54 protein-coding genes (2 of these 54 cut by a window edge) are annotated in these 56,093 nt (G+C 65.6%); 37 read left to right on the forward strand and 17 right to left on the reverse strand.

Going from position 1 to position 56,093, the window contains the following annotated elements; all coding sequences use genetic code 11:
- Positions 1-618, forward strand: partial view of a LysE family translocator gene (locus tag LGM42_RS12885; RefSeq protein WP_059579804.1) — the 3' portion only. The gene continues 15 nt to the left of window position 1, outside the view; only the last 618 of its 633 coding nucleotides appear in the window; its start codon lies beyond the left edge, outside the window; it ends in the stop codon at positions 616-618.
- A 71-nt stretch (positions 619-689) separates the two neighbouring features.
- On the opposite strand, the gene LGM42_RS12890 is transcribed toward LGM42_RS12885, so the two are convergent.
- Positions 690-2,318 (reverse strand): NADP-dependent glyceraldehyde-3-phosphate dehydrogenase, encoded by a 1,629-nt coding sequence (locus tag LGM42_RS12890; protein ID WP_226232365.1) that lies wholly within the window; start codon positions 2,316-2,318, stop codon positions 690-692.
- An 805-nt stretch (positions 2,319-3,123) separates the two neighbouring features.
- Here LGM42_RS12890 and LGM42_RS12895 point away from each other — a divergent pair.
- Positions 3,124-5,253, forward strand: coding sequence for a TonB-dependent receptor (locus tag LGM42_RS12895; protein ID WP_226232366.1), 2,130 nt, complete (start codon positions 3,124-3,126; stop codon positions 5,251-5,253).
- Positions 5,254-5,312: 59 nt separating this feature from the next.
- Positions 5,313-5,804 carry a hypothetical protein gene (locus LGM42_RS12900; protein ID WP_226221647.1) on the forward strand — a complete coding sequence of 164 codons (492 nt, stop codon included), beginning with the start codon at positions 5,313-5,315 and terminating at the stop codon, positions 5,802-5,804.
- A gap of 19 nt (positions 5,805-5,823) precedes the next feature.
- Here the strand turns inward: LGM42_RS12900 and LGM42_RS12905 are convergent, their stop codons facing one another.
- The gene (locus LGM42_RS12905; RefSeq protein ID WP_060315994.1) at positions 5,824-6,771 is read right to left on the reverse strand and encodes a LysR family transcriptional regulator; all 948 of its coding nucleotides are present in this window, start codon (positions 6,769-6,771) and stop codon (positions 5,824-5,826) included.
- A 225-nt stretch (positions 6,772-6,996) separates the two neighbouring features.
- Here LGM42_RS12905 and LGM42_RS12910 point away from each other — a divergent pair, with 225 nt between their 5' ends.
- Positions 6,997-8,025, forward strand: a complete 1,029-nt coding sequence (locus tag LGM42_RS12910; RefSeq protein ID WP_060315991.1) for a DUF1338 domain-containing protein — start codon at positions 6,997-6,999, stop codon at positions 8,023-8,025.
- Between the two features lie 239 nt (positions 8,026-8,264).
- Here the strand turns inward: LGM42_RS12910 and LGM42_RS12915 are convergent, their stop codons facing one another.
- The 3 genes from LGM42_RS12915 to LGM42_RS12925 all read right to left on the reverse strand — a co-directional run bounded on the left by LGM42_RS12915 (position 8,265) and on the right by LGM42_RS12925 (position 9,114).
- Positions 8,265-8,462 (reverse strand): CsbD family protein, encoded by a 198-nt coding sequence (locus LGM42_RS12915; protein ID WP_059579817.1) that lies wholly within the window; start codon positions 8,460-8,462, stop codon positions 8,265-8,267.
- A gap of 53 nt (positions 8,463-8,515) precedes the next feature.
- Positions 8,516-8,866 (reverse strand): BON domain-containing protein, encoded by a 351-nt coding sequence (locus LGM42_RS12920; RefSeq protein WP_059579819.1) that lies wholly within the window; start codon positions 8,864-8,866, stop codon positions 8,516-8,518.
- Between the two features lie 83 nt (positions 8,867-8,949).
- Entirely contained in the window at positions 8,950-9,114 is a 165-nt protein-coding gene (locus LGM42_RS12925) for a hypothetical protein (RefSeq protein WP_180278224.1), read from the reverse strand.
- Between the two features lie 398 nt (positions 9,115-9,512).
- Here LGM42_RS12925 and LGM42_RS12930 point away from each other — a divergent pair, with 398 nt between their 5' ends.
- From LGM42_RS12930 to LGM42_RS12945, 4 genes are all read left to right on the forward strand, one after another.
- A complete protein-coding gene (locus tag LGM42_RS12930; RefSeq protein WP_059579822.1) occupies positions 9,513-11,045 on the forward strand; it encodes a helix-turn-helix transcriptional regulator in 1,533 nt (510 codons plus the stop codon).
- A gap of 140 nt (positions 11,046-11,185) precedes the next feature.
- The gene (locus LGM42_RS12935; protein ID WP_059579825.1) at positions 11,186-11,377 is read left to right on the forward strand and encodes a CsbD family protein; all 192 of its coding nucleotides are present in this window, start codon (positions 11,186-11,188) and stop codon (positions 11,375-11,377) included.
- Between the two features lie 421 nt (positions 11,378-11,798).
- On the forward strand, positions 11,799-12,950 hold the full coding sequence (locus LGM42_RS12940; protein ID WP_226232367.1) for a branched-chain amino acid ABC transporter substrate-binding protein: 1,152 nt from the start codon (positions 11,799-11,801) through the stop codon (positions 12,948-12,950).
- 150 nt (positions 12,951-13,100) lie between these two features.
- Positions 13,101-14,273 carry an NAD(P)/FAD-dependent oxidoreductase gene (locus LGM42_RS12945; protein ID WP_059579830.1) on the forward strand — a complete coding sequence of 391 codons (1,173 nt, stop codon included), beginning with the start codon at positions 13,101-13,103 and terminating at the stop codon, positions 14,271-14,273.
- A 94-nt stretch (positions 14,274-14,367) separates the two neighbouring features.
- Here the strand turns inward: LGM42_RS12945 and LGM42_RS12950 are convergent, their stop codons facing one another.
- Positions 14,368-15,549, reverse strand: coding sequence for a serine hydrolase domain-containing protein (locus tag LGM42_RS12950; protein WP_226232368.1), 1,182 nt, complete (start codon positions 15,547-15,549; stop codon positions 14,368-14,370).
- A 276-nt stretch (positions 15,550-15,825) separates the two neighbouring features.
- On the opposite strand from LGM42_RS12950, the gene LGM42_RS12955 reads away from it, so the two are divergent.
- The 3 genes from LGM42_RS12955 to LGM42_RS12965 all read left to right on the forward strand — a co-directional run bounded on the left by LGM42_RS12955 (position 15,826) and on the right by LGM42_RS12965 (position 18,147).
- Positions 15,826-16,953 carry an aminotransferase class V-fold PLP-dependent enzyme gene (locus tag LGM42_RS12955; protein ID WP_226232369.1) on the forward strand — a complete coding sequence of 376 codons (1,128 nt, stop codon included), beginning with the start codon at positions 15,826-15,828 and terminating at the stop codon, positions 16,951-16,953.
- Positions 16,954-17,048: 95 nt separating this feature from the next.
- Positions 17,049-17,618, forward strand: a complete 570-nt coding sequence (locus LGM42_RS12960) for a YdeI/OmpD-associated family protein (protein ID WP_226232370.1) — start codon at positions 17,049-17,051, stop codon at positions 17,616-17,618.
- A gap of 64 nt (positions 17,619-17,682) precedes the next feature.
- Positions 17,683-18,147, forward strand: coding sequence for a lysozyme inhibitor LprI family protein (locus LGM42_RS12965; RefSeq protein WP_226232371.1), 465 nt, complete (start codon positions 17,683-17,685; stop codon positions 18,145-18,147).
- A gap of 724 nt (positions 18,148-18,871) precedes the next feature.
- On the opposite strand, the gene LGM42_RS12970 is transcribed toward LGM42_RS12965, so the two are convergent.
- On the reverse strand, positions 18,872-19,447 hold the full coding sequence (locus LGM42_RS12970) for a TetR/AcrR family transcriptional regulator (RefSeq protein WP_226232372.1): 576 nt from the start codon (positions 19,445-19,447) through the stop codon (positions 18,872-18,874).
- Between the two features lie 147 nt (positions 19,448-19,594).
- Between LGM42_RS12970 and LGM42_RS12975 the strand changes: the two genes are divergently transcribed.
- Positions 19,595-20,287: a glutathione S-transferase gene (locus LGM42_RS12975; protein WP_226232373.1), complete on the forward strand. Its 693-nt coding sequence runs from the start codon at positions 19,595-19,597 to the stop codon at positions 20,285-20,287.
- 209 nt (positions 20,288-20,496) lie between these two features.
- Here LGM42_RS12975 and LGM42_RS12980 read toward each other — a convergent pair whose 3' ends face one another.
- Entirely contained in the window at positions 20,497-20,778 is a 282-nt protein-coding gene (locus LGM42_RS12980) for a GNAT family N-acetyltransferase (RefSeq protein WP_226232374.1), read from the reverse strand.
- 395 nt (positions 20,779-21,173) lie between these two features.
- Between LGM42_RS12980 and LGM42_RS12985 the strand changes: the two genes are divergently transcribed.
- From LGM42_RS12985 to LGM42_RS12995, 3 genes are all read left to right on the forward strand, one after another.
- Positions 21,174-21,704 carry a hypothetical protein gene (locus tag LGM42_RS12985; RefSeq protein ID WP_124862890.1) on the forward strand — a complete coding sequence of 177 codons (531 nt, stop codon included), beginning with the start codon at positions 21,174-21,176 and terminating at the stop codon, positions 21,702-21,704.
- 350 nt (positions 21,705-22,054) lie between these two features.
- Complete coding sequence (locus LGM42_RS12990) at positions 22,055-22,429, forward strand: VOC family protein (protein ID WP_060315966.1); 375 nt, start codon at positions 22,055-22,057, stop codon at positions 22,427-22,429.
- Positions 22,429-23,106 (forward strand): hypothetical protein, encoded by a 678-nt coding sequence (locus LGM42_RS12995; protein WP_226232375.1) that lies wholly within the window; start codon positions 22,429-22,431, stop codon positions 23,104-23,106. The genes LGM42_RS12990 and LGM42_RS12995 overlap by 1 nt, the downstream gene beginning before the upstream one ends.
- A 5-nt stretch (positions 23,107-23,111) precedes the next feature.
- On the opposite strand, the gene LGM42_RS13000 is transcribed toward LGM42_RS12995, so the two are convergent.
- A complete protein-coding gene (locus tag LGM42_RS13000) occupies positions 23,112-24,083 on the reverse strand; it encodes a LysR substrate-binding domain-containing protein (protein WP_226232376.1) in 972 nt (323 codons plus the stop codon).
- A gap of 134 nt (positions 24,084-24,217) precedes the next feature.
- On the opposite strand from LGM42_RS13000, the gene LGM42_RS13005 reads away from it, so the two are divergent.
- A complete protein-coding gene (locus LGM42_RS13005) occupies positions 24,218-26,518 on the forward strand; it encodes an NADP-dependent malic enzyme (protein ID WP_060315955.1) in 2,301 nt (766 codons plus the stop codon).
- Between the two features lie 328 nt (positions 26,519-26,846).
- Here the strand turns inward: LGM42_RS13005 and LGM42_RS13010 are convergent, their stop codons facing one another.
- Together LGM42_RS13010 and LGM42_RS13015 are read right to left on the reverse strand one after the other, a co-directional pair.
- The gene (locus LGM42_RS13010) at positions 26,847-27,461 is read right to left on the reverse strand and encodes a hypothetical protein (RefSeq protein WP_226232377.1); all 615 of its coding nucleotides are present in this window, start codon (positions 27,459-27,461) and stop codon (positions 26,847-26,849) included.
- Positions 27,458-28,615: an AAA family ATPase gene (locus LGM42_RS13015; protein ID WP_226232378.1), complete on the reverse strand. Its 1,158-nt coding sequence runs from the start codon at positions 28,613-28,615 to the stop codon at positions 27,458-27,460. The genes LGM42_RS13010 and LGM42_RS13015 overlap by 4 nt, the downstream gene beginning before the upstream one ends.
- Before the next feature lie 466 nt (positions 28,616-29,081).
- Between LGM42_RS13015 and LGM42_RS13020 the strand changes: the two genes are divergently transcribed.
- The 3 genes from LGM42_RS13020 (at position 29,082) to LGM42_RS13030 (ending at position 31,167) form a co-directional block, all read left to right on the forward strand.
- Positions 29,082-30,281, forward strand: coding sequence for a PLP-dependent aminotransferase family protein (locus LGM42_RS13020; RefSeq protein ID WP_226232379.1), 1,200 nt, complete (start codon positions 29,082-29,084; stop codon positions 30,279-30,281).
- A 12-nt stretch (positions 30,282-30,293) separates the two neighbouring features.
- Positions 30,294-30,485, forward strand: coding sequence for a hypothetical protein (locus LGM42_RS13025; protein ID WP_226232380.1), 192 nt, complete (start codon positions 30,294-30,296; stop codon positions 30,483-30,485).
- A 94-nt stretch (positions 30,486-30,579) separates the two neighbouring features.
- The gene (locus LGM42_RS13030; RefSeq protein WP_124862899.1) at positions 30,580-31,167 is read left to right on the forward strand and encodes a pyridoxamine 5'-phosphate oxidase family protein; all 588 of its coding nucleotides are present in this window, start codon (positions 30,580-30,582) and stop codon (positions 31,165-31,167) included.
- Between the two features lie 25 nt (positions 31,168-31,192).
- Here the strand turns inward: LGM42_RS13030 and gcvA are convergent, their stop codons facing one another.
- The gene (gene gcvA, locus LGM42_RS13035) at positions 31,193-32,083 is read right to left on the reverse strand and encodes a transcriptional regulator GcvA (protein WP_059579899.1); all 891 of its coding nucleotides are present in this window, start codon (positions 32,081-32,083) and stop codon (positions 31,193-31,195) included.
- A 134-nt stretch (positions 32,084-32,217) separates the two neighbouring features.
- Here gcvA and LGM42_RS13040 point away from each other — a divergent pair, with 134 nt between their 5' ends.
- Complete coding sequence (locus LGM42_RS13040; protein WP_226232381.1) at positions 32,218-32,922, forward strand: SDR family oxidoreductase; 705 nt, start codon at positions 32,218-32,220, stop codon at positions 32,920-32,922.
- A gap of 204 nt (positions 32,923-33,126) precedes the next feature.
- Positions 33,127-34,404, forward strand: a complete 1,278-nt coding sequence (locus LGM42_RS13045; RefSeq protein WP_059579901.1) for an epoxide hydrolase family protein — start codon at positions 33,127-33,129, stop codon at positions 34,402-34,404.
- A 53-nt stretch (positions 34,405-34,457) separates the two neighbouring features.
- On the opposite strand, the gene LGM42_RS13050 is transcribed toward LGM42_RS13045, so the two are convergent.
- Positions 34,458-35,843 carry a PLP-dependent aminotransferase family protein gene (locus LGM42_RS13050; protein WP_089465377.1) on the reverse strand — a complete coding sequence of 462 codons (1,386 nt, stop codon included), beginning with the start codon at positions 35,841-35,843 and terminating at the stop codon, positions 34,458-34,460.
- Positions 35,844-36,007: 164 nt separating this feature from the next.
- On the opposite strand from LGM42_RS13050, the gene LGM42_RS13055 reads away from it, so the two are divergent.
- From LGM42_RS13055 to LGM42_RS13115, 13 genes are all read left to right on the forward strand, one after another.
- The gene (locus LGM42_RS13055) at positions 36,008-37,294 is read left to right on the forward strand and encodes a hydroxymethylglutaryl-CoA reductase, degradative (RefSeq protein ID WP_089465378.1); all 1,287 of its coding nucleotides are present in this window, start codon (positions 36,008-36,010) and stop codon (positions 37,292-37,294) included.
- 87 nt (positions 37,295-37,381) lie between these two features.
- A complete protein-coding gene (locus LGM42_RS13060; protein WP_060315926.1) occupies positions 37,382-37,879 on the forward strand; it encodes a hypothetical protein in 498 nt (165 codons plus the stop codon).
- Positions 37,879-39,258 (forward strand): tripartite tricarboxylate transporter permease, encoded by a 1,380-nt coding sequence (locus LGM42_RS13065; protein WP_226232382.1) that lies wholly within the window; start codon positions 37,879-37,881, stop codon positions 39,256-39,258. The genes LGM42_RS13060 and LGM42_RS13065 overlap by 1 nt, the downstream gene beginning before the upstream one ends.
- A 254-nt stretch (positions 39,259-39,512) precedes the next feature.
- Positions 39,513-40,556 (forward strand): alpha/beta fold hydrolase, encoded by a 1,044-nt coding sequence (locus LGM42_RS13070; protein WP_226232383.1) that lies wholly within the window; start codon positions 39,513-39,515, stop codon positions 40,554-40,556.
- Positions 40,556-41,098: a cytochrome P460 family protein gene (locus LGM42_RS13075; RefSeq protein ID WP_059579916.1), complete on the forward strand. Its 543-nt coding sequence runs from the start codon at positions 40,556-40,558 to the stop codon at positions 41,096-41,098. The genes LGM42_RS13070 and LGM42_RS13075 overlap by 1 nt, the downstream gene beginning before the upstream one ends.
- Before the next feature lie 278 nt (positions 41,099-41,376).
- Complete coding sequence (locus LGM42_RS13080; protein WP_226232384.1) at positions 41,377-41,697, forward strand: DUF4148 domain-containing protein; 321 nt, start codon at positions 41,377-41,379, stop codon at positions 41,695-41,697.
- Between the two features lie 84 nt (positions 41,698-41,781).
- On the forward strand, positions 41,782-42,573 hold the full coding sequence (locus LGM42_RS13085) for an alpha/beta fold hydrolase (RefSeq protein ID WP_226232385.1): 792 nt from the start codon (positions 41,782-41,784) through the stop codon (positions 42,571-42,573).
- 76 nt (positions 42,574-42,649) lie between these two features.
- On the forward strand, positions 42,650-44,050 hold the full coding sequence (locus LGM42_RS13090) for an amidase family protein (protein WP_226232386.1): 1,401 nt from the start codon (positions 42,650-42,652) through the stop codon (positions 44,048-44,050).
- Positions 44,051-44,422: 372 nt separating this feature from the next.
- A complete protein-coding gene (locus LGM42_RS13095; protein ID WP_104013039.1) occupies positions 44,423-44,893 on the forward strand; it encodes a rhodanese-like domain-containing protein in 471 nt (156 codons plus the stop codon).
- Between the two features lie 28 nt (positions 44,894-44,921).
- Entirely contained in the window at positions 44,922-45,860 is a 939-nt protein-coding gene (gene epsC / locus LGM42_RS13100; protein ID WP_059579927.1) for a serine O-acetyltransferase EpsC, read from the forward strand.
- A gap of 8 nt (positions 45,861-45,868) precedes the next feature.
- The gene (locus tag LGM42_RS13105; protein WP_011356215.1) at positions 45,869-46,090 is read left to right on the forward strand and encodes a helix-turn-helix domain-containing protein; all 222 of its coding nucleotides are present in this window, start codon (positions 45,869-45,871) and stop codon (positions 46,088-46,090) included.
- Between the two features lie 137 nt (positions 46,091-46,227).
- Positions 46,228-47,160, forward strand: a complete 933-nt coding sequence (locus tag LGM42_RS13110) for a family 2A encapsulin nanocompartment shell protein (RefSeq protein WP_226232387.1) — start codon at positions 46,228-46,230, stop codon at positions 47,158-47,160.
- Positions 47,135-49,135 carry a family 2A encapsulin nanocompartment cargo protein cysteine desulfurase gene (locus LGM42_RS13115; RefSeq protein WP_226232388.1) on the forward strand — a complete coding sequence of 667 codons (2,001 nt, stop codon included), beginning with the start codon at positions 47,135-47,137 and terminating at the stop codon, positions 49,133-49,135. Before LGM42_RS13110 ends, LGM42_RS13115 begins: the two co-directional genes overlap by 26 nt.
- A gap of 265 nt (positions 49,136-49,400) precedes the next feature.
- Here the strand turns inward: LGM42_RS13115 and LGM42_RS13120 are convergent, their stop codons facing one another.
- The 4 genes from LGM42_RS13120 to LGM42_RS13135 form a co-directional block, all read right to left on the reverse strand.
- The gene (locus LGM42_RS13120; protein ID WP_060967952.1) at positions 49,401-50,015 is read right to left on the reverse strand and encodes a LysE family translocator; all 615 of its coding nucleotides are present in this window, start codon (positions 50,013-50,015) and stop codon (positions 49,401-49,403) included.
- A gap of 185 nt (positions 50,016-50,200) precedes the next feature.
- Positions 50,201-51,841: a chaperonin GroEL gene (groL, locus tag LGM42_RS13125; protein ID WP_059579935.1), complete on the reverse strand. Its 1,641-nt coding sequence runs from the start codon at positions 51,839-51,841 to the stop codon at positions 50,201-50,203.
- Positions 51,842-51,853: 12 nt separating this feature from the next.
- The gene (locus LGM42_RS13130) at positions 51,854-52,144 is read right to left on the reverse strand and encodes a co-chaperone GroES (RefSeq protein WP_011694564.1); all 291 of its coding nucleotides are present in this window, start codon (positions 52,142-52,144) and stop codon (positions 51,854-51,856) included.
- Between the two features lie 154 nt (positions 52,145-52,298).
- Positions 52,299-53,258 carry a LysR substrate-binding domain-containing protein gene (locus LGM42_RS13135; RefSeq protein ID WP_226232389.1) on the reverse strand — a complete coding sequence of 320 codons (960 nt, stop codon included), beginning with the start codon at positions 53,256-53,258 and terminating at the stop codon, positions 52,299-52,301.
- Positions 53,259-53,441: 183 nt separating this feature from the next.
- Between LGM42_RS13135 and LGM42_RS13140 the strand changes: the two genes are divergently transcribed.
- The 3 genes from LGM42_RS13140 to LGM42_RS13150 all read left to right on the forward strand — a co-directional run.
- Entirely contained in the window at positions 53,442-54,563 is a 1,122-nt protein-coding gene (locus tag LGM42_RS13140; protein ID WP_099317857.1) for a M20 aminoacylase family protein, read from the forward strand.
- Between the two features lie 50 nt (positions 54,564-54,613).
- Positions 54,614-55,396, forward strand: coding sequence for an ABC transporter substrate-binding protein (locus LGM42_RS13145; RefSeq protein WP_226232390.1), 783 nt, complete (start codon positions 54,614-54,616; stop codon positions 55,394-55,396).
- Positions 55,397-55,533: 137 nt separating this feature from the next.
- A protein-coding gene (locus LGM42_RS13150) for a porin (RefSeq protein ID WP_226232391.1) crosses the window boundary here: on the forward strand, positions 55,534-56,093 show its start. Its footprint extends 625 nt past the window's final position; the window shows 560 of its 1,185 coding nt (coding positions 1-560); it begins with the start codon at positions 55,534-55,536; its stop codon lies off the right edge, out of view.

The following is a 56,093-nucleotide window of genomic DNA, read 5'->3' on the forward strand; positions in this document are numbered from 1 at the left end:
TTCTTCTCCGCCAACCTGCTGCTTGCCTACACCGCCTATTTCATCGGCACGGCCAGCCCCGGCCCCAGCAATCTCGCGATCATGTCGGTCGCCGCGAACCAGGGCCGCAAGGCGGCGCTCGCGTTCGCGCTCGGCGTGATTTCGGGGTCGATGTTCTGGGCAACGGTGGCGGCGCTCGGCGTCTCGGCCGCGCTGCTCGCGTGGTCGAAGCTGCTGGTCGCGATCAAGGTGTTCGGCGGGCTGTACCTGCTGTGGCTCGCGTTCAAGTCGGGGCGCATGGCGCTGTCGGGCCCGCCGGCTGCAACCGCCAACGCGGCGCGCGAGCAGCGGCTGTCGCGTTTCTACGTGCGCGGCGCGATGCTGCACCTGACCAATCCGAAGGCGATCCTCGTGTGGGTGTCGATCGTCGCGCTGTCGTCGAACGGCGCGGGCGGCGCGCACGGCGCCGTCGTGCCGGGCTGCCTCGCGATCGGCTGCGTGGTGTTCGGCGGCTACGCGCTGGTGTTCTCGATGGACGGTGCGCGCCGGCTGTACGTGCGCGGGCGGCGTGCGATGGAAGCGTGTCTGGCCGTCGTGTTCGGCGTGGCGGGCGTTCGGCTGCTGGCGACGAACGTTTAGCCGTGCAGCGTGTGCCGGAGCCTGCGCCGCACCGGCGTGCGACGGAGGCTCCGGCATCGGTCAAGCCGGCTTCAGAAAATGAAGCCCGTATTGATGAACTTCGAGTGGTGATCCGACACGATCGAGTCGAGCAACTGCTTGCTGCTGTCGGTCTGCTTCGCCGCGACCATCGAGCGAATCGAGAACGCGCGCAGCGCGTCGCTCACCGACAGCGTGCCTTCCGCCGAATCCTTGCGCCCCGCGAACGGGAACACGTCGGGCCCGCGCTGGCACTGACAGTTGATGTTCACGCGGCACACCTGGTTCACGAGCGGATCGACGAGCGCGCCGATCTGCGCCGGATCGGAACCGAAGATGCTGACCTGCTGGCCGTGCTCCGACGTCGTCACGTAGTCGAGCGCGGTATCGACGTCGTCGAACGGCGCGACCGGAATGATCGGCCCGAATTGCTCCTCGCGGTACAGCTTCATCCCTTCGGACACCGGATACACGACGGCCGGGTAGAACAGCGTCTTGCTGAACTCGCCGCCCTGGTGGTTGACGACCCGCGCGCCCTTCGCCTTCGCGTCGTCGATCGCGTCGGTCATGTACGCGGTGCGATGCATGCCCGGCAGCGGCGTGATGCTGACGCCCTTTTCCCACGGCATGCCGATCTTCAGCTGTTCGAGCGCGGCGGTGAAGCGCTTCAGGAATTCGTCGACGATCGAGCGATGCACGAGCAGCATCTTCAGCGCGGTGCAGCGCTGGCCGTTGAACGACAGCGCGCCGAGCAGGCACTCCTTCACGGTGAGGTCGAGATCGGCGTCGGGCAGCACGATCGCCGCGTTCTTCGCGTCGAGGCCGAGGATCGCGCGCAGCCGGTGCGACTTCGGGTGCTGCTTCTTCAGGTGATCGGCGACCTTGCTCGAGCCGATCAGCGCGAGCACGTTGATCTTGCCCGACGCGAGCATGTGCGGCACGACCACCGCGCCCGGTGCGTAGATCGTGTTGATCACGCCCTTCGGGAACGCGTCGCGGAACGCCTCGAGCAGCGGTTCGAACAGCAGCGTGCCGTACTGCGGCGGCTTGAACACCACGGTGTTGCCCATCAGCAGCGCGGGGATCAGCGTCGCGAAGGTTTCGTTCAGCGGATAGTTGTACGGGCCCATGCACAGCACGACGCCGAGCGGCGTGCGGCGGATCTGGCCGATCGTGCCTTCCGCGATCACGAAGCGCGAGTTCGCGTTGTCGAGCTCCTTCAGCGCGTCGATCGTCTGCGTCATGTAGGTGACGGTGCGGTCGAACTCCTTCTGCGAATCGGCGAGGCTCTTGCCGATCTCCCACATGATCAGGTTCACGACGAGTTCGCGCTGCGCGACCATCCGTTTGATGAAGTCCTGCATGCACGCGATGCGCTGCTCGACCTTCATCGTCGGCCACTCGCCGCGGCCGGCGTCGTACGCGCGCACCGCGGCGTCGAGCGCCGCGTCGCTTTCCGTTTCGCCCATCACCGGGTAGCTGCCGATCTCGACCTGCTCGACGCTGCCGTCCGCCTGCCGCACGCATACCGGCGACAGCACGGTCTTGGTGGCGCCGTCCCACGGTCGCAATTCGCCGTCGACGAGCGACACGCGCTGGTGGATCGGCGAAGCCAGCCGGAATTCGGCGGGAATCTCTTGTAACGCGGGAAACAGGTGCTGCAGGGAGGCGGAATCGGGCATGACGGTCTCGTTTGACGGGGTGTCCGGGAAGGACGGGCGATGCGAATCCTGAGCGGAATGATCCTCGATCCTGAATCGGCATCATGACGCGCACGCGGCTGCACGTCACGCGCCAATGTGGCCGATCCGGCGAATGGAACCAGTTCCATTTAAAAGGAACGCCGCAGCGAATGCAACAACGCGGAATCACGTCGCAATTACCGCAAGTATTTCGAAAGACTGTTTCCGAATCGCCGGCATAGCCGTGCGGGTGCAATCGCAAACGTTTTACTTCGGCCGAATTGAGCGGATAATGGCGCGACGCGGTGAGGAAAAAAATGCAGTGAACCTGAGAGCAGACGCAGTGAAGAACAGAAGAAGATCCGCCGCGCCGCCGATACGAGGTCGGCTGCCCGGAGCGCCGGGTCGGGGTTGCCCGGTCCGGCGCGCACCGGACGATTGAATCCGTCGCGCCTGCTTGTCTCGATCCTTCGTGATCCTCTCCAGCTTCTCCATCGCCGTATCCCGAATCCCGCCTTTTACCGATCGTCGCCACACGAGACGAGCGATTCAATTCTTTCGTTTACATTACGAATCAAGCCGCTCGACGGCCTGAAACGGAAAGGTATTCGTCAGGAATACAGAGCGCGCTCCACGTCCGCGTTGCAGGCAGGCGACATGCCGCAAATTAATTAAAAACACGAATCATTCTCGTTTATTATTTCGCCGCATTACGAGCCGTGACCGGACGTCACGGCTTTTTTCGTGCCGGGCGCGCGGCCGGCGTGCCCCGTTCGCCGCTTTCTTCACTACCTCTACGTTCACGATGAAACTCAACAAGAGCGCGTGCCATGCGCTTCTGATCGCCACGTCGCTGGCCGGCGCCCGCACTTCGTTTGCGCAGGCGAGCGACGCCGCGGCGACCCTGCCCGCGATTTCCGTCAACGCGGCCGCCGAGCATGCGTCGTACGACGGCGGCCATTCGCGCGCGGCGACCAAGACCGACATGTCGCTGATGGACGTGCCGCAGACCGTGAACGTCGTGCCGCACGCGGTGATCGAGGATCAGAACGCGACGTCGCTGCAGGACGCGTTGCGCAACGTGCCGGGCGTCGGCTTCTCGGTCGGCGACGGCCAGCGCGACCAGATCACGATCCGCGGCTTCAACAGCATCACGGACCAGTACGTCGACGGCATTCGCGACGACGCGCTCTACTACCGCGACCTGTCGAACGTCGATCGCGTGGAGGTGCTGAAGGGGCCGGCGGCCGTGCTGTACGGGCGCGGCTCGGCGGGCGGCATCGTGAACCGCGTGCTGAAGCGGCCGCAGGCGAACCCGGTGAACGACGTGGGCGTGACGCTCGGCACGCGCGGCGAGCGGCGCGGCGAGTTCGACCTCGGCTGGAACGCGAACGACGCAGCGCGCTTTCGCATGACCGGCGCGGCCGAGAATTCGAACAGCTTCCGCGACAAATTCCAGCTCAACCGGCAGGCGATCGCGCCGTCCGCGCAGTTCAAGCTCGACAGCGACACGGTGCTGAACGTCGAATTCGACTACCTGCACGACCGCCGCACGTCCGACCAGGGGATTCCCGCGTATCGCGGCCGGCCGGTCGACGTGCCGATCAACACGTACTACGGGTCGGCCGACGGCGGGAACAGTTCGTACAACGACGTCTCCGCGAAAAGCGCGACGGTGTCGCTCGATCACCGCTTCAACGATTCGCTGTCGTTTCACGGCGCGATCCGCGCGTACGACTTCTCGCTCGAGCGGAAGAACTACGTGACGTACGAGCCGATCAAGACCGCTGCACACCCGGTCGTCACGCTCGACCAGTCGACGCGCCAGCGCACCGACCACGGCATCGACGGGCTGTTCGAGCTCACGCAGAAGACGTCGCTGTTCGGCATGCGCCACGAGCTGCTGTACGGGCTGGAGCTGTCGCAGCAGCAGAAGTTCGACACGATCTACAGCGTGACGAAGGTCGCGAACTACGATCTCTTCAATCCGCAGCCGGTCGTCCTGCCCGGCGTGCCGATCGGCGCGCGTGCGAAGACGAACGCGTCGACCGTCGTCGGGCTCGCGGGCGTGTACGCGCAGGACCTGATCTCGCTGACCGAACACTGGAAGGTGCTCGCCGGCCTGCGCTTCGACTACCTGAACCAGATCCGCCACGACTACACGTCGTCGAACGTCAATCTCGACCGCACCGATCACGCGTGGAGCCCGCGTGTCGGCCTGATCTACGAACCGCTCGACTGGCTCACGCTGTACGGGTCGTTCAGCCAGTCGTTCTCGCCGCTGGCCGACACGCTGATCAGTTCCGGCGCGTTCTCGAACGGCGCCGCGCTCGCGCCGCAGAAGACCACCGCGTATGAAGTCGGCTCGCGCTTCGACCTTGGCGGCAAGGCGACGGCCAGCGTCGCGCTGTTCGACATGCGCCAGACCAACCAGCAGATCGGCGACCCGGCGAATCCCGGCTATGCGCTGCCGATCGGCACGCAGCACGTGCGCGGGATGGAGCTCGGCTTCACCGGCGAGATCGCGCCGAAGTGGTCGGTGTATGCGGGTTACGCGTACCTGAACGGCACGGTGGACGGTTCCGCGCAATCGACGGCGGCCGGCCTCTCGCTGTCGAGCAACACGCCGGGGCTGATGCCGCGCCACAGCGCGAACCTGTGGCTCAAGCGCGAGCTGCCGTACGGTTTCTATGCGGCGGCCGGCATGCAGTTCCAGTCGGCGCGCTATACGTCGGCGAGCGATCTCGTCACGCTGCCGTCGTTCACGGTGTTCAACCTGGGCGCAGGCTATCGCAGCAAGAAGGTCGACGTGACGCTCACGCTCGACAACCTGTTCAATCGCCGCTACTTCATCGCCGCGCACGGCAACGCGGACCTGTACAACATGCCGGGCGATCCGCGCACGCTGACCGCCACGGTGAAGTGGCACATGTAACGCACGCGGTGCGCGACAATGCGGGTCTTCGTCACGACGACCCGCGCCCCTGACTGCCCATGATCCGCCACACGATCGATGTATCGAGCCTGACCGGCCGCGCCCGCGCGCTGTTTCTATCGTTGCTGGTATGCGGCCCGGTCGCGGCCGGTGCGCAGACGATCGCGGCGGATGCCGAGCCGGGGTGCCACGCGATGCATGTCGACCGGACGATCACGCTGTCGGGGCGCTACGCGCTCGACTACGGCGACGAATCGCTCGGGTCGGACGTGTGGTTCGAAGAGGACGATGCGTCCGCCCGGCGCTTGCCTGATCGCTCGCAACGCGCGGGCGTGATCGTTTTCACGAACCAGCGCGAGGCGGCCCGCGGGCTGCGGCTGCCCGCGGCGCAGCCGCGCGGCGTATGCCGGTTCGACGGGCGCGCAACGCTCGTGATTCGCGATCTGGAGACCGCGTGCCCGGGGCTGGAAACGCCCGATCGCGCGCGGCTGCTGAGGGTCGTGGCAGCCGACGTGCCGGCGCGGCACGCCTGCGGCGCCACCGCGCCATGACGCCGGCGCGGCGGCGCCCTTACTCGACGTCCTCGTCGTCCGCCTCGTCGGCGTCGTGCGCGTCGCGCTCGGGCGCCGCATACGCGCTTGCCTGTTCGAGCAGCCACCCGCGAAACGATTCCAGCGGCTTGCTGTGGCTGAACTCCGTCGGATACACGAGGTAGTACGCCGAATCGCCGACGGTGGCCGCATCGCACGGTACGACGAGGCCGAGCTGCTGCAACTGTTCCTCGACGAAGAACTTCGGCACGAGCGCGACGCCGAGCCCGGCCGCCGCCGCGCTGATCAGCATCGTATGCAATTCGTAGCGCACGCCCTGCATCGTGCGGATGTCCTCGACGCCGTGCGTCTCGAACCACTGCGCCCACGCGCCGGGGCGCGTGGTCGAGTGCAGCAGCGGATACGCGAGCAGATCCTCGACGCGCTCGACGGGCCCCTTCAGCAGCGCGGGGGAGCAGATCGGCACGACTTCCTCGCCGAACAGGTAGTCGGACGACGTGCCGGGCCAGGTCGGCTTGCCGTAGTGGATCGCGGCTTCGAAGTGCGTGTCCTCGAACGAGAACAGGTCGGTGCGGCTGCCCATGTTCACGCGCACGTCGGGCGTGCGGTCGTAGAAGCTCTTGATGCGCGGGATCAGCCAGTGCGACGCGAAGGTCGGCAGCACCGCGAGTTCCAGGTAGCCGCCGCCGCTGCCGTGCGCGATGATCGACAGCGTGTCGCGGTCGAGCGCCTCCAGCGCGCGCCGCACCTGCGTGCCGTACAGCTTGCCGGCGCGCGTCAGCACGACGCGCTGCTTCACGCGCGCGAACAGCCGCACGCCGAGGCTCGCTTCGAGCGTCGCGATCTGCCGCGACACGGCGCTTTCGGTCAGGAACAGCTCCTTGGCCGCGTGCGTGAAGCTCTCATGGCGGGCGGCGGCTTCGAAGGCCACGAGCGCACCCATGTTGGGGATCTTGAATTTGCGCATGATGCTCGTTTTGTCTGATGGACGGAGCCGCCCGACGCCGGGGCGAAATGCCGGCGAAGAACAATCGATAATTCCAAAAACTCATCACATATCAATTTAATCTCGCTTTACGCGCCGTTGCAACCCTTTGAATAATGCTTGCCATGCAAGGTCAGGCGCCCGTGGGCGGCCGGCCGACGAGTGGCCGGCGCGCTTGCCGGCGGGTCCCCCGAGACGAGAATCCCGATGCGCAATCCGAATATCGACAGCTTGCTGACGAAGCTGCTGGGACAGGCGAAGACCGACGCCCTGTTCTCGACCCTGAACATGCCGGCCATCCTCGAGGAGTGGGAGGACGGCGTCGTGACGCGCGCGGAAATCGCGCAGGCGATGAACATGGCGCTGTTCGAAGGGCTGCTCGAGCGTTCGGCGAACGGCCGCGCGTACACGGCCGACGCGATCGAAAGCGGCGGCTCCGTCTATTTCGACCACGGCGCGCTACGCACGGTGCGCTGGCCGCATACGGGCGCGCTGCCGCCGGGCGAAGCCGCATTCACGCGTATCCTGCGTCCGCTCGGCTTCCGGCTGAACGGCCGTTATCCGCTCGACAAGCTCGGCATGACGGGCCGCGCGTACGCGCATGAAGACGCGCCGGACGAAATCGCGCAGTTCTTCGTCAGCGAACTGCATCCGGAGCGCTTTTCGAAGGAATTCCAGCAGGCCGTGACGAACGTGGTCAGCTCGTCGCGCGACCCGCTGTCGCCGGCGGCCGTCGCGCTGCTGTGGGAGGTCGAGCGCGAAGGCTGGCTGCCGCTGGAAGCCGCGCACGCGCTGCTGCCGGAAATCGTCGGCGCGTTCGCGCGTCAGCACGACGTGCCGAACGAACTCGACTACGAGACGCTGCTGATGGAATCGGCGGAAATGGCGTGGATCGCGACCGAGGGCAATGCGTTCAATCACGCGACGGACCGCGTCGCCGACGTGTTCAAGCTGTCCGACGACGAGAAGGCGAAGGGCCGACCGATGAAGCCGGAAGTCGAGCGCTCGCGCTCGGGCCGCGTGTTCCAGACGGCCTATCGCGCGGATACCGTCGAGCGAGAGTTCCGCACGCGCGACGGCGGCACCGTGAAGCGCAACGTGCCCGGTTCGTTCTACGAGTTCATCACGCGCAAGCGCACGTTCGACCAGGCGTCGCGTCGCTGGGTGACCGACCTGCGCTTCGATGCGGGCAACGCGCAGGGCATCTTCAAGATGACGGCGAACGCGGCGAAGTAAGCGCTTCGCGTCGCGCGGCAGGGAGGAAAGCAGAAGGGCCGGCGGCTGGTTTCAGCCGCCGGCCCGTTTGCGTCGACGGGGCGTCGCGTGCGTCAGAACAGGTGCGTGACCAGATAAAACAGCACCAGCAGCCCGATCGGTACGCCGAGCAGCCATGCGATCAGATATTTGCCCATGTCGTTGTCCTCCTCGTGGCCGCGACGCGGCGTGCGTCGCGGCAGGGTGAGACGACTGGCGCGTTACAGCTCGCGGTCGAATTCCTTCAATTGCTTCTCGGCTTCGTCGCGGGCGATCCCGTAACGCTCCTGGATCTTGCCGGCCAGATAGTCGCGATTGCCTTCCGCAACCGCGAGATCGTCGTCGGTCAGCTTGCCCCACTTGGCCTTCAGCTTGCCGGTGAGCTGCTTCCACTGGCCCTGGATCTTGTCCTCGTTCATCGTGTACTCCTTTCATAAGGGGAGAAAAGTGCGGCGCTCGGCCGCGGGGTAGCTCAGGCCTTCGCCTTCAGGCCGGACGCGTCGACGTGCTTCACGCCCTTGATCGCGCGGGTGACGGCGATGGCCTTCTTCACGGCGGTCTTCGTCTGCAGCACGCCCGTCAGCGTGACGACGCCGTCCACCGTCTTCACGCTGATGTCAGTGCTTTCCACGCCCTTGGTGGTCGCGAGTTCACTCTTTACCTTGGTCGTGATCCACGTGTCGGTGACAGGCTGGTTCGATTCGGTCGCCATGCCGCTGTCGGTCGACGATGCCTGGGCATGCGCGTTCGTGAGCGGGGCCGCGGAAAGCAGGAACGCCGCGCTGACGGCGAGCAGGGTCGAAAGGTGCGAGGTCTTGTTCATTGATGTCCTCCTTCGATTGGCGGGTTGAATCAATCGGTGGGCGAGCACGGATCGTTCCCGTGCATTCCGGCCCATGGCGCGGCTTAGCGCGCGATCGGCGTGTCGTAACCGGGCTCGCGCGGCGGCATGTCCGGGCGCGGCACGTCGGGCGGCAGCGGCACCGGCGGATCGGTGCCCGGCGCCGGTTCGGGCGGATTGTCCGGGGCCGGCTCGGGCCGCGTCGGATCGGGTGTCTGATGCAATTCCATCCTGGTGTCCTCCCTCTGCGGTATGAAAGGGCAGCGCATGAGCGCCGATGCAGTACCAGCGTACCGACGCGAACGCGGGCGGACATCGCGCAAATTCACCGGGTGGGCTAGTGCGTTTGCACCGGGGGACGGAACACACGGGCGGGAACGGCACATGCACCACGACCCGGGCAACCCGCCGTGGCGGGCGCGCAGGCCGCGCCGCCTCGTTCGGCGGGGCGCCGCACGATCGGCGGCGGCGTGCGAATGTACTATTCGGGGTAGTGCATCCGCGCCTGTCGCGCCGTTGCCCGGCACACGATCATCGCCGCACGCGGCGGCTGGCATGTGCCGCCGCCACGGGCGCGCGGCCGGCGCGCATGTTGACCGCTCATGTTGACGACAGGGACGACGATTCGATGAACGAACCAGTAGACGAACAGGTGCTCAAGTCGCATACCGACCGGCGCCAGCTGCACCAGATCATCGCGGGGCTCACCGAGGGCGTGATCCTGATCGAGCCGGACCAGCGGATCGTCTGGGCGAACGAGGCTGCGCTCGCGATGCACGGCGTGACCGAGCTTAAGGCGCTCGGCGCGGACGTCACCGAATACCGCGAGCGATTCCGGCTGCGCTACCGGAACAACCATCCCGTGCGCGACGGCCACTATCCGATGGATCGCGTGATCGCCGGCGAGGAGTTCAGCGACGTGACGGTCGAGGTCGAATCGGCCGCCGACGAGTCGGTGAGCTGGGTGCACCGCATCCGCAGCCTCGTGCTGACGAACGCGGCCGGCGAACCCGACTGCCTCGCGCTGGTGCTGCACGACGCGACCGAATGGGCGAGCGCCGAAGAGCGCTTCGAGCGCACCTTCAACGCGAATCCGGCGCCGGCCGTGATCTGCCGGCTCGACGACTTGCGTTACGTGAAGGTCAACCAGGGCTTTCTCGACATGACGGGCCACGCACGCGACGACGTGCTCGGCCGCTCGGTGTACGAGGTCGACGTGCTGGACCAGGCCGAGCGGCGCGAGCTGGCGATCGAGCGGCTCGGCGAAGGCGCGACCATCCCGCAGATGGAAGCCGTGCTCAAACTTGCCGACGGCAGCACCAAGGCGGTGGTCGTCGCCGGGCAGCCGATCGACATGAACGGCGAGGCGTGCATGTTGTTCACGTTCATGGATCTCGAGCCGCGCAAGCAGGCCGAACGCGCGCTGATGCAAAGCGAGGAACGCTTCGCGACGGCCTTCCGGATGGCGCCGGTCGCGACCGCGATCGTCACGGCCGACCGTTTCGAGCTGCTCGACGTGAACGATGCGTTTGCCGCGATGACGGGCCACGCGCAGGCCGACCTGCTCGGCAAATCCGCGGACGAGATCGGGCTGTGGGCCGAACGCGGCGCGTGGTCGCGCATCGAAGGCCGGCTCGCGCGCGACGGCCACGTGCGCAACGTGGACGTACAGATCCGCACGCGCGACGGCGACGTGCGCGATTGCGTCGTGTCGGCCGATCCCGTCGCGATTCACGGGCGCGACTGCCTGCTCGTCGCGCTGCTGGACATCAGCGACCGCAAGCGCACGGAGATGGAGCTCGTCTATGCGATCGAGACCGCGATGCAGGACGCGTCGTGGTTCAGCCGCACGCTGATCGAGAAGCTCGCGAACGTGCGGCGCGCGAACGCGCCGGATGCGGGCGCCCAACTGTCCGACCTGACCGCGCGCGAGCGCGACGTGTTCGACCTGCTGTGCCACGGCCTCGCCGACAAGGAGATCGCCGGTCGCCTCGGGCTGGCGCCGAACACCGTGCGCAATCACGTCGCGACGATCTACGCGAAGCTCGACGTGCACAGCCGCGCCGAGGCGATCGTCTGGGCGCGCGAGCGCGGCATCGTCGGCGCGGCCGAAACGAACGGCGCGCGCGGCGACAAGGGCGGCGCGAAAGGCACGGACTGACGGGATCGGTGCGAATGCACCATGCGCACTGGTGCATCCGCATCTGCCGCCCGTGGCCGCCGCTTGCGATCCTGTCCGCTCGGCGGTGCCGCGCAGGCCGCTGCATTGCCGGCTTTCCTCAACCATCGCAGGAGACGACCATGGACAGGAATCGCATCGAAGGCAAGCTCAAGCAGGTCAAGGGTTCGGTCAAGGAAGCACTCGGCAAGGTGACGGGCGACCGCGAGACCGAAGCGCAAGGCGTGGCCGAGCAGCAGGCCGGCAAGCTCCAGGAGAAGGCCGGTGAGGCCGCCGATGCGGTGCGCAAGCATACGGGCACCGATCGGCACTGACCGATGACGCGGCGCCCGCCGTGGGCGTCGCGAAGGCCGGCCGGGCCGGCGCCGCGACGATGATGCGCGGCCGGCATGACGACGACCGGCCTTTACCCTTCGGCGCGGCCGCCATTCCCCACGGAATACCGCCATCCACGGCCGCCGCCGGACGGCCGTCGATCGGCCATCAGCACGGAACTTGATGACAAATCCTCACGACATAGTTCCGATATTTCGTTTGCTGGACGGGTATTGGCTACCCACAATCCCTTCACCTCTTTCGCGATGAAAGGTTCCTCGGAGACGGAGCCGCGGTGATCGTCCGGCCGGATCGGCGTGTCGCACGCACTCCGGCACGGAAAGGCATCACCGGCGCGCAGGAGGTTGCCGACGCGTGCCAGTCTCGCGTTGCATCCCGACCCATAGAAGAAGGATTGCCATGACGTTCCGCATTCGTTCGCTTTCCGGCGTCGCGCTGACCGCCGCGCTTTTCGCATTCCAGACGGGCGCGGCCCATGCGCAGGAGACGATCGTCAAGGTCGGCGTGGCCGGCCCGCTGACGGGCGGCGGCGCGGCATACGGCAAGGACATCGAGAACGGCGTGCGCATGGCCGTCGACGAAGCGAATGCGGCGCGGACGACCGTCGGCGGCAAGCCGGTGAAGTTCGTCGTCGCGTCGCAGGACGACCAGAGCGATCCGCGCACCGGCGTGCAGGCCGCGCAGCAGCTCGCCGATGCGCAGGTGGCCGTCGTGATCGGCCACTTCAATTCGGGCACGACGCTGCCCGCGTCGAAGATCTATGCGAAGGCCGGCATTCCGATGATCACGCCGTCGGCGACCAATCCCGACATCACGCGCGCGGGGCTCGACACCGTGTACCGCGTGATCGCGACCGACACGCAGAACGCCGGCAACGCCGGTGCGTACGCCGCGAGCGTGACGAAGGCGAAGCGCATCGCGATCATCGACGATCGCACCGCGTTCGGCCAGGGCGAAGCCGACGAATTCGAGAAGGCCGTGAAGGCGAACGGCGGCACGATCGTCGCGCGCGAATTCACGAACGACAAGGCCGTCGACTTCAGCGCGCAGCTCACGAAGATCAAGAGCGCCAATGCCGATCTCGTGTTCTTCGGCGGCCTCGACGCGCAGGCCGCGATGCTCGTGAAGCGCATGCGCCAGCTCGGCATCCGCGCGCAGTTTCTCGCGGGCGGCGGCGTGATGAACGCGAACTTCATCAAGCTTGCCGGCAATGCGGCCGAAGGCGCATCGGTGTGGGAATACGGGCAGCCGCTGTCGCGTCTCGCGAAGGGCAAGCTGTTCGAAACGAAATTCAAGCAGAAGTACGGCGTCGACATGCTCGCGTATGCGCCGTTCGCGTACGACGCGACGTGGATCGCGATCAACGCGATGCAGAAGGCGAACTCGACGAAGCCGGCCGATTTCAACGGCGCGCTGAAGGGCACGCGCTACGACGGCATCACCGGCACGATCGCGTTCACGAACACGGGCGACCTGAAGAACCCGAGCTCGACGCTGTATGAGGTGAAGAACGCCGCGTGGCAGCCCGTCACGACGAAATCGGCGGACTGAACGCAACATGCGCGCGGACTTTCGCGGCGATGCCTGACGTGCTGAAATAGCCGAAGCGATCGTCGAGGAAGTTTGCCCGCGCGATGCCGCGCGAGTCGCGGCACGCATCACCACAGGCCCTGAGCCTTTTACGTGCAACCGGAGTCAGTCGTGAGTTCTCAAGTCGTCATCGTCGGCGGTGGTGTGATCGGCAGCTCGATCGCTTATTTCCTGCGCGCCACCGATCCCACGGTCGCCGTGACCGTGATCGAACGCGACCCCACCTATGCCAAATCGTCGTCGGCGCTGTCGGCCGCGTCGATTCGCCAGCAGTTTTCCACGCCGTTGTCGATCGAGATGTCGCTGTTCGGCATCGACTTCCTGCGCACGATCGGCGAGCGGCTCGAAGTGGACGGCCACCGGCCGTCGATCGACCTGCACGAGGGCGGCTACCTGTTCCTCGCGACGCCGGCCGGCGACGCGACGCTGCGCGAGAACCATGCGCTGCAGACGCGCCTCGGCGCCGATATCCGGCTGATGGACGGCGACGCGCTGCGCGCGAAGTTCCCGTGGCTGAACGTCGACGATCTCGCGTCGGGCGCGTACGGCGTGAGCGGCGAAGGCTGGTTCGACGGCTACGGGCTCGTGCAGGCGCTGCGCAAGAAGGCGCAGGCGCTCGGCGCGCGCTACGTGCCGGCCGACGTGAAGGACGTGGTGCGCGACGGCCGCAGGATCACGCATGTCGTGACGGGCGACGGCGAGCGCTACGCGTGCGACACGCTCGTCAACGCGGCCGGTGCTTGGACGCGCACGCTGTCGTCGATGATGGGCATCGACATCCCCGTGTATGCGCGGCGGCGCAGCATCTTCAACGTATCGTCGCCGGCGAAGCTCGCCGATTGCCCGCTGCTGATCGATCCGACCGGCGTGTATTTCCGGCCGGAAGGGCGCACGTATATCTGCGGCACGTCGCCGAGCCCGGATCGCGACCCGGACGACCTGCCGCTCGACGAAGTCGACCACGACCTGTTCGACGACGTGATCTGGCCGACGCTCGCGCACCGCGTGCCGGAATTCGAGGCGCTGCGCGTCGAGCATTGCTGGTCCGGGTACTACGAGTACAACGTGTTCGATCACAACGCGATCATCGGCTACCACCCCGAACTCGACAACGTCGTGTTCGCGAACGGCTACAGCGGCCACGGGCTGCAGCAAGGGCCGGCGACGGGGCGGGGCGTCAGCGAACTCATTCTGGGCGGGCGTTACGACACGCTCGACCTGTCGTCGCTCGGCTGGGCGCGCGTGCTCGAAAACCGGCCGATCGTCGAAAAGAACGTCGTGTAGTGCGGCGTAACCGCCCGGTATGGGGTGGGCGGGATTCTCCTTGTGTCTCAAACCCGTTGGCCCGACTTTGTCGGGCCTTTTTTCGCAGCGTGCGTCAGCCAACGCCGTAGACGGCGTCGCGCAGATCGAGCGTGTACTGCCCGTTCATCCCTTCGTAGAGCGTGTTCGACAGCGACACGACGGTGAGCCCGCGTGCGCGATCGACGAACCACGAATGACCGTAGACGCCGCCCCAGCGCCACGTGCCGACGGATTCCGGCGACGCGGCCGCCTGCGGGTCGCGCAGCACCGAGAAGCCGATCCCGAACCCCGCGCCCGGCAGGTCCGGCAATTCGAGATCGCCGGTCTGCACGCGGCCCATCTCGTCGACCAGCTCGGCCGGCAGAATCGCACCGCCGCCTGCGCGCAGCGTGTCGAGCACCGTCAGCACGTCGCCGGCGGTGCCGACCATTCCGGCGCCGCCCGACGGGAACGCATGCGCATCGAGCGCGCGCGACGGCGAGTACGTGACGCCGACGAACCCTTCGTCGATGGGCACCGTCTCGTTCTCGGCGAGCCGGTGCGGCTGCGGCGTGTCGTTGACGTACGGCGTGGCGAGCCGTGCGGGATCGCGTGCGACGAAGCCCGTGTCGCGCGCCCCGAGCGGGCGCAACACGAGCGCATCGATCGCATCGGCGAGCGGCATGTCGCAGACGACCTCGATCAGCGCGCCGACGACGTCGATCGACAGCGAGTAGTTCCAGTTGGTGCCGGGCGCGAACAGCAGCGGCACGCTCGCGATCCGGCGCAGGTTTTCCGCGAGCGTGATCGATGCGCCATCGAGCCCGTCGGAGACGCCCGCACGCGCATAGGGGCCGTTCGCGTCGGTTTCGTTGAAGCGATAGTCGAGGCCGGCGGTATGCACGAGCAACTGGCGCACCGTGATCGTCGGCACGCGGCCGTCGGGCAGCGCCGGGCGGAATTCGGGCAGCCAGCGCGTGATGTTTTCGTCGAGCGACAGCTTGCGTTGCGCGACGAGCGCCATCGCCGCTGCCGAAACGATCGGCTTGGTGACCGACGCGAGCCGGAACAGCGTGTCCTCGCGCATCGGCGTGCGCGATTCGCGATCCGCGAATCCGGCCGCGCGGCGATAGACGAGTTCGCCGTCGCGGGCGACGAGCACCACCGCGCCGACGAGGCGCTGCGTGTCGAGCTGGCGGGACAGGACCGCGTCGATGCGCTCGGCGAGCGCGGGATCGGTTGACGACTGCAGTGACGATGCGGGAGAGGAGGTCATCGAAAGTTCCGTCGTGAAGGGGCCGATCGACATGTTAGGCGGCTGCGGCCGCACGCGTCGTTAACCCTTACACGGAACAGGGCGATGTGCGCGGTACCGGCCGGCGTCGACGAGCACCGGGCGCGGCGGCAGGCAAAATAGGCGCCAAGCGGCCGGCCGCGTTCGTTAGAATCTGCTTTCGTCGAGGAAATGACGCAGTTGCATGGTGCAGAGCAGTATCGAATCGAAGACGCTGCTTGTCCTGATTCCATCGTTCATCTTTCGCCGGAGGCGAGCATGCCAGGTTTACTTCCCGATGTTGACCGCGAGGGGCTCCTCGAATATTCGGTGGTGTACACCGATCGCTCGGTCAACCATATGTCGCAGCGCTTTCAGGGCGTCATGCGCGACATTTCCGCCACGCTGAAAAAAGTCTACAACGCGAAGTCGGTCGCGATCGTGCCGGGCAGCGGGACGTTCGGCATGGAAGCCGTGGCGCGACAGTTCGCGACGAACAAGAAGTGCCTCGTGATCCGCAACGGCTGGTTCAGCTTCCGCTGGTCGCAGATTTTCGACATGGGCAGCATTCCGTCGGAAACGACGGTGCTGAAGGCGCGCCCGGTCGAAGCCGGGAGGCAGGCCGCATACGCGCCGGCCCCGATCGACGAAGTGGTCGCCGCGATCAAGGAAAACAAGCCCGATCTCGTGTTTGCGCCGCACGTCGAAACCGCGTCCGGAATCATGCTGCCCGATGCGTACCTGCGCGCGGTGGCGGATGCCGTGCATGCGGTCGGCGGCATGTTCGTGCTCGATTGCATCGCGTCGGGCACTGTGTGGGTCGACATGCAGGCGAGCGGCGTCGATATCCTGATCAGCGCGCCGCAAAAGGGCTGGAGTGCGTCGCCGTGTTGCGCGATGGTGATGTTCAGCCCGCTCGCGCGCGAGCGCATCGATTCGACCACCAGCACCAGCTTCGCGTGCGATCTGCGCAAGTGGCTGCAGATCATGGAAGCGTACGAGGGCGGCGGGTTCGCGTATCACGCGACGATGCCCACGGACAGCCTCACGACGTTGCGCGACGTGATGAAGGAAACCGACGCGTACGGTTTCGACAAGGTGAAGGCGGAACAGCTCGAACTCGGCGAGCGCATTCGTGCACTGCTGACGGAGAAGGGGTTCCGGAGCGTGGCCGCGAAAGGGTTCGAGGCGCCGGGTGTCGTGGTCAGTTACACCGACGATGACGGGATTCGCACCGGGAAGAAGTTTGCCGATGTCGGTTTGCAGATCGCGGCAGGCGTGCCGTTGCAATGCGACGAACCGGAGGATTTCAAGACGTTCCGGCTCGGGTTGTTCGGTCTCGACAAGCTGCATGATGTCGATGGCGCGGTGAAGCGGTTTGCCGATGCGTTGAACCGGATTGTTTGAGGCGGTTGTGCGGGATGGAGTGCTTCGGTGGCCACCGCTCATTCATTGAGCGGCGGCTCTGAGTCGTTGAAAACGCAACTATTCAGGATCATGACATGGCCGAAAGCGCTCTCACCTTTACCAGTCAAGCCGAATGGGAAAGCTGGTTGGGGCAGAACGGCAGCACGTCGACCGGAGTATGGCTGCGTCTCGCGAAAAAAGGTACTGGGCAGCAAACCGTCACCTACCAAGAGGCGTTGGAGAGTGCCTTTTGTCATGGCTGGATCGATGGTCAAAAGAAGGCCGAGAGCGAGCAATACTGGTTACAACGCTTTACCCCGCGCTCGGCGAAAAGCATTTGGTCCAAACTCAACAAGGACAAGGCCGAAGCGTTGATCGCCGCAGGCAGGATGCGCCCGGCCGGCATGGGCGAAATCGAGAAGGCGAGGAAGGACGGCCGTTGGGAGGCTGCCTATACGTCGGCCAGCAACTCGATCGTGCCGGACGACTTGCAGGCAGCGTTGGATGCCAATCCGAAAGCCGGGAAGTTTTTCGCAACACTGAACAGCCGTAATCGCTATGCGATCCTGTTTCGGATACAGAATGCCAAGAAGCCGGAAACACGAGCACGGAAAATCGCCGAATTCATCGACATGCTGAAGCGGGGCGAGACTTTTCATCCGTAGAGCGTGGGTTTCCGACGGAGATTTTGTCGAACGCGATCGGCGCGTGAATTGTTCCGATCGCCATATGAATGGGAAAACGGGAATGGGAGCAAGAATGCATATCCGCGCATCGGCGTTCAGCCTTCGTCGCGCGGCGCTGGGCGCCGCCATGGCGCTGACATTGTCGTGGTTCACCGCTGCGCAAGCGCAGGGCTGCGCACCGGATAGCGTAGCTCCCGAGTGCTTGCTGCAACGTAGTCAAGATGAATTTCAGCAAGCAGACGACGAATTGAACCGCACTTACCAAAAGGTATTGAAGTCGCTGTCTCGGCCACGTGACGAGTACGTCGACTATCCAGCACTCAAGGTGAAATTTGTCGCGGCTCAGCGGCAATGGATCCGTTTTCTCGGCGACGAGTGTTCCGCTTGGTATCTGATAAACGAGGCAGGCGCGGATCGTAATCTTGATCTACTGACTTGCGAAATCGACAGAACACGTGATCGTACGCGTCAATTGAACGCGTGGCTCAAACAAGTGAGCCATGGTTAGTGCGGCGCTAGATAAAGACAGAATGAGTGCCGGGAGCGCGGCTAGCGTCAGGCTTGTTACGTGGTGCGCCGGGATGGTAGCTCGGATATAACGGGGGAAACGAGCGATGGTGTCGAAAAGCCTCCGCAGAGCGACGGCAGACGATGTCCCGGTACTGACACAGATCCGGAACGATGCACATGCAAAGAAGGTCGCGCATGGCGACCACGTATGGGGCAAGGAACGCGACGGCTTCTCCGAACGGTGGGTACGAAACCACGTCGCAGAGAAAGCCGTGTACGTCGTCGAACAGGATGGCACGCTGGTCGGAACGTTCTCGCCCGACTTTGACGATGACAGGCACTGGGGGCCCAAGCGCCGATTGCGGGCTACGTGCACGGTCCCGCGTGCGGAAAGGTTTCAACGGGCTCGGCAGCTTCATGCTCGACGGGTGCGTTCATGAGGTGAGCCGCTTGAACCGGCGTTTGCTTCGACTCGACTGCGGCGCTGAAAACATGACGCTCTGCGCTTACTACGAGTCGCTGGACTTTGTCCGCGTCGGATTGCAAACGGACGGTATTGCCTGGTCCCTGTACGAAAAACCCGTCAGTTCGGTCCGCCGGTGATCGCGGCGGCCCAGCAGCAAACATCGGCGACGGATTCCACGTCAGCCGGGGTCACACGATCGAACATCATGCGTTCGCGAACGGTCGACGTCGTCCGATGCCGCGTCACCGTTACCCTGCTACGCCGGCAAAAGGCCCGCTTTACGATAATTGTCGATCAGCGCGTCGTAGAGGGAGAGATCGGCGCGACTCCGCGCGATGAGCTGAGCGCCGGCGATGGCGGCGAAGATTGCCCGCGCCCGCTGTTTGCTCTCCCGGGCGCTGACCACCGCCGCTGCGGACAGCACCTTGCTCAGCCACGCCACATTCACGTCTGCGAAGGCCAGGACTTCTTTCATCACGACTTCCGGCAGATCGTCGGTTTCGGCGGCCATGAAGCTGCAAAGACACAGGCGGTTGCCGGTCTCGAGCGCCTTGCGGAAGGTATCCGGATAGCGGCGCAGGCAGTCCAGCGGATCGCGCGATCGGGCCAGCATGTCGTCCAGCGCCGCCGCGGAATCCTCCCAGTAACGCCTCGCCACCGCGGCGCCGAGATCGGCCTTGCTTTCGAAGTGGTGGTAGATGCTCGCGGCCTTGATCCCCACCTCGCTGGCGAGATCCCGATAGTTCAACCCGCCGTAGCCGTGCGTCTGAGCGAGCCTCGTGGCGGCTGCCAGAATTCTTTCTCTCGAGTTCGAGCTCGCTTCGTTCGTCACTGCTTCAGTCTCCGCGCACGGGAAATGGGTGTTGACACTCCGGATTCTACCTTATATGGTTAACCTAACAAACGTTAGGTAGTTTTCTCCGGCGACATGTTTTCACGTCGTCCGATCCAGTGCAACCGACTACGGAGCGCCCCTGCAATGACTTCCAGTAACGTCGACTTCGACACAGCCCAACTGCCCATGATGAAGATCCACGATTTCCCGACAGGGCCCTATCCGACACGCGTGCGCATTGCACTGGCCGAAAAGGGGCTGCAATCGCGCGTCCGGTTCGTGATGGTCGATCTTTACAAGGGCGAGCATAAGGAGCCCGAGTTCATCGCCAGCAAGAATTATTCGGGTACGTTGCCGGTGCTGGAACTCGATGATGGAACGTGCATTGCCGAGTGCACGGCCATTACCGAATACCTCGACGCGCTCGTCGGCGTACCCACGCTCACCGGCACCACGCCACGCGAAAAAGGCATCATCCACATGATGAGCAAGCGCGCCGAGTTGGAACTGCTCGACGCGATCAGCGTCTATTTCCATCACGGCACGCCGGGGCTGGGGCCCGACGTGGAGACGTATCAAAATCCGGAGTGGGGATTCCGTCAACGCGACAAGGCGTTGAGGGGCATGCGCTACTTCGATGCCGTTCTGCAACGGCAACCGTATGTCGCGGGCGAGACGTTCTCGATGGCCGACATCACCGTCATCGGTGGTTTGATCTTTGCGATGCTCGTGAAGCTGCCAGTGCCTGAGGAATGCGAAGCGCTTCGAGCCTGGTACGCGAGAATGCTGGCGCGTGAGAGCGTCAGGAACCAACCGGTGTTTGCGATGCTGGCCTGAGCTGCCCCCGCACCGGTCGATAACGGGCGGATGAGGCGAGCGAACGGATGACCGCGCTACCGCGTCAAGCGGTACAAAACATCGGGACAACCCTCCTCGTTTCTGCTTCCGTCGCTGTACGCAATGGCAACGAACCCGTGCTGCTCGTAAAACGCAGCAGCATCGTGGTTCATTTGGAACGTATGGAGCTGGAGCGTGCCGTCCGTTTGCTACTTCACCGATTCCAGCAGGGCAGTGCCGATCCCTTGCCGTTTGAATTCAGGGCACACGTACAGTTGCTCGAGCCATGTCACGCCGTCGGTGACGGCGTGTGCGGCCATGCCGATGATGTGGCCATCGTTCACGGCAACGGTAACATTGCCCGACGGAACAAGCATGTTGGCAACCCAATCGCGGACGGCCGCTTCGGCGTGCGCGAGTGGCGCATAGGATGCCAGCGTGTCGCGCGACGCAAGATCAGGGGCATGGTTCGGCCACTCCGAAGTCGTCAAGGAATGCTCGACGATAGCAGCATGGCATCGAACTTCCAAGGCCGTGTGGAATGCTGCTGAAGGGGGCGGCTGAAATCGGCAAGTCCGCGCAATATATCGAGTTTGCAGCACGGACGATTGACGCAGCGTCCGGCCGACAGGCGACGTTCGCGATCACCGTTACGTCGACATGCGAGCGACGGTTCCGCTCGAACAACCGCCCTTGGCCGCGCAATTGCCAAGCCCCGTTTGACAACCGAGCCTGTCTCCGTGCGTGCCGGAAACGCCCTCATACCACGCGGATTCAAGGATGGAAATGGTGCCGGCCACAAACGCTTGCTCTGGTAAGATTCCGCGGCGCTCACGCTGACATTCGCTTATCAAAGTTCGCACACGCAACACTATCGGGGGAAAGATTGGACTGGCCGGCTTCGATTCAAGCGTTTGGGAGTATCGCTTCTTTAGTAGTCGCTGTAGCTGCTTTTTGGGTTCCACACAAGATCAGTAAACGCGCTTTGGAGCAGGCAGCTGTTGACAAAATAGCGCGCTCTCGAATTGCACAGGCATCACTACTACCAACCCTCTACCGGCTCCGCTCCGCTACATCAGACTTTCTCGAAGAGGAATCCGGCGAGCTCTCATTCCTTGGCGTTCGGAGAGAAGCGGAAAGCTTTGACAGCAATTTCTTCGACTTGGTACCCGAGGTTGCTGCCATACTCGCGCTCGCTGTTGAAAGTGGTGCCATCCAGAAAGACGTAACTGAACTTTCGATCCTTTTGTTTAAGACAAAGGAAGATCTTTCGTCTACAACGAAGCTGCAGAGGGACGGCTATCACGCAGCGTGGATTAATCATAAAGACATTTTCATTGACGCCGCCCGGGCGCTCAACACGTTATCTGACAAGATCATCAAAGAAATCGAAGCCCAACCGAGCAGCAAGCCCTGACATCAGCGTCGCATCCAGTCACTGGCAGCTCGTGTAGTGCGGCAGGTTGCCATTGAGATTCGAGGCAACGCCGACGGGCAACAGGTCAGCCGGCTCGACGTCAGCAAGACTGACGATAGCCACCGTTCCCCGATGGTTACGCCGGCGGCGGCTTCTGTCGATGACTCGTCCTCAAATGACGGCACCGAATGACCGTTGCGATTTGCTACTTGCCCTTGGAACCTTGACCGATCGACCGGCTGCAACGGGTCGTTCTTAGCCGGTAACGGACCACCGCCGCATGTGGCAACATTGCGGCCATCGCTACATCACACCACCGTGCTGACTGATCGATCCATCGGAGGGAACTCATGTTTGACCACGTCAAATTCGGCGTCAGCGACTACGCCGCCAGCAAGGCGTTTTTCCTGAAGGCACTTGAACCGCTGGGCGCTGAAATTGTCGGGGAAGGTGAGCCGTCGTACGGGATCGAGATCGGGCTGCCCAGCAAGTCTTCACTGTGTTTGTTCCCGACCGACGAGAAGCCGGCGCCTCTCCACATCGCGTTCGCGGCCGACACGCGGCAGCAAGTCGATGCGTTCCATCGCGCGGCGCTGGAGGCCGGCGGGAAAGACAATGGCGCGCCCGGGCTGCGGCCGCATTATCACGCGAACTACTACGCGGCGTTCGTCATCGCTCCGGATGGACACAATATCGAGGTGGTGTGTCATCGGGCGGAGGGGTGATGCGCTGGATCGGTAAAACGCTCGCGGCGATCGCAAGCATGCCGCTCGTCGGCATCGCCTGCGTTCAAGCAGCGCCCCGCGAAACGGCATTCCCGCGCTTCACGCAAACCGAAGGCAAGCTCGATGCCGACGGGCTTCCGCTGTCAGGCGTGAAGCTCTGCGTGCTGCCCGACCGTGCGCCGTGCTTCGAGATGCCGCCGGCGCCGCTTCCCCATTCTTCGAAGGAGTGGTACCAGTTCGGCCTGAATCCGCGGTCCGAGCGGTTGCCGATTGCATCGGGCGGCTCGTGGGTGTTCTTCTCGGGGATGTTCTCGGGTGGCGGCAGCGGGATGCTGGAGCGCGTGGCGGTGCTGCGGGTCGGCGCGAACGGCAAGATCGAGAACCTGATGCCGATCGTCACAGAAACGGAAATGGCCGACCGCGCGATGTGGAACTTGCCGGAGGTGTCGCCGTATCCGCTGTTCGTCCGGGCCGATTACGTGTGGGGCAAGGACGAGGATCATTTCGGTCAGCACTTCTTCGACGTCGACGCGTGGATGTTCGATCCCGCCGCCAATCAATACGCGAAGCGCTTTTCCTACCGTACGAGCAAACGCTACGACAGGGGCGAGGGCGCGGACCACGTGCTGAGCGCCGAGCGTCCGGAAATCCTGCGGCGCCTTGCCGCCGGCAAGTAACGCCGCTATCGCTGCACTTCTCCGTACGTCTCCTTGCACACCTCGCGTAGCGCGTCGACGAGCAGATCGCGCGCGGGCGACTGCGAATCGGCGGAGCGCGTGAACAGCGCAATCGGCGGCAGCGTCCACACCAGCGAATAAGGCACGATCGCCACGCCGGCGATCCGCACCAGTTCTTCCGCGATATCGGCCGGCACGATCGACACGGCCTCGTCGCTCGACGCGATCATTTCGCCGATCAGCTTCGACGAGTAGCTTTCGACGATCGGCACGGGCGGTGCGATGCCGGCCGACAGGAACAGGTCGGTCACCTGTTCGCGCATCGGCGTATGCGGCGCGCCGAGAATCCAGTCGAGCGCGTGCAGCTTGTGCCAGTCCAGCGGCGTGCGGGCGAGCTTGGCGGCCAGCCGCCGGCTCGCGATCATGCGCGGCTGCTGCTGGTACAGCACTTCAAACGAGACCTGCCCGAGATCGATCGCCGACGACGCGCGCCCGATCACGATGTCGACACTGTGATCCCTGAGCTGCAGCAGCAGCTGGTCGCTGGTGCCTTCGTGAATCGTCACGGTCAGGCGCCGCTCCATGCGCGCTTGCAGCCGCTTCAGCGCGGCCGACAGCATCTGGCCGGAGATGAACGGAATCACGCCGATGTGCAGATGAGCCGCATGCCCGGCGGCGACGGCCTCCATCTCGCGGGCGAGGTGGTCGAGATCCTTGATCATCGCCTTCGCGCGCTCGAGCACGACCGCGCCGAGCGCGGTGGGCCGCATGCCGCGCGACGAGCGCTCGAACAGCGGCGTGCCGAACATGCTCTCCAGTTCGGACAGCGCGTTCGTCACGGCCGGCTGGCTGCTTGCCATGTGCTCGGCGACGCGCGTCAGCGATCCGTGCTGCTGGATCTGCAGCAACAGCACCAGATGCCGAATCTTCAGACGCGTGCCGAGCCGCCTGACCACGTCGTTTGCGTCAAAATTCATTGACTGGTCATGCATTCATCATGAAAAAGTGATGGGCCGATATTAAAACAGAATCATCACGTTATGGCGGATCCCTAGAATCACCTTCATGGATCGCGCCGGGACTGGCCTGGCGCCCACGCCGGGACGAAAACATGAAACAGACAGAGACACAGCAGCAGGCCGCCTTCGACTATCACGAATTTCCGACCCCCGGGAAAATCTCGGTCGTCGCGAGCAAGCCGCTGGTGACCCAGCGCGATCTGGCGCTGGCCTATACGCCCGGCGTGGCGAGCGTGTGCGAGTCGATCGCCGCCGATCCGCTGACGGCGCACCGCTTCACGAGCCGCGGCAACCTGGTGGGCGTGATCACGAACGGCACCGCCGTGCTTGGCCTGGGCAACATCGGCCCGCTCGCGTCGAAGCCGGTGATGGAAGGCAAGGCCGTACTGTTCAAGAAGTTCGCCGGGATCGACGTGTTCGACATCGAGATCAACGAGACCGACCCGGACAAGCTGGTCGACATCATCGCCGGCCTCGAACCGACGTTCGGCGGCATCAACCTCGAGGACATCAAGGCGCCGGAATGCTTCACCGTCGAGCAGAAGCTGCGCGAGCGCATGAAGATTCCCGTCTTCCACGACGATCAGCACGGCACGGCCATTACCGTGTCGGCCGCGTTCATCAACGGGCTGAAGGTGGTCGGGAAATCCATCAAGGAAGTGAAGGTCGTGACGTCGGGCGCCGGTGCGGCCGCGCTGGCGTGCCTGGACCTGCTGGTCGACCTCGGGCTGCCGGTGGAAAACGTGTGGGTGACCGACATCGAAGGCGTCGTCTATCGCGGCCGTACCACGCTGATGGACCCGGCCAAGTCGCGCTTCGCGCAGGAAACCGATGCGCGCAAGCTCGCCGACGTGATCGGTGGCGCGGATGTGTTCCTCGGGCTGTCGGTCGGCGGCATCCTCACCGCGGAGATGCTCAAGCAGATGGCGGCGCGTCCGCTGATTCTCGCGCTGGCCAACCCGACGCCGGAAATCTTCCCGGAACTGGCGCACGAGACGCGGGACGACGTCGTGATCGCGACGGGCCGCTCGGACTACCCGAACCAGGTCAACAACGTGCTGTGCTTCCCGTACATTTTCCGGGGCGCGCTGGACGTGGGCGCGACGACGATCACGCGCGAGATGGAGATCGCCGCGGTACACGCGATCGCGGGGCTGGCCGAGGAAGAGCAGAACGAAGTCGTCGCGGCGGCCTATGGCGCGTACGACGTGTCGTTCGGCGCGCAATACCTGATTCCGAAGCCGTTCGACCCGCGCCTGATCGTGCGGATCGCGCCGGCCGTGGCGAAGGCGGCGATGGAAGGCGGCGTGGCGACGCGTCCGCTCGCGAATCTCGATGCGTACGTCGAGCAGTTGCAGCAATTCGTCTATCACTCGGGTGCGTTCATGAAGCCGCTGTTCGCGACCGCACGCCAGCTCGTGCGCGACGGCGGCAAGGCGCGGATCGTGTTCACCGAAGGCGAGGACGAGCGTGTGCTGCGTGCGGTGCAGGTGATCGTCGACGAGAAGCTGGCGCGGCCGATTCTGGTCGGGCGTCCGGAGGTGCTGCTCGCGCGCATCGAGCGGTTCGGGCTGCGTTTGCGGCTCGGTCAGGACGTCGAAGTGACCAATCCGGAATACGACGAACGTTTCCCGCAGTACTGGACGAAGTATTGGGAACTGCGGTGCCGCGACGGTATTTCGAAGGAAATGGCGCGCGTGGAAATGCGCCGCCGCCTGACGCTGATCGGCGCGATGATGGTGCAGCTCGGCGACGCGGACGGGATGATCTGCGGGACGGTGGGCGAGTATCACAATCACCTGCGGTTCGTGGACGAAGTGATCGGCAAGAAGCCGGGTGCGTCGACCTACGCGGCGATGAACATCCTGTTGCTCGATCAGCGGACGGTGGCGCTGGTGGATACGCACGTGAACGACAACCCGGATGCGGAGCAGATCGCCGAATTCACGATCGCGGCGGCGCGGCAGATGGAATGGTTGAACCTGACGCCGAAGGTCGCGCTGCTGTCGCGGTCGAATTTCGGGTCGGGGAGTGCGGCTTCGGGCGTGAAGATGCGCCGGGCGCTGGAGATCATGCGGGAGCAGGCGCCGGATATCGAGGCCGATGGCGAGATGCATGGCGACTGCGCGCTCGATGAAGGGCTGCGGGCGAAGCTGCTGCCGATGTCGCCGTTGAAGGGGGCGGCGAATTTGCTGGTCTGTCCGAATGTGGATGCCGGCAACATCGCGTACAACCTGCTCAAGACCGAGGCGGGGAGCAATGTGGCGGTGGGACCGTTCCTGTTGGGCGTCAATGCTCCCGTGAATATCCTTACTTCCAGCGCCACCGTGCGGCGGATCGTGAATATGGCAGCGTTGACCGTGATCGAGGCGAATCGGGGTGTGGGTGGGTGATTGATTGATGGGTGGGGGGGCGGCGATGGCCGCCCGCCCCTCTGTTGCTGATACTCCAGTGTAAAACAACTAAAATAACACCGCAGTTGAATGCATGAGGAGATGGCTAAACGATTACATATTTTGCGGGTAGATGAAATAGGCGGAAAGTAATATAGTGAATTTGCAAAATATCGACAACGTCGCCCAGGGGGCTGGTGCATGAGCCTAACAAAAACTCGAAAATATCAATTCAAATTGAAATTAGTTGGTGCGGCACAATAAAAAGCAGAAAAGGAATCGGCATTGGAAATCTTGTTTTTTAAGTGTGTTGGTTTGCATTTGCGATTCATTTTTCCACGGCGCGCTTCAGCATCGCAATAACTCTTGGAATTGCCCGAGCCAAACTTGGCGCCCGATCGACCGCTCGGGCGATATCCCAATGCTCCGCTACGAATTCTGTCATATGGATGTTGTAACCCAGGCCAACCGGAGATGTCGCCCCTTTCCCTGGGAGCATTTCGTCTCGCAACTCTCGCCGCTTACTCTTTTTCACGATAGCTAGCAATGCTTGCTTGGGATCAAGCACCTCTTCTGGCTTCGCGGGAAATAGATCTTTGCTGACGATTGCGAATTTCGAAAATCCAATATGATCAGCAAGGACCCACGCCTCTGCTTCCTTTACTGCCAAACGCATTGAGAGTCTTTGACTTGCATTTGGTGGTAGCCAAGCGTTGCGCTGAGTCACTACACATGGCGCTTGATCTGCGTCGGCGACCATCAACACCGGCATCACATTATTTGCAACATTGTTCATCGCAGGAATCCTTTTTTTGAAAGGATCTGCCCCTCCAGTGACGATTCTTTGCTGAATAGTCGCGGCTACACCGCTATATGCAATTAAAGCACATGCGATAGCGCAGCACAATTCATCCTCGCCTACAACGAAAACGGCAACTGTCATGCGAACAATCCAAGCTGATCAATACCCTGTGGATGTGTCTTGGGCAACAGAACATCAGCAGGAGATAACCCTGACGACATCAACTCGAGCTCTGTTTCATCTGCTACTCGCGCGATAGTGCCGTCGCTCGCCGGTTCCAGTAGCAGAATTGCCCTACCATCAAGCGGATTCCGTAACAACGCTTCGCTATGAGTCGTGATAATTACTTGCCGACCAAATGCTTTTTGCTTTCTTAATACACGATCAATCATCAGCGGGGTGTGAGCCACGATCGCATCATTCAAAGAAAGCTCTGGCTCTTCCAGCAACAGTAAGGAATTGCTTTCCTGCAGCATCCATAGTAGACCCAGCAGACGTAGCGTACCATCAGAAAATTGATCTTCCCGTTGCCATGCTCCGTGAGTGCGCCAGTGCTGGTAGGACGCCATCAGATGCGGCAAACCGGTAACCTTATCTTGTTCAAATTTTAATTGATTAAATTGTGGAACAGCTTTCTCAAGAGACTGCTGTATTCGACGCAAACGGGCATCTCGAGTTTTCTGAGAAGTTTTCGCGATGCGCTGCAACAACCCCTGCCCAAAAGGATCTCCCTCTACTATACGTGCGCCAATCTCGCTATGTTTCAATAATTGCGGAACCAAATGGAGGTACGTGGTTTCGCGAAAAAAATCAGCAACCTCTCGAAAATTGGAATTTGAATTTATTTGCTCGATAGCCGTCTGGGTTCGTCGCAAAGTATCTTCTTTATCCTTCGCATCCGGGCGAGCAAGAACAGGCACGGTTTTCCCGGCGCGCTTTACGATTTCTCGCGTAACGAGAACTCGATGCAATCCCTTCCCCTCGGGTTTAAATGCGAGCGTATATTCCCATATTGGCTCAGAGTCGGCGTCCTCGGAGATGGCTACATGGATTTCAACTTCGTTGTCTGTTCGCGCCTGCAAGCACCGCAACTTCGTCAAACCGCCTCTATCCTCGATTGCCTTTTGCAGTCCGCCGCCGGCGGGTTTGCAGATATCACGAAGGAAACGAAAAACATCGAGAAGATTTGACTTTCCGGATGCATTCGCACCGATTACATAAGTGCGACTTCTGAGTGGCACATCAAGATTCTTGAAATTGCGCCAATTTTTTAGTCTCAGTCGGGTAATCAGCATATGCGAAATTTTCAATAATTTTTGGCGCGATAGAAAGGCAAACGGCCCTGCACCTAGATCGGGTGGAGAACCCCCTCGGTCAAGTATAGCGCGACGCGCTGTAACCCATGCAATTCATGTCAGCTCTTCTTCCTACAAGCACCCCGAATCAACCGCCGATGCTCGCTTCTCAATCCGCTTTCACCCGAGCTGCCGTTCACTTGCGGCAATCTGTTCCCGCCGAATCGATCGGCCATGACGACCACTATCTCGACCTTCGTGCCCGACGCCCACGTCGCCACCGCGCTCCGTACTACTCCCCATTTAATGACCAAACCGCAAGACCTAGTGCATAGATATCGTTTGCCGAGCCCTTAATGACTGTCGACAATCGTGGCTCGAATTCACCGCCGCGGCGCCAGAAGCGCCCTGGCGGCCGGCACTCGACGGCTATCCCGGCCGCCCGCGCCTTCCAGCTCACGACGACATGTACGCGTTCACGCCCTCATTCCAAAACCCTGCCGGCTCGCCGATCCGCGAGTTGTTCAAGTACCTGTCCGAACCCGGCATGATTTCCTTCGCGGGCGGTTATCCGGCCAGCGACCTGTTCGACGCCGCCGGCCTGAACGCGGCCGCCGAACGCGCGTATGCCCAGCCCGTCCGCTGCCTGCAATACGGCCCGACCGACGGCCTCGCCGAACTGAAGCAGCAACTGATCGCGCTGATGGCGCGGCGCGGCGTCGCATGCACGCCGGCCGAACTGCTCGTCACGACCGGTTCGCAGCAAGGCCTCGACCTGCTGCTGCGCGTGATGGTGTCGCCCGGCGACGTCGTGCTGACCGAACAACCGGCGTACCCGGCCACACTTCAAGCCATGCGTTTGCAACAGGCGCGCATCGTGACGATCCCCGTCGACGGCGAAGGCCTCGACGTCGATCGTCTCGGCGAACAACTCGCGTCCGGCGCGATCGCGCAGCCGAAGCTGCTCTACACGGTCCCTACCTTCGCGAACCCGACGGGCGCGACGCTCACGCGCGAACGCCGGCTGAAGCTGCTGCGTCTCGCGGTGCAATACCGTTTCCTGATCGTCGAGGACGACCCGTACGGCGACCTGCGCTTCGCGGGCGAACCGGTGCCGTCGATGCTCGCGCTCACCGGCGAGGTGGACGGCGCACGCGACTGGCTCGTGCATTTCGCGAGCCTGTCGAAGATCGTCGCGCCGGGGCTGCGCGTGGGCTGGACGATCGCGCCGGACGAGATCGCGCGGCGCTGCGTGATCGCGAAGCAGACGGTCGATCTGTGCAGCGCACCGTGGACGCAGGCCACCGCCGCCGAATATTTGGCGGACGGCGCGCTCGAACGCCATCTGCCGCGCATCACGGCCGCGTACCGGATCAAATGCGACGCGATGTGCGACGCGCTGCGCGACGGGTTCGGCGATGCGATCGAGTTCCATCGTCCCGAAGGCGGGATGTTCGTGTGGGCGCGAATCGGTGCGGTGTCGTCGGACGTGCTGCTGCAACAGGCGATCGCGCACAAGATCGTGTTCGTCCCCGGCAAGGCGTTCTTCGCGGACAACGTCGACGCGGCGTCGCTGCGCCTGTCGTTCGCCGCGCCGGACGTCGACGCGATCCGGGAAGGCGTCGCGCGCCTCGTGCGTGCGTATGGTGCGGCGCGGGCCGCGTAAGGAGACATCGGCATGACCATCACCGTCAACGAAACGGCATCGACGCGCGCAGCGGCGAGCGGCGGCGACAAGCGGCCGGCGAAGCATCGCTCGTCGCAGATCAGCGCCGGGCCGCAGTATGTGGCCGACGTGCTCGGCCGCTTCGGCGCGGAGCCGGCGACCGATGCCGGCGATGCGGCGCCGGCGGTGCTCGGCTACAACTGACTGGCACAGGCGCGGCGGCGCACTGGATGCGAGCCGTCGGCGAAACGAACGGTTAAGCTTGCGCGATCGAAACACCGACGATCGCCGCCGCCCCATGTCCGACTCGACCTCCGAATCGCTCGCGCAAACGTACGACCGCATCTGGTCCTGCCTCGAATCCGGCGTCAGCGTTCAGCGCTCGCCGTTCACGATGTTGCAGGCGGCGACGCTTGGTCTCGATGGCGCGCCGAAGGTCCGGACGATCGTGTTGCGTCAGGTGAACCGCGTCGAGCGCGTGCTGTCGTTTCATACTGATGCGCGCTCGGAGAAGGTCGCGGAGTTGCGTCGCGATCCGCGTATCTCGATCGTCGCCAATGATCTCGACGCGCTCGTGCAGATTCGCGCGGAAGGAATTGCATCGGTCTGCGATGACGAAACGCAACGGCGCGCGCTCTGGGCATCGAGCCGCCCGCATACGCTGCTGCTGTATCGAGCACCGTTGCCGCCCGGCACGCCGGTCGCGTCTCCGGAAGCCGCACATGTCGACAGCACCGCACCAACCGGCGACGGCTACGAAAACTTCTGCCTGATCCACATGACGGTCACACGCATCGACTGGCTCGAACTCGCGCGCGCCGGCCATCGCCGAGCGGTATTCGACCTGAACGAAAACCGCTACGAAGCCCGCTGGATCGCGCCCTGAAGCGGGCCGAACGCGCTCGAGCCGCTCAAGGCCGCCCGTCCGACGCGGCTTGAATCATCCACTCGCGCATCACCGCGATCGCACCGTCGTCGCGGCGCTCGGCCGGATACACGAGATAGAACCCCATCGACAGCGGAAACGCGAAGTCGAACGGCTTGCACAGCCGTCCGGCGGCGATGTCGCGCTCGACGAGCGGCTCGGTCGCGAGTGCGATGCCCTGGCCGGCGACGGCCGCATCGATCGCGAGCGACGTCTGGTTGAAGCGCAGCCCCTTGTGCGGATCGACGTCGACCGGTTCGGGCATCGCCGCGAGGAACTCGGGCCACAGGTCGTGCGCGTCGTGCAGCAGCACCTGGCCGGCAAGCGCGCGCGGCGAAGCCGGCGCGGTCAGCAGCGAAGGGCTGCACACCGCGCACACGTCGAGCGGGAACAGCGCATGGGTGACGAGATGCTTGCCGAACGGCGGCTTGCCGTAGCGGATCGCGAGATCGACGCCGTCGTGGCGGAACGTCGCGATCTGCGGGTCGGCGATCACGCGCACGTCGTAGTCGGGATGCGCGTCGGTGAACTGCGCGAGCCGCGGGATCAGCCACTTCGACGCGAACGACGGCGTCGTGCTGATCGTCAGCGCGGCGCGCCGTTTCACGAGCTTGTCGGTGGCGTCGGCGATCGCATGCAGCGCGCGCTGCACGTCGGAAAAATAAGCGGCGCCATCGTGCGTGAGCGCGAGACCGCGCGGCAGGCGCTCGAACAGCTTCAGGCCGAGCACGTCCTCGAGGTGGCGCACCTGCTGCGCGACGGCGCCCTGCGTGACGCCGATCTCGTCGGCGGCGGCGCGGAAATTGAGGTGTCGCGCCGAGACTTCGAACGCGCGAAGCGCATTCAGCGGCGGCAGGCGGGAAGGGCGTGGCGGCATCGTCAGACTGTAGAAAAGCTATCGGCTGGCGGCAGAAATACTGGTTCGACAGCCGGAATCGATGCGCCTACATTACCACCATGGCGCGCCGAATGGCGGCTGCGCGGCGGCGGAATCGGAGCAAGGAGCACATCGTGACTGTAGAAAAAGTGGCGTTGATCACGGCGGCGGGCAAGGGCATGGGCGCGGCGATCGCGCGCGAACTGGCGGCGACGGGCTTTCGCGTCGCGCTGATGTCGCCGTCGGGCAGCGCGGTGGCGCTCGGCGAGGAACTCGGCGGGTTCGGCATCAAGGGCTCGGTGACGGACGAAGCCGATATCGACACGCTCGTGCAGGAAACGGTCGCCCGCTACGGGCGGATCGACGCGGTCGTGAACAATACCGGCCATCCGCCGAAGGGCGAACTGCTGGCGATCACCGACGACAACTGGCACGCGGGGCTCGACCTGATCCTGCTGAACGTGGTGCGCGTGATGCGCCGCGTGACGCCGATCTTCCAGAAGCAGGGCGGCGGCGCGGTGGTGAACATCTCGAGCTTCGCGGCGGATGCGCCCGAGCAGCCGATGCCGGTGTCGTCGGCGCTGCGCGCGGCGCTCAGCGCATGGACGCGCCTGTACGCGGAACGCTATGCGGCCGAGAACATCCGGATGAATGCGGTGCTGCCGGGCTTCATCGACAGCTGGCCGGAAACGCCGGAGATCGTCGCGCGCATTCCGGCCGGCCGCTTCGGCAAGACCGGCGAGATCGCGAAGACGGTCGCGTTCCTGCTGTCGGACGGCGCGGGCTACATCACGGGGCAGAACATTCGCGTCGACGGCGCGATCGTCAAGGCGCTCTGAGCGCCGCACCGGCGAGCGAGCGGTGGCGCGGGCCGCCCGCTCGCGGTGCAGCCGCTACAAACGCGTACAAATCAGACAAATCCCGGATACATCAGACCTTTCAAATGGGCGACGCCGCGTGACGAGGGCGCGCCGGATCGAAAGCCTGGGCGCGATCCCGCGCGCGGCATCTTCACTTTCCACTTCACGAAAGGATGCCGAACGATGTCTTCCACACCGTTTTCCCCGATGCGTCGCCACCTGCTGGCCACTTCCGTGGCCGCCGGGGTCTCGGCGATGCTGCCCACCGCGCTGCATGCCGCGACCGGCGCGAGCGGCATACGCCCGTTCACCGCGCACATTCCCGATGAAGCCGTGGTCGACCTGCGCCGCCGCATTGCCGCGACGCGCTGGCCGGGCCGCGAAACCGTCGCCGACGAATCGCAAGGCGTGCGGCTCGCGCGCATGCAGGCGCTGCTGCGCTACTGGGGCACCGACTACGACTGGCGCAAGGGCGAGGCGCGCCTGAACGGTTTCCCGATGTTCATCACGGAAATCGACGGGCTCGACATTCATTTCATCCACGTGCGCTCGCGGCACGAGAACGCGATGCCGATGATCATGACGCACGGCTGGCCCGGCTCGGTCTTCGAGCTGCTGAAGGCGATCGGCCCGCTGACCGACCCGACCGCGCACGGCGCGAGCGCGGACGACGCGTTTCACGTCGTCGTGCCGTCGTTGCCGGGTTTCGGCTTCTCGGGCCGTCCGACGAAGACCGGCTGGGGTTCCGATCACATCGCGCGCGCGTGGGGCGAGCTGATGGCGCGGCTCGGCTATACGCGCTTCGTGTCGCAGGGCGGCGACTGCGGCTCGGTGATTTCGCACCGGATGGCGATGCAGCGTGTGCAGGGCCTCGTCGGGATTCACGTGAACATGCCGGCGACGGTGCCGCCGGACATCGCGACGCTGCTCCAGGTCGATGCGCCGGCGCCGGCGTCGCTGTCGCCGAAGGAGAAGGCCGCGTACGAGAAGCTCGCGACGTTCTACCGCGACAACTGCGGCTACTCGGCGATGATGGTCACGCGGCCGCAGACGGTCGGCTATGCGCTGGCCGATTCGCCGTCCGGACAGGCCGCGTGGATGTACGACAAGATCTCGCAGTGGACGTACAGCGGCGGCGTGCCCGAACGCTCGATTCCGCGCGACGAGATTCTCGACGACATTTCGCTGTACTGGCTGACGAACACCGCGACGTCCGCTGCGCAAATCTACTGGGAGGATCACTCGAACAACTTCAACGCGGTGGATATCTCGCTGCCGGCCGCGATCACGGTGTTTCCGGGCGAGATCTACCAGGCGCCGCGCAGTTGGGCGGAGCGCAGCTATCACAACCTGATCTACTTCAACGAAGTCGACAAGGGCGGGCACTTCGCCGCATGGGAGGAGCCGGAACTGTTTGCGCGTGAAGTGCGTGCCGGGTTCCGGCCGTTGCGGCGCGTGTAAGCGCGGTTGCACGACGAATGCGGGCCAGGCGGTGGCGCGGCCCGTGTTCGTTTTCAGGTAACCGCCTGCAAGGCCTGCGCAAACCGCTTGTCCGCGAGATACGCAACGTTGAAGCGGCAATACTTCGACGGACGATCGGCCTGCGGCGAAAACACCGCACCGGGCGCGAGAATCACGCCACGCTCGAGCATTGCCTGCGCGAGCTGCATCGAATCGGGCCAGCCGGGCAGCGCGGCCCACAGATACAGGCTCTGGTCACAGGGCCGATAGACCTCCGCGCCGAGGCGGCCGAGCGCATCGAGCGCGGTGCCGGTCGCGCGCCGCAACTTCTCCTGAAGATGGTTCGTATGCCGGAGGAAATGGCCATCGCTGACGATCGCGTCGAGCGTGCGTTCGCAGTATTCCGAGCTGCTGACGTGCGTCAGCATCTTCACGTCGGCGAGATCGCTGGCAAGCGCCGCATTGCACGCGAGAAACCCGACACGCAGCGCCGCCGACACCGATTTCGAAAAACTGCCGATATAGATGGTGCGGCGCAGCTGGTCGAGCGTCGCGATGCGCGTGAGCGAGCGCGGCCGCAGGTCGGCGAGCGCATCGTCCTCGACGATGATCAGATCGTGCGCGTCGGCGAGCTGCAGAATGCGGTGTGCCTTGGCCGCGCTCGTATCGGTCGCGGTCGGGTTGTGGCCGACCGATTGCGTGAAGAACAGCTTCGGCCGGTACGCGGCGACATGCTCGGCCAGTTTCGCGACGTCGGGGCCGTCGATCTCGCGCGGCACGCCGACGATGTTCGCGCCGCTCAGCTTGAGCTTGCCGAACAGCGGGTAGTAGCCGGGATCGTCGACGAGCACGGTGTCGCCGGGACGCACGAAGTAGCGCAGCACGAGGTCCATCGCCTGGTTCGCGCCGTGCGTGAGCACGATCTGCGCGGGCGGCGCCTCGATCTCGTAGCCGGCGAGCTTCTGCTGCAGCGACTGGCGCAGCGGCAGATAGCCGAAGCGGCTGCCGTAGCGGAACAGCGACGCGGCGCTCGTACGCATGATGCGCTGCTGGTACTGGTTCAGCCGCGTTTCCTCGAGCCACTCGATCGGCGGGAAGCCTTCGCCGAGATTGAGCACGTCGGGCTTCACGTGCAGTTGCTCGCGCATCAGCCACACGATGTCCATCGCGCGGTCGAGCGAGCTCGGCTCGTCGATGTCGGGCACGGCGGCCGCGCGCCGCGTGACGAAGAAGCCCGAGCCGCGGCGCGGCTCGATCAGGCCGTCGGCCGCGAGCATCTCGAACGCGCTGATCACGGTGTTCTTCGAGCAGCCGGACGCCTCGGCGTATTCCCTGATCGACGGCAGTTTCGCACCGGCCGGCAACACCCCTTCTTCTATCTGTCTGGCCAGATTGTCCGCCATTGCGCCAGACAGGCTGGCTTTCGCACGCTGTTTCATCGGAATGTCCCGTCGGGGCCGGCCCACTGTCATGGGTACGGCTGGGTGATTGTCTGCGCCGTCTGTACCTTTTCAATGGGTACAGCGTGACTATTATTCGGCTATCCGCTGCCTGCCGCAAGCGCCGACGGGCCACACCGCCACCCCGAAACAGCCGACCCATCATGCCGATCGATTCCGCCTTGCCGAACTTCCGCTCGCTCACGCCCGAGCAACGCCTGTCCCACCTGTCCCGCACCGTCGGGCTCGACGATGCCGAGCACGCGCTGCTCGCGAAACCGGGCGCGCTGCCGCTCGACACTGCGAACGGGATGATCGAGAACGTGATCGGCACGTTCGAACTGCCGATGGCGGTGGCCGGCTACTTCCGGATCAACGATCGCGACGTGATCGTGCCGATGGCCGTCGAGGAGCCGTCGATCGTCGCGGCCGCATCGTATATGGCGAAGCTCTCCCGCGCGGCCGGCGGCTTCCGCACGTCCAGCAGCGGCCCGCTGATGCGTGCGCAGGTGCAGGTGATCGGCGTCGGCGATCCGTACGGCGCGCGGCTCGCGATCCTGCGGCACGCGGCCGAACTGATCGCCCTCGCGAACAGCCGCGACAAGGTGCTCGTGGGCCTCGGCGGCGGCTGTCGCGACATCGAGGTTCATGTGTTCCCCGACACGCCGCGCGGCGCGATGATCGTCGCGCACCTGATCGTCGACGTGCGCGACGCGATGGGCGCGAACACGGTCAACACGATGGCCGAAACCGTCGCGACCCGCATCGAGGCGATTACCGGCGGCCAGGTACGGTTGCGGATACTGTCCAACCTCGCCGATTTGCGGTTGGCGCGCGCGGAGGTACGGTACTCGGCGGCGACGCTCGCGACCGACGATTACGCCGGCGAGGACGTGATCGACCGCGTGATCGACGCATACGTGTTCGCGGCGACCGATCCGTACCGCGCGGCGACCCACAACAAGGGCATCATGAACGGCATCGATCCGGTGGTGGTCGCGACCGGCAACGACTGGCGCGCGGTCGAGGCCGGCGCGCATGCGTACGCGAGCCGCAGCGGCCGCTATACGTCGCTGACGACGTGGGAGAAGGCCGCCAACGGCGACCTCGTCGGCACGATCGAGATGCCGATGCCGGTCGGGCTCGTCGGCGGCGCGACGAAGACGCATCCGCTCGCGCGCCTTGCATTGAAGATCATGAACGTGACGTCGGCGCAGGAACTCGGCGAAATTGCGGTCGCGGTCGGGCTTGCGCAGAATCTCGGTGCGCTGCGCGCGCTCGCGACCGAAGGGATCCAGCGCGGACACATGGCGCTGCATGCGCGCAACATCGCCGTCGCGGCCGGTGCGACGGGGGCCGACATCGACCGGATCGCGCAGCAGATGGTCGCGGCGAAGGACGTGCGTACCGATTTCGCCGTCGCGTTGCTCGCGGGCCGCAGCGGCGGCTGACCCGCGCGCTGCACGCCGCGCGATACAGGCGGCGTGCAGCGCGCCGCGCCGGCACGGCCGGCGACATATCAAACCAGGAGGAGACACATGGAACAGACCGGTTCAAGCGCCGTCGCACCCGCGCCGCATCGCGCCCGGCCGTTGGCCGGCGCCGATGCGGCGGCCACGACGCTCGTCGAGGTATGGGGCGACACGGTGGCGACGAAGCATCTTGCGTGGTCGGTGCTGCTCGGCATCGCGATCAGCCTCGGCGCGTTCGAGGTCGGCCGCATCGCGCTCGCGTCGTTCGTGCACGACGCGGCGATCGCACGCGCTTACGCGATGCTCATCGGCCTCGGCGGCTGCCTGCTGGGCGGTGCGATCTGCGCGCGGCTGTTCAAGCCGAAGCGCACGGTGATCGAACATGCGGCGGGCGGCGCCGAGCGCGACGACGCATTGCGGCAACTCGCCGAAGCATCGGGCGGGCTCGGCTCGACGAACGACCTGTCGCCCGCCGCGCGCGCCGAGATGGAGGAACTCGGTCTGCTCGACCTGTTCGCGTCGTACGACGCCTCCACCGGGCGCGCCCGCGCGGGAGGCCGCTGATGGACGCGCTGCTGCATACATTGCCGGCCGCGTTCGCGATGGGGCTGCTCGGCGCGATCGTGTTCTCCGCCATCGGCCTGATCTCCGGCACCGACGAAACGACGACGATCGCGCCGCTCACGTTGCTCGTCGCGCTGCTCGGCGTGCCGCCGGCCGGCGTATTCACGTTCTTCCTCGCGGGCGCGGTGGCCAAGCACATCACGCACGCGATCCCGACCGCGCTGCTCGGTATTCCCGGCGACACGATGGCCGCGCCGCTGCTGCAACAGGCGACGCTGCTGCGCGCGCTCGGCGTGCCGCACATCGCGCTGCGCAAGATGATCTCCGGCGCGATCGTCGCGGCGTTCGTCGCACTGCCGCTCGCGGTGCTGTTCGCGTCGCTGCTCGCGCCGTTCGGCGCGGCGATCGCGAAGGCGGCGCCGTGGGTGTTCCTCGCGGCGGCCGTCGGCATCGCGTATTTCTCCGCCGGGCGGTGGGCGTCGGTACTGCTGCTCGTGCCGTTCGTGATGCTGGTGGTCGGCTTGCAGGCGCTCACCGGTCGTTACGGCGTGAAGCTGAGCGTCAGCTACTTCCTCGGGATCGCGATCGGGCCGCTGGTGGCCGACCTGTTCTCGATCCTGTCGCCGGCCGAGCGGCGGCGCATGCGTCGCGACGGGCCGTCGACGTTCGTGCTCGCGCCCGACGTGAAAAGCTGGCGCGGCTACTTCCCGAATCCGCTGAAGGTGCTCGACCGCGAGCAGGTCGCATGGACGGTCGGCACGGCCGCCGTGTCGAGCGCGACGTTCGTGTTCAGCCCGGTCGCGATGACGGTGCTGATGGGCGAGATCGTCGGTGCCCGCGTGCGTCATGCGTACCAGCGCCTGACGACGGTGATCGCCGCGCGCAACGGCGTGACGGAGGCGACCTACATCGCCGAAGCGCTGATTCCGCTGATCGCGTTCGGGCTGCCGCTGAGCCCGGTGGCGGCCGGCCCCGCGGCGCCGCTGTTCAATGCGCCGCCGCGCTTCACGGTCGATGCGGCAAGCGGGCAGGTCCACAACCTGCATACGCTGATGAGCTGGCCGGCGTTCCTCGGCTACGGGCTGCTGTCGATCGTGCTGGCCGCGCTGATCGCGTATCCGCTCGCGATGCACCACGCGCACCGCGCGGCGTCGTTCGTCGCGCGCAAGCTGAGCCATGAAGCGATCATCGCGACCTTCGCCGGGCTGATCGTCGTGATCGGCGTGTGGGAAGGGCAACTGCTCGGGCTCGCCGTGATCGTGACGATCGGCCTGTTCGGCGGAATGCTGTCACGCCTGTTCGCGTTCAACACGGGCGTGCAGTTCATGGGCTATTACGTCGCGGTGCTCAGCGTGCCCGCGATCGCCAAACTGTTCTGACGCGCCGGCGCCGGTCGCGGATGCCCGGCCATCGCGGCGAAACGTCGCTTTTCCGACGATTTTTGAATCGCTTTTTGTCGTGTTCGCACACAGATACGTTGGGATACAAAGCGCCCGGTCGGTTCGGATATAAAACCGGTGAAGCGATTCACACGACGGCGCGGTGCGATGCGCCGCCGCTGCGAACGACGATACCCGAATGCCCGCACGTGCCGCGGGCCCCTTCCTTAGCGATCGACAATGGAGAACGAGTCATGTCCGATAACGTGAACACCCGCCGCCGCCTGATCCTGGGCTCGACGCTGGCGAGCCTCAGCCTGGCCGACCTCGGCTTCAGCGCGCTTGCGCATGCGCAGTCCGCGCCCGATGCATCGGCCGGCAAGCGTGCGGCCGGCGCCGCGTCGCTGGGCACGATCCACCAGATCGACGCGGGCGTGCTCAACGTCGGGTATGCGGATCTCGGCCCGAAGAACGGCCCGGCCGTGTTCCTGCTGCACGGCTGGCCGTACGACATCTACAGCTACGCGGAAGTCGCGCCGCTGCTCGTCGCGGCCGGCTATCGCGTGATCGTGCCGTACCTGCGCGGCTACGGCTCGACGACGTTCCGCTCGGCCGACACGGTGCGCAACGGCCAGCAGGCCGTCACGGCCGTCGACATCGTCGCGCTGATGGATGCACTGAAGATCGACCGCGCGGTGTTCGGCGGTTACGACTGGGGCGCGCGCACGGCCGACGTCATCGCGGCGCTGTGGCCGCAGCGCGTGAAGGCGCTGGTGTCGGTGAGCGGCTACCTGATCGGCAGCCAGGCGGCGAACGCCAAGCCGCTGCCGCCGAAGGCCGAGCTGCAGTGGTGGTACCAGTTCTATTTCACGACGGAGCGCGGCGAACTCGGCTACGCGCAGAACCGCGATGCGTTCAACAAGCTGATCTGGCAGCTCGCGTCGCCGAAGTGGCAGTTCTCCGACGAAACCTTTGTGCGCACGGCCGCGTCGTTCCAGAATCCCGACCACGTGGCCGTCGTGATCCACAACTATCGCTGGCGTCTCGGGCTCGCGAAGGGCGAAGCGCAATACGACGACATCGAGCGGCGTCTCGCGGCAGGCCCCGCGATCACGGTGCCGACGATCACGATGGAAGGCGACGCGAACGGCGCGCCGCATCCGGAGCCGGCCGCGTACGCGAAGAAGTTCACCGGCAAGTACCAGCACCGGACGATCACCGGCGGCATCGGCCACAACCTGCCGCAGGAAGCGCCGCAGGCATTCGCCGATGCGATCCTGCAAGTGGAGCATCTGTGATGCGGGCGCGCGTGGGAGTGTGGCGGCGCGGTGCGCGCCGGGTGGTCGCCGCGGGCGTGCTGCTGGCCGGTGCGTGGTCGGCGAGCGGGCCGGCCGCGTTCGCGGAACAGCCGAAGCCGGCCGCGGCCGCGTCGCCGATCTACGGCGTGACGATTCCGCCCGGCTATCGCAAGTGGGAAATGGTTGCGCCGGCAGAGGAAGCCGCGCCGCTCGACGAGTTGCGCGTGGTGCTCGGCAATCCGGTCGCGATCCGCGCGCTCGAAAAGGCGACGCTGCCGTTTCCGGATGGCACGATCCTCGTGAAGCTCGCGTACAAGCGCAAGCAGTCCGACGAGTTTCCGCCGGCGACGGTGCCCGGGCAGGCGACGACCGTGCAGGTGATGGTGAAGGACTCGCGCCGCTATGCATCGACGGGCGGCTGGGGCTTCGGGCGCTTCATCAACGGCGTGCCCGCCGACATCGGCCAGCATCAGACGTGCTTTGCGTGTCACCAGGCGCGCGTGAAGAATCACGATTACGTGTTCACGCGGCTCGCGCCGTGACGTGACACGGCGGCGTGAAGTGGAGGGAAAGGCGTGCCTTGCGAGGCACGCCTTTTTTCATGGGTGGGCGGCGGGGGGGCGAAACGGATCACGCGCGTTTGTATCGCACTGTATCTGCGGTCGTTCCTGAAAAACTGGCATGCAGAACGCCCCGGTTTCGGAAACATGCCGGATACGTGCGCGGGTTCTACTGTCGACATGCAGCAAGCGTTCAGCGCCAGACGTTCACGCCGAATGCCAAGTGATCGACACCCCAACTTCCTTCAAGGAGAACTCTCATGAAAGCCGCTCGAATCCTCGTCGTTGCCGTCCTCGCCGTTGCTCCGGCCCTGTCGTTCGCCGATACGGGCCACGGCCTCACGCGTGCCGAAGTGCGCGCCGACCTCATCCGTCTCGAGCAGGCCGGCTACAACCCGGCCGGCAGCGAAGCGCACTACCCGGACGATATCGCGGCCGCGGAGCAAGCCGTCGCCGCCGCGCAGCAGGTCGCACGCTCCGACCAGAACGGCCCGTCGAAGTCGCAAGGCGACAACGTGGCCGATGCGTCGACGTCGGCCGGCCATCGCAACGCCGCCGACGACCTGTACGCGCATTCGTGATCGGTCGCCGCGCCTGCTTCACGTAGGTGTGGCGCGCGCTGAAGCACTTCACTTGAACAACACGACAAAGAAAGGAGCATGACGATGGCCGGTTTGATGAAACGCGTTCTGGTATCCGCCGCGATAGTCGGCGGACTGTTCGGTGCGGTCGCGGCGCAGGCCGCACCGAAGGAAGACCTGAAGGGCACCAACGTCGTGCTCGTGCACGGCGCGTTCGCCGACGGGTCGAGCTGGAACCGCGTGATTCCGCTGCTCGAGGCGCGCGGGCTGCACGTGGTGTCGGTGCAGAATCCGCTGAGTTCGCTCGCCGACGATGCGGCCGCGACGAAACGCGCGATCGACGAACAGAAAGGGCCGGTCGTGCTGGTCGGCCATTCGTGGGCCGGCGTCGTGATCAGCGACGCGGGCAACGACGACAAGGTGAAGTCGCTCGTGTACGTCGCGGCGTTCGCGCCCGACAACGGCCAGTCGATCGCCGACGTCACGCAAGGGCTGCCGGCGCCGTCGTGGGCCGGCGAGTTGCGCAAGGACGCGGGTGGTTTCGCGCGGCTGTCGGACAAGGCGATCGCGCAGGATTTCGCGCCGGATCTGCCGCCCGCGCAGCAGCGCATCGTCGCGGCGACGCAAGGGCCGTGGTACGGTGGCTGCATCTCGGAGAAGGTCACGCAGGCCGCGTGGCATGCGAAGCCGTCGACGTTCGTCGTCGCGACGCAGGACCGGATGATCGATCCGAAGCTGCAGGAAGCGATGGCGAAGCGGATCGGCGCGACGGTCGCGCGCGTGAACGGCAGCCATGTCGCGATGCTGAGCCAGCCGAAAGCCGTGGCCGACGCGATCATCGCCGCCGCCGAGCGCGCGAAGCACGATACGCAGTGAGCGAACACGGCGCCGCGCTTTCGTGAGGATGCGCGGCGCCTTGAGTGATGGCGATGTCTTTCCACCAGGAGAAGTGATGACGCAACTCTGGCAACTGTCGGCAACCGAACTCGCGAAGCGCGTGCGGCAGCGTGAAGTGTCCGCGCGCGACGTGGCGGAATCCGTGCTCGACCGGCTGGACGCCGTGAATCCGGCGATCAACGCGGTGGTCGAGCATCGCCCCGACGACGTGCGGCGGCAGGCCGACGAAGTCGATCGTGCGATCGCGCGCGGCGACGATCCGGGGCCGCTCGCGGGCGTACCCGTCACCGTGAAGATCAACGTCGACCAGGCCGGCTTCGCGACGACCAACGGTACGCGCTTGCAGGAGAGCCTGATCGCGCAAGCCGACAGCCCGGTGGTCGCGAACATCCGCAAGGCCGGCGGGGTGCTGCTCGGCCGCACCAATTCGCCGACGTTCGCGTTGCGCTGGTTCACGTCGAATCTCGTGCATGGCCGCACGCGCAATCCGCGTAATCCGTCGCTGACGCCGGGCGGATCGAGCGGCGGCGCGGCGGCGGCCGTTGCGGCCGGGATCGGCCCGCTCGCGGTCGGCACCGACATCGGCGGCTCGGTGCGCTACCCGGCCTACGCGTGCGGCGTACACGGAATCCGGCCGTCGCTCGGCCGCGTGCCGGCGTTCAATGCGTCGTCGCCCGAGCGGGCGATCGGCGCGCAACTGATGTCGACGGCTGGGCCGATCGCGCGCACGATCGACGATCTCTCGCTCGCGCTGCGGGCGTTCTCCGCGCCGGACCCGCGCGATCCGTGGCACGTCGCGGTGCCGTTCGACGGGCGCGCGGTGCCGAAGCGCGCGGCGTTGTGCGTGCGTCCGCGTGGCCTCGAGGTCGTGCCCGAAGTCGAGGCCGCGTTGCGCGATGCCGCGCGTCGGCTCGTCGATGCAGGCTGGACCGTCGACGAGATCGACGATACGCCGCCGATGCGCGAGGCGGCGCTGCTGCAGGAGCAGCTGTGGCTGGGCGACGGGTTCGACGCGCTGGCGAACGCGGTCGAGCAAGACGGCGATCCGGGCGCGGCCGCGGTGATCGCCGCCGTGCGCGGCAAGGTGCGCGACCTGCCGGCCGACGTGATCAGTCGCGCACTGGTTCGACGCACGACGCTGACGCGAGCGTGGCGACTGTTTCTCGATGAATATGCGGTGTTGCTGCTGCCTGTTTCCGCGGAACTGCCGTTCCCCGACGATCTCGACCGGCAAGGGCCGGACGGGTTCGAGCGCGTGTGGGAAGCGCAGCTCACGTTGCGCGCGCTGCCTGCGATGGGGCTACCGGGGCTGGCCGTCACGACGTCGCTCGTGAACGGCGTGCCGGTGGGCGTGCAGGTGGTGGCCACGCATCATCGCGAGGATCTGTGTCTGCTTGCCGGGCGCGATATCGAGGCGCGTGGCGCGCCGGTTGCGCCGGTCGATCCGGTGGCGTGATGTGCTGACGGCGCGTGCATCGACGAGGCTCGGCGGCTTCGTCGGTGCATCGCGTGGCTCGTGTCATTTCGGATTCCATGACGACGCGCGAAATGCGCGTCGATCGTCCCCCTCCTTTCTTTTCACCCCCTTCGATGCACGACATCGAACGGCCATCGCCCTCCATTTCCAGCCCACGATCGACCGCGCGCCGATAGCGCGCGTCCGCTATTGCATTCCCCGCGGCGCTGATTAGGAAATGAATTTTTATTGGTTCTGCTTCCCCGACCGCACTCGCATAGTGGCGCTGACGGCTATAGACAGCACGCAAGCTGCGACGGCCGCATTCCCGGTGTTTTTGTTCATACGAATCTGCGAGAACGAGGAAGTGTCATGACGGTTGAACTGCAAGAACGAACCGCTGCGCAGCAGGCGCTCGAAGACGCGCGCGCGGCAGCCGTGGCGGCCGGCACGCCCTACGCGGGCGGCGTCGCGCCGCAAGCCGCGTGGGCGCTGTTCGCGGCGGGCGATGCATTGCTGGTGGACGTGCGCACGGCCGAGGAACGGAAATTCGTCGGTTACGTGCCGGAGTCGCTGCACGTGCCGTGGGCGACCGGCACGAGCCTGACGCGCAACCCGCGCTTCGTGCGCGAGCTGGAAGCAAAGACCGGCAAGGATGCGGTCGTGCTGTTGCTGTGCCGCAGCGGCAACCGCTCGGCGCAGGCGGCCGAGGCTGCCACGAAGGGCGGTTTCACGCAGGTATTCAACGTGCTCGAAGGCTTCGAGGGCGACCTCGACGACCGGCAGCATCGCGGCGGCCGCAACGGCTGGCGCTTTCGCGGCCTGCCGTGGGCGCAGGATTGATTCACGGCCGTTACGGGGAGAAAGCAGCATGGCCGCGTTCGACATCGACGACATCGTTCAATCGCTGCAGACGGTGCGCCGCGCATGGCGCGAAAAGCAGCGGCGCTCGCTTGAACCGGGCGGGCGCGATTTGCCGGCGCGCGAGGCACTCGCGCAGATCGTCGGCGCGCTGAAGGGCGTGCTGTTCCCGATGCGGCTCGGGCCGCCCGACCTGCGGCAGGAAAGCGAGAACCTTCACGTGGCCCACGCGCTCGACGCGGCCCTGAATGCGTTGCTCACTCAAGTGACGCTCGAATTGCGCTACGCGGCACGTCAGCGTAATGCCGACGGGCCGCTCGACAACCTCGACGAAGTCGCGTCGAAGGCCGTGCAGGCATTCGCCGCGCGCCTGCCGGAGATTCGCCGGCTGCTCGACAGCGACGTGCTGGCCGCCTTCCACGGCGATCCGGCGGCCGGCAGCGTCGACGAGGTGCTGCTGTGCTACCCGGGCATCCTCGCGATGATCCACCACCGGCTCGCGCACGAGCTGTACGGGCTCGGCCTGCCGCTGCTCGCGCGGATCATCGCCGAGCAGGCGCATGCGGAAACGGGCATCGACATTCATCCGGGCGCGCGCATCGGCGCGGGCTTCTTCATCGATCACGGCACGGGCGTCGTGATCGGCGAGACGGCGATCATCGGCGAGCGCGTGCGCGTGTACCAGGCCGTCACGCTCGGCGCGAAGCGCTTCCCGCGCGATGCGGCCGGCCATCTGGAGAAAGGGCTGGCCCGCCATCCGATCGTCGAGGACGACGTGGTGATCTATGCAGGCGCAACGATTCTCGGCCGCGTGACGATCGGACGCGGCGCGGTGATCGGCGGCAACGTGTGGCTCACGCAGGACGTGCCGCCCGGCGAAAACGTCACGCAGGCCGTGCTGCGCAGCGAAGCGAATGCCGCGCCGCGCACGGCGGCGCGCGTCGCCTAGGAGGCGCGATGAGCGACCTCATCCATCACTTCGGCGCCAACGTGCGCAAGCTGCGCGAAGCGCGCACGTGGTCGCAGGAGCAACTGGCCGAGCATGCGGGGCTGAACCGCTCGTACGTCGGCGAGATCGAGCGCGGCGAGGCGATCGCGTCGATCGTCACGGCCGACAAGATCGCGCGCGCGTTCGACGTGTCGATCTCGACGCTGCTGCCGGGCGCGTACGTCACCTGAGCTCGCGCCGCATCGTTTCCCCTTCGGTTGCACGCCCCTGACGGCTATAGCATGTTGAGCCGGCACGGGTGTGCTTCCGATAATCACCGAGCGTCATAAGCAATCCCGTTTTTCATCTTAAGAACCCGGAGCCACACATGTCGACCGTTGCAAGCGGCACGGCCGCGCTGAGCGATCACGCCGCCCGCCAACTAGCGAACGCTACCAAGACCGTCCCCCAGCTTTCCACGATCACGCCGCGCTGGCTGACCCATCTGCTGCAATGGGTGCCGGTCGAGGCCGGCATCTATCGGCTGAACCAGGTGAAGAACCCGGAAGCCGTGCGCGCCGCGTGCACGCAGCTCGAGGACGAAAGCGTGCTGCCGCAGACCTTCGTGCCGTACGAGGAACAGCCGCGCGAATACTTCCTGAACGCGGTGAGCACGGTGCTCGACGTGCATACGCGGATCTCCGATCTTTACAGCAGTCCTCACGACCAGATCAAGGAACAGCTGCGCCTGACGATCGAGACGATCAAGGAGCTGCAGGAAAGCCAGCTGATCAACAATCCCGATTACGGGCTGCTCGCGAACGTGGCCGACGAACAGCGGATCTTCCCGCTGACGGGCGCGCCGACGCCGGACGATCTCGACGAGCTGCTGACGAAGGTGTGGAAGGAACCGGCGTTCTTCCTGACACACCCGCTCGCGATCGCCGCGTTCGGCCGCGAATGCACGCGGCGCGGCGTGCCGCCGCCGACGGTCAGCCTGTTCGGCTCGCAGTTCCTCACGTGGCGCGGCATTCCGCTGATCCCGTCGGACAAGGTGCCGGTCGCGGATGGCAAGACCAAGATCCTGCTGCTGCGCGTCGGCGACAAGCGTCAGGGCGTCGTCGGCCTGTATCAGCCGGGCGTCGCGGGTGAGCAGGGGCCGGGCCTGTCGGTGCGCTTCATGGGGATCAACAACCAGGCGATCGCGTCGTACCTGATCTCGCTGTATTGCTCGCTCGCGGTCCATTCGCCGGATGCGCTGGCTGTCCTCGATGACGTCGAAATCGCCAAGTTCCATGACTATCCCGACACCTATCGTTAATCCCGGCGTGGCCGCCGGCGACGCGCACGCGTTGCCCCACGCGCCGCTGCCGGCCGGGTTGCCCGATCCGGCGACGCTCGCGCGGCTCGCGTCCGAGTTCTTCGCGACGCCGCCCGGGCAGGCCACCGCGCCCGGGCTGTCGGCGGGCAGCGGCGCGGTCGGCGGCGTGCCGTCGGCATTGCCGGCGGCGGCGCCGATCCTCGCGTCGGTCAGCAACCCGGTGCCGGGCGGCTCGCCGCTTGCAGGCCCGGGCGGAGCGGGCACCGGCGTGCCGGGGCTCGCGCTGCCGCAAGGCAAGGTACCGGGCGCGAACCTCGCGCCGTCCGCGCCGACGCATGTGTTGTCGCTCGGCAACCGCGCCCCCGCGCTCGCGCCGCATGCGGCCGCGCAGAACGGGCTGCCCGACAACGCCGTGTCGATCGCGCCCGCGCTCGAACCGCGGGTTGGCGGCGCGGCGCTCGGCGTGCCGCAGGTGAACGCGGCCGCACCGGAAGGCGCGACGAAGGCGTCGCCGTACTACTTCACCGACGGTTCGCTGCAGGGCTGGCAGGCGACGCCGCAGGACATCGTCGTGCCGTCGAACGGCCTCGCGTCGCCGGAAGCGTTCGGGTTGCCGGGCGACGACGCGCTGCGCGAACTGCTCGCCGTGCGTCGCGACGTGCCGGTGTCGCGTGGGTCGGGGGCCGACGTGCCGCGCTACTTCATCGACGACGCGCAGGCGGCCGAGCCGCAGGGCCAGCCGTATCGCGGCGCACACCCGCCGTTCGACGTGAACGCGATCCGCCGCGATTTCCCGATCCTTCAGGAGCGCGTGAACGGCAAGCAGCTCGTCTGGTTCGACAACGCGGCGACGACGCACAAGCCGCAGGCCGTGATCGACCGCCTCGCGTACTTCTACGCACATGAGAACTCGAACATCCACCGCGCGGCCCACGCACTGGCCGGCCGCGCGACGGATGCGTACGAGCATGCGCGGGAAACGGTGCAGCGCTTCATCGGCGCATCGTCGCCCGACGAGATCGTGTTCGTGCGCGGCACGACCGAGGCGATCAACCTGATCGCGAAGACGTGGGGCGTGCAGAACGTCGGCGAAGGCGACGAGATCGTCGTGTCGCATCTCGAGCATCACGCGAACATCGTGCCGTGGCAGCAGCTTGCCGCGCAGAAAGGCGCGAAGCTGCGCGTGATTCCGGTCGACGATTCGGGGCAGGTACTGCTCGACGAATACCGGAAGCTGCTCAACGATCGCACGAAGATCGTGTCCGTCACGCAGGTGTCGAACGCGCTCGGCACGGTCGTGCCGGTGAAGGAGATCGTCGAGCTCGCGCATCGCGCGGGCGCGAAGGCGCTGGTCGACGGCGCGCAGTCGATCTCGCACATGCGGGTGGACGTGCAGGCGCTCGATGCGGATTTCTTCGTGTTCTCCGGGCACAAGATCTACGGGCCGACCGGGATCGGCGTCGTGTACGGCAAGCGCGCGATCCTCGACGACATGCCGCCGTGGCAGGGCGGCGGCAACATGATCGCGGACGTGACGTTCGAGCGCACGGTGTTCCAGCCGCCGCCGAACCGCTTCGAAGCCGGTACCGGCAACATCGCGGATGCGGTGGGGCTGGGTGCCGCGCTCGATTACGTGAACCGCGTCGGCATCGAGAACATCGCGCGCTACGAGCACGATCTGCTCGCGTATGCGACGAGCGTGCTCGCGCCGGTGCCGGGCGTGCGGCTCGTCGGCACCGCGCGCGACAAGGCGAGCGTGCTGTCGTTCGTGCTGAAGGGCTATGAAACCGAGGAAGTCGGGCAGGCGCTGAACGAAGAGGGCATCGCGGTGCGCTCGGGGCATCACTGCGCGCAACCGATCCTGCGGCGTTTCGGGCTCGAGGCCACGGTGCGGCCGTCGCTCGCGTTCTACAACACGTGCGACGAAGTCGATGCGCTCGTGAGTGTCGTCAGGAGACTGGCGGCGCGACGTTGACGTCGTCGTTCTCGTTGCGCTGACGGTGTCCGCTTGCGGCGGCCTTTGCGGGCCGCCGCAAGCGTTTTCATGCTACCCGCTCAGAAGCGCACGACCGGCTTCTTCTCGACGTTGAATCCGTCGCGCAGCATGCCGGTGATCGAACGCACGCGTTGCGATGCGCGACGACCGCATCGACCTCGTGTTCAGGCGTGCGCGGGAATGCCCGCCGGGGCGGCATGGCAGGTGAACGGCGAGCATTCGAAACGGACAAATACGCAGCGAATCAACGTCCGGCCAGCATCCGGCCGCCGACCCCTATCAGCAACAGCCCGGCCGCCGTATCGAGCACGGCCTTGCGCCGGACCAGCAGCCGGCGCACCGACGGGTGCGACGCGAGCAGCGCCATCGTGCAATACCATGCGGCCGAGATCGCGACCGACAGCACGACGACCGACAGATCGAGCCACGCCGGCGCGTGGGCCGGCACCATCAGCGCGAAGATGCTGCCGTAGAACGCGACGGATTTCGGGTTCGTCATGCTGACGACGTAGCCCTTTCTCGCCGCGTGCCAGTCGGACATCGCGGCCGGCGCGGAAACGGGCAGCGGCTTGCGCGCGGTCGCGATCATCTTCAGGCCGAGCCAGATCAGGTACGCGGCGCCCGCCAGCCGCAGTGCGGTGTGAACCCATGCGACGTGCGTGACGAGCAGGCTCAACCCGCCGATCGCGATCGCGGCCCAGGTGCCGGACGCCGCGGCCAAGCCGAGCCCGGTCATCACGCCGGCGCGACGCGACGCGACCGCGGTGGAGGTGACGATCACGAAGTTCGGGCCCGGGCTGGCGACGCTCAGCAGCAGGACGCCGGCGAGCGGCAGCAGGGTGTTGGCGATGGGCGACATGGGGCGGAAGCGGCGTGGCGGAACGGATCTTGATCTTACCCGAGCGCGGCAGGCGGCTTCGTCGAACCCGGCATTCCGTGGCGCCAAAGCAAACAACGCGTGACGACTTCCGTCGCCACGCGTTGTTGCAGGATTCTGCCCAACCGCGCGCACGCCGACAAACCGGCGCGCACGCTGCCGCGTCGTCAGAAATCGAACCCCGGCCCGCCCGCACCCGGGCCGCCCGGCGCGGCGGCCGGCGCCGCGTCCTTCGGCGCTTCGAACACGGTCGCATCCGTCGTCAGCAGCAGCCCGGCCACCGACGCCGCGTTCTGCAGCGCGGTGCGCGTGACCTTGGTCGGATCGAGCACGCCCGATTCGACGAGATCGCCGTACTCGCCCGTCTGCGCGTTGTACCCGAAGTTGCCCGTGCCTTCGGCGACCTTCGCGACGACGACGCTCGCTTCCTCGCCCGCATTCGTGACGATCTGGCGCAGCGGTTCCTCGAGCGCGCGCAGCACGATCTTGATGCCCGCGTCCTGATCGGCGTTCGCGCCCTTCAGTTCGCGGATCGCCTGCCGCACGCGGATCAGCGCGACGCCGCCGCCCGGCACGATGCCTTCCTCGACGGCCGCGCGCGTGGCGTGCAGCGCGTCGTCGACGCGGTCCTTCTTCTCCTTCACCTCGATTTCGGTCGCACCGCCGACCTTGATCACCGCCACGCCGCCCGCGAGCTTCGCGACGCGTTCCTGCAGCTTCTCGCGGTCGTAGTCGGAGGTCGCCTCGTCGATCTGCACGCGGATCTGCTTCACGCGCGCCTCGATGTTCTTCGCATCGCCCGCGCCGTCGATCACCGTGGTGTTTTCCTTGCCGACCTCGATGCGCTTCGCCTGGCCCAGTTCTGCCAGCGTTGCCTTCTCGAGCGTCAGGCCGGTTTCTTCCGCGATGACTTGACCGCCGGTGAGGATCGCGATGTCCTCGAGCAGCGCCTTGCGGCGATCGCCGAAGCCCGGCGCCTTGACCGCGACCGTCTTCAGGATCCCGCGGATGTTGTTCACGACGAGCGTCGCGAGCGCTTCGCCTTCGACGTCTTCGGCGATGATCAGCAGCGGCCGGCCCGACTTGGCGACCTGTTCGAGCACCGGCAGCAGGTCGCGGATGTTCGAGATCTTCTTGTCGTGCAGCAGGATGTACGGGTTTTCGATCTCGGCGATCTGCTTGTCCGGATTGTTGATGAAGTACGGCGACAGGTAGCCGCGGTCGAACTGCAGCCCTTCGACGACGTCGAGCTCGTCGGCGAGCGACTTGCCGTCCTCGACGGTGATCACGCCTTCCTTGCCGACGCGGTCGATGGCCTCGGCGATGCGCTGACCGATCGATTCCTCGCCGTTCGCGGAGATCGTCGCGACCTGGGCGATTTCCTTGCTGGTGGTGGTCGGCTTGCTGATCTTCTTCAGTTCGTCGACGGCCGACGCGACGGCCTTGTCGATGCCACGCTTCAGGTCGAGCGGATTGAGCCCGGCCGCCACGTATTTCTGGCCTTCGCGGACGATCGCCTGCGCGAGCACTGTGGCCGTCGTCGTGCCGTCGCCGGCCGCGTCGCTGGTGCGCGACGCGACTTCCTTCACGAGCTGGGCTCCGATGTTCTGCAGCTTGTCCGCGAGTTCGATTTCCTTCGCGACCGATACGCCGTCCTTCGTGACGACGGGCGCGCCGAAGCTGCGTTCGAGCACGACGTTGCGGCCCTTCGGCCCGAGCGTGACCTTCACCGCGTTCGCGAGGATGTTGACGCCTTCGGTCAGTTTCGACCGGGCGATGTCGCTGAAAATGATTTCCTTGGCTGCCATGATTGCGCTCCGTTATTGATTGACGACCGCGACGATGTCTTCCTCGCGCAGCACGAGAAACTCGTTGCCGTCCACCTTGACGGCTTGCCCCGCGTACTTGCCGAACAGCACGCGCTCACCGACCTGAAGGTCGGGCACGATGCGCTGGCCGTCCGTGTCCTTGCGGCCGGGGCCGACGGCGATGACTTCGCCCTGGTCGGGCTTTTCGGCGGCGCTGTCGGGGATCACGATGCCCGACGCGGTGGTGGTTTCCTGATCGAGTCGCTTCACGATCACGCGATCGTGCAAGGGGCGTAGGCTCATTGGTTCGTCCTGTGCGGTTCTGTCGAAATTGGCTGGCACTCTTTGGCAGAGAGTGCTGACGAGTATAAAAACGCGTGACGGCGCGATCCAATAACGGATTTCGAAAAGCATTTGCGCGAATGCGCTATGGACGAACGGCAGCCGGTGCGGGCCGTCAGATCAGCAGCGACACCGTCTTGAACAGCGCGAGATCCTCCTTGCGCGCGGATCGCGCGTGCCGGCGGATGACATGCAGCAGGCAATCGATGAAGCAGCGCGCGGCGTCGCTGAGCGTGCTGCTGCGGCGCGTGACGATGCCGAGCTCGCGCGGTTCGAACGTTTCCTTCAACGACAACGCGCGCATCCGGTCGCCGGACGGCGGCACGGCCGCGAGTATCGTCGGGCACCACGTGCACATGTCGGCCTGTTCGAGCATCGTCTGCAACATCGCGACCGACTGCGCGCGGACGATGCGCCGCTCGTCGATCCGGGCGCCGTGGCGCGTGAACAGATAGTCGACGAGCGCGGCCTGCCCGTCGGCCGCGAAGTTCAGCACCCAGTCGTTGTCGAGCAGGTCGTGGATCGACCGCGCGCGTTCGAGCGGATGGCCGGCGCGCACCATGACCGACGTCTCGTAGCGCAACATCGGCTCGCATGCGAATTCCTGCGTGCCGCCCGGCTGCACGTGCCCGAGCGCAAAATCCATGCTGCCGTCGCGCAGCAGCGGTTGCGCGACGGCCATCAGCGCGTCGTAGAGTTCGAGCCGCACGTCGGGCATGTGCTCGCGAAATCGCAGCACCGCTTCCGCGAGGAACGTCATCGTGAGCCACGGCGTGACACCGATGCTCAGCCGGCCCTCGACGCGGCCGCGCATGCGTTCGAGATCGCTCTGCGCGTGTTCGAGCTGTTTCAGCACGAGCCTCGCGTGCGTGAGCAGCGTCTTGCCGTAGTCGGTGAAGCCGATCCCCTCGGGCGCGCGCACGAGCAGCGGCAGGCGCTCGCTCGCCTCCAGCTCGCGCAGCGCACGCGTGACGGCCGCCTGCGACAGCCCGAGCGAGCGTGCCGCGCCGCGGATGCTTCCGGCGTCCGCGCTGGCGACGAGCGCCTGCAACTGATGCAGCTTGATCGTGCTCATGGTGCGATACCCGACAACGAAAGGTTGTCATCATAACGAAACCGAGGCTGTTCGACGGGATTTTCGCTACCTACGATTTGGGCACGATCGGTCATTCGGGCGATCGGCAACCGGAATGCATCGAGGAGAATCGGGTTGGACCATTCATCCATTCAGCCGGAAATGGCGGCGATCGAGGCGGAGATGATCGCGCTGCGGCGCCGGCTGCACGCGCATCCGGAGCTGGGTTTCGACGAGCATGCGACGAGCGATCTCGTGGCCGAGCATCTGACAACGTGGGGTTATCGGGTGACGCGCGGGCTCGGCGGCACCGGCGTGGTCGGCACGCTCACGCGCGGCGCCGGCAAGCGGCTCGGGCTGCGCGCCGACATGGACGCGCTGCCGATTCGCGAGGCCACCGGGCTGCCGCATGCGAGCCGGCACGACGGCGTGATGCACGCGTGCGGTCACGACGGTCATACGACGATGTTGCTCGCGGCCGCGCGCTGTCTGGCGGAACGTGCACGCTTCACGGGTACGCTGAACCTGATCTTCCAGCCGGCGGAGGAAGGGCTCGGCGGCGCGAAGCGGATGATCGACGACGGGTTGTTCGCGCGCTTTCCCTGCGACGCGGTGTTCGCGATGCACAACGTGCCGGGCCTGCCGGCCGGCGTGCTCGGCTTCTGCGACGGCCCGGCGATGGCGTCGGCCGACGAGGTGCGCGTGCGTGTGACCGGGCGCGGCGGGCATGGCGCGGCGCCGCACCTGACGGTCGATCCCGTGGTCGTATGCGCGTCGATCGTGATGGCGCTGCAAAGCGTCGTGTCGCGCAACGTCAATCCGCAGGATCTGGCCATCGTCACGGCCGGGTCGATTCATGCGGGCACGGCATCGAACGTGATTCCCGCGCATGCGGAGCTCGCGCTCAGCGTGCGAGCGCTTTCGCCCGACGTGCGCGCGCTGCTCGAAACGCGCATTCGCGAGATCGTGCACGGGCAGGCCGCGAGTTACGGCGCGACGGCCGAGATCGATTACCGCCACGACTATCCGGTGCTGGTCAATCACGCGGCGGAGACCGCGTTCGCGCGCGACGTCGCCCGCGAATGGGGCGGTGATGCGGCGCTGATTCCGCACCTGAAGCCGATCGCGGCCAGCGAGGATTTCGCGTTCATGCTCGAAGCGTGCCCCGGCAGCTACCTGTCGATCGGCAACGGCGACGGTGTCGGCGGTTGCGGGCTGCATCACCCGGGTTACGACTTCAACGACGCATGCGTCGCCATCGGCGCGAGCTACTGGATTGCGCTGGCGGAGCGCTACCTCGCCTGAGGCGCCCGCACGCTTTCGATCGACGATTCACACACGCAAGGAGACTGGCAATGAAGACATGGATGGCGGCGCTCGCGGTGGCGCTGGCGGCAGGAACGGCGCAGGCGGGCGACTGGGCGGGCAAGGAGATTCGTCTCGCGGTCGATCCGACTTATCCGCCGCTCGAATACAAGCTGCCCGACGGCACGCTGACGGGCTTCGGGATCGACATCACGAACGCGTTGTGCGCGGAGTTGCGTGCGCGCTGCGTGTGGATCGAGTCGAGCTTCGACGGGATGATCCCCGGGCTGCTCGCCCGCAAGTTCGACGTGATCGCATCGTCGATGACGATCACGCCGAAGCGGATGCAGCAGATCGCGTTCACGAACCGGATCTCGAACGCGCCCGCGCGGCTGATCGCGCGCAAGGGTTCGCCGCTGCTGCCGACGGCCGCTGCGCTGAAGGGCAAGCGGGTAGGTGTCGAGCAGGGTTCCGCGCAGGCCGATTACGCGATTGCGAACTGGCAGCCGGCCGGCGTGCAGATCGTGTCGTATCAGAACCAGGACCAGGTCTACGCCGATCTCGTGACGGGCCGGCTCGACGCGGCATTCCAGGCGTCGATCGCGGCCAGCGACGGTTTCCTGAAGAAGCCGCAGGGCAAGGATTTCGCGTTCGTCGGCCAGGCGATCGACGACGTGAAGTACTTCGGGCAGGGCGACGGACTCGGGCTGCGCAAGCAGGACAACGATCTGCGCGAGGCATTCAACCGCGCGCTCGCGACGATTCTCGCGAACGGCACGTACCAACGGATCAACCGGAAGTACTTCGACTTCGACATCTACGGCGCGAAGTAACGCGCGGGGACCGGCACGAGGGGACGGTGCGCGGCTCGCCGCGCACCGGAAACGGAAGCAGCATCGCACCTGTGCGAGCGGCGGACCATGAACCGCCGGCTCGCCACGGTAAATCATATCGATAAGGATTACATATAATGAAATGGAGATTCGTTTTCGTCGCGATTCCGGCGCTGTGCGCGGCGCCTGCGTTCGCGCAAGCCAGCGTCACGCTTTACGGCCTCGTCGACGCGGGTATCGACTATACGAACAACGTCGGCGGGCACGGCGCGTGGCAGATGGCAAGCGGCTTCGCACAGGGTAGCCGCTGGGGGCTGAAGGGCACCGAGGACCTCGGCGGCGGCTACAGCGCGCTGTTCCAGATCGAGAACGGTTTCAACGTCAACAGCGGCACCCTCGCGCAGGGCGGCCGCATGTTCGGGCGGCAGGCGTACGTCGGGCTCGGCAGCGCACGGTTCGGCACGCTGACGCTCGGCCGGCAGTACGACGCGCTCGTCGACTATCTGGCGCCGACCACCGCGAACGGCAGTTGGGGCGTCTATCCATTCTCGCATCCGTTCGACAACGACAATACCGGCAACACGTTTCGCGTGAACAACACGGTCAAGTACGCGAGCCCGGATTTTTCCGGATTTTCGTTCGGCGGCACGTACAGCTTCAGCAACGACACGGGCTTCGCGAACAACCGGCAATGGAG

The sequence above is a fragment of the Burkholderia sp. AU39826 genome, from assembly GCF_020419965.1.
In the GTDB taxonomy this organism is placed as follows: Bacteria; Pseudomonadota; Gammaproteobacteria; order Burkholderiales; family Burkholderiaceae; genus Burkholderia; species Burkholderia semiarida.

Excerpts from the sequence above, each read along its gene's own strand:
- LGM42_RS13030 (WP_124862899.1), top strand. The coding sequence starts at position 30,580 with ATGTCCGACTCGACCTCCGAATCGCTCGCGCAAACGTACGACCGCATC.
- LGM42_RS13015 (WP_226232378.1), bottom strand. The coding sequence starts at position 28,615 with ATGCTGATTACCCGACTGAGACTAAAAAATTGGCGCAATTTCAAGAAT.
- LGM42_RS13005 (WP_060315955.1), top strand. The coding sequence starts at position 24,218 with ATGAAACAGACAGAGACACAGCAGCAGGCCGCCTTCGACTATCACGAA.
- gcvA (WP_059579899.1), bottom strand. The coding sequence starts at position 32,083 with ATGCCGCCACGCCCTTCCCGCCTGCCGCCGCTGAATGCGCTTCGCGCG.
- LGM42_RS13050 (WP_089465377.1), bottom strand. The coding sequence starts at position 35,843 with ATGAAACAGCGTGCGAAAGCCAGCCTGTCTGGCGCAATGGCGGACAAT.
- LGM42_RS12935 (WP_059579825.1), top strand. The coding sequence starts at position 11,186 with ATGGACAGGAATCGCATCGAAGGCAAGCTCAAGCAGGTCAAGGGTTCG.
- groL (WP_059579935.1), bottom strand. The coding sequence starts at position 51,841 with ATGGCAGCCAAGGAAATCATTTTCAGCGACATCGCCCGGTCGAAACTG.
- LGM42_RS13105 (WP_011356215.1), top strand. The coding sequence starts at position 45,869 with ATGAGCGACCTCATCCATCACTTCGGCGCCAACGTGCGCAAGCTGCGC.
- LGM42_RS12940 (WP_226232367.1), top strand. The coding sequence starts at position 11,799 with ATGACGTTCCGCATTCGTTCGCTTTCCGGCGTCGCGCTGACCGCCGCG.
- LGM42_RS12975 (WP_226232373.1), top strand. The coding sequence starts at position 19,595 with ATGACTTCCAGTAACGTCGACTTCGACACAGCCCAACTGCCCATGATG.
- LGM42_RS13135 (WP_226232389.1), bottom strand. The coding sequence starts at position 53,258 with ATGAGCACGATCAAGCTGCATCAGTTGCAGGCGCTCGTCGCCAGCGCG.
- LGM42_RS12920 (WP_059579819.1), bottom strand. The coding sequence starts at position 8,866 with ATGAACAAGACCTCGCACCTTTCGACCCTGCTCGCCGTCAGCGCGGCG.
- LGM42_RS13070 (WP_226232383.1), top strand. The coding sequence starts at position 39,513 with ATGTCCGATAACGTGAACACCCGCCGCCGCCTGATCCTGGGCTCGACG.
- LGM42_RS13055 (WP_089465378.1), top strand. The coding sequence starts at position 36,008 with ATGCCGATCGATTCCGCCTTGCCGAACTTCCGCTCGCTCACGCCCGAG.
- LGM42_RS13010 (WP_226232377.1), bottom strand. The coding sequence starts at position 27,461 with ATGACAGTTGCCGTTTTCGTTGTAGGCGAGGATGAATTGTGCTGCGCT.
- LGM42_RS13115 (WP_226232388.1), top strand. The coding sequence starts at position 47,135 with ATGACTATCCCGACACCTATCGTTAATCCCGGCGTGGCCGCCGGCGAC.
- LGM42_RS13140 (WP_099317857.1), top strand. The coding sequence starts at position 53,442 with ATGATCGCGCTGCGGCGCCGGCTGCACGCGCATCCGGAGCTGGGTTTC.
- LGM42_RS12990 (WP_060315966.1), top strand. The coding sequence starts at position 22,055 with ATGTTTGACCACGTCAAATTCGGCGTCAGCGACTACGCCGCCAGCAAG.
- LGM42_RS12910 (WP_060315991.1), top strand. The coding sequence starts at position 6,997 with ATGCGCAATCCGAATATCGACAGCTTGCTGACGAAGCTGCTGGGACAG.
- epsC (WP_059579927.1), top strand. The coding sequence starts at position 44,922 with ATGGCCGCGTTCGACATCGACGACATCGTTCAATCGCTGCAGACGGTG.
- LGM42_RS13045 (WP_059579901.1), top strand. The coding sequence starts at position 33,127 with ATGTCTTCCACACCGTTTTCCCCGATGCGTCGCCACCTGCTGGCCACT.
- LGM42_RS12965 (WP_226232371.1), top strand. The coding sequence starts at position 17,683 with ATGAATGGGAAAACGGGAATGGGAGCAAGAATGCATATCCGCGCATCG.
- LGM42_RS12925 (WP_180278224.1), bottom strand. The coding sequence starts at position 9,114 with ATGGAATTGCATCAGACACCCGATCCGACGCGGCCCGAGCCGGCCCCG.
- LGM42_RS13095 (WP_104013039.1), top strand. The coding sequence starts at position 44,423 with ATGACGGTTGAACTGCAAGAACGAACCGCTGCGCAGCAGGCGCTCGAA.
- LGM42_RS13090 (WP_226232386.1), top strand. The coding sequence starts at position 42,650 with ATGACGCAACTCTGGCAACTGTCGGCAACCGAACTCGCGAAGCGCGTG.
- LGM42_RS13000 (WP_226232376.1), bottom strand. The coding sequence starts at position 24,083 with ATGAATTTTGACGCAAACGACGTGGTCAGGCGGCTCGGCACGCGTCTG.
- LGM42_RS12895 (WP_226232366.1), top strand. The coding sequence starts at position 3,124 with ATGAAACTCAACAAGAGCGCGTGCCATGCGCTTCTGATCGCCACGTCG.
- LGM42_RS13075 (WP_059579916.1), top strand. The coding sequence starts at position 40,556 with ATGCGGGCGCGCGTGGGAGTGTGGCGGCGCGGTGCGCGCCGGGTGGTC.
- LGM42_RS12960 (WP_226232370.1), top strand. The coding sequence starts at position 17,049 with ATGGCCGAAAGCGCTCTCACCTTTACCAGTCAAGCCGAATGGGAAAGC.
- LGM42_RS12905 (WP_060315994.1), bottom strand. The coding sequence starts at position 6,771 with ATGCGCAAATTCAAGATCCCCAACATGGGTGCGCTCGTGGCCTTCGAA.
- LGM42_RS12890 (WP_226232365.1), bottom strand. The coding sequence starts at position 2,318 with ATGCCCGATTCCGCCTCCCTGCAGCACCTGTTTCCCGCGTTACAAGAG.
- LGM42_RS12930 (WP_059579822.1), top strand. The coding sequence starts at position 9,513 with ATGAACGAACCAGTAGACGAACAGGTGCTCAAGTCGCATACCGACCGG.
- LGM42_RS13065 (WP_226232382.1), top strand. The coding sequence starts at position 37,879 with ATGGACGCGCTGCTGCATACATTGCCGGCCGCGTTCGCGATGGGGCTG.
- LGM42_RS12900 (WP_226221647.1), top strand. The coding sequence starts at position 5,313 with ATGATCCGCCACACGATCGATGTATCGAGCCTGACCGGCCGCGCCCGC.
- LGM42_RS13145 (WP_226232390.1), top strand. The coding sequence starts at position 54,614 with ATGAAGACATGGATGGCGGCGCTCGCGGTGGCGCTGGCGGCAGGAACG.
- LGM42_RS13110 (WP_226232387.1), top strand. The coding sequence starts at position 46,228 with ATGTCGACCGTTGCAAGCGGCACGGCCGCGCTGAGCGATCACGCCGCC.
- LGM42_RS13080 (WP_226232384.1), top strand. The coding sequence starts at position 41,377 with ATGAAAGCCGCTCGAATCCTCGTCGTTGCCGTCCTCGCCGTTGCTCCG.
- LGM42_RS13025 (WP_226232380.1), top strand. The coding sequence starts at position 30,294 with ATGACCATCACCGTCAACGAAACGGCATCGACGCGCGCAGCGGCGAGC.
- LGM42_RS13130 (WP_011694564.1), bottom strand. The coding sequence starts at position 52,144 with ATGAGCCTACGCCCCTTGCACGATCGCGTGATCGTGAAGCGACTCGAT.
- LGM42_RS12995 (WP_226232375.1), top strand. The coding sequence starts at position 22,429 with ATGCGCTGGATCGGTAAAACGCTCGCGGCGATCGCAAGCATGCCGCTC.
- LGM42_RS12950 (WP_226232368.1), bottom strand. The coding sequence starts at position 15,549 with ATGACCTCCTCTCCCGCATCGTCACTGCAGTCGTCAACCGATCCCGCG.
- LGM42_RS13120 (WP_060967952.1), bottom strand. The coding sequence starts at position 50,015 with ATGTCGCCCATCGCCAACACCCTGCTGCCGCTCGCCGGCGTCCTGCTG.
- LGM42_RS12955 (WP_226232369.1), top strand. The coding sequence starts at position 15,826 with ATGCCAGGTTTACTTCCCGATGTTGACCGCGAGGGGCTCCTCGAATAT.
- LGM42_RS13020 (WP_226232379.1), top strand. The coding sequence starts at position 29,082 with ATGTACGCGTTCACGCCCTCATTCCAAAACCCTGCCGGCTCGCCGATC.
- LGM42_RS13085 (WP_226232385.1), top strand. The coding sequence starts at position 41,782 with ATGGCCGGTTTGATGAAACGCGTTCTGGTATCCGCCGCGATAGTCGGC.
- LGM42_RS13060 (WP_060315926.1), top strand. The coding sequence starts at position 37,382 with ATGGAACAGACCGGTTCAAGCGCCGTCGCACCCGCGCCGCATCGCGCC.
- LGM42_RS12915 (WP_059579817.1), bottom strand. The coding sequence starts at position 8,462 with ATGAACGAGGACAAGATCCAGGGCCAGTGGAAGCAGCTCACCGGCAAG.